The organism is Enterovibrio paralichthyis (assembly GCF_019209835.1).
GTDB classification, from domain to species: Bacteria; Pseudomonadota; Gammaproteobacteria; order Enterobacterales; family Vibrionaceae; genus Enterovibrio; species Enterovibrio paralichthyis.
Genome location: NZ_JAHUTS010000029.1, coordinates 1 through 57,561, shown reverse-complemented (window position 1 = coordinate 57,561; position 57,561 = coordinate 1). Strand labels below are relative to the sequence as shown.

The following is a 57,561-nucleotide window of genomic DNA, read 5'->3' as shown; positions in this document are numbered from 1 at the left end:
GGAGGCGATACATCATGTGTTGCCCATTAAGCGAGAAGATCGAATATACCCGAGAGCCGTGAAGCCTAAGGCAAAGAAATACCCCAATAAAAAGAAAGCCAGTCAGCTTAACTGACTGGCATTAGGGACGTCCCTGCCTTTTGTCTTTCATTCGCCTTTCTTTTACCGACTAACTTGCCGGTTGTGGCGGCTCGTCAGTGAGTGGTTTCACCGCTTCCGGTTCGCCATCGTCGCCTTCCATGCCTTCATGGTAACGGTGACCACCTGAGATATAGGTGTAGAGTACCGGCAACACGAACAGGGTGAACAGGGTACCTACGCCAAGACCAGCAACGATAACCAGACCGATGTTGTAGCGTGACGCTGCACCGGCGCCGGTCGCAAACAGCAGCGGGATGAGGCCTGCGATCATCGCGGAGGTAGTCATCAGGATGGGGCGCAGACGCACGGTTGCTGCTTCCACAATCGCATCCACTTTCGACACACCTTTGAACACCTGCTCTTCTTTGGCCACCTCACACATCAAAATGCCGTGCTTGGTGATTAGCCCAACCAAGGTGATCAGCCCGACCTGCGAGTATATGTTGAGCGAGGTTTCACCGGAGACATGCGTCCAGCCGAGCGAAATTAACGCACCACTTATCGCGAGAGGCACAGTGAACATAATAACCAGTGGGTCACGCACACTTTCAAACTGGCTGGCAAGAACCAGGAAGATAATCGCCAAAGCCAGTGCGAAGGTCAGGTAAAGCGAGCTGCCTTCTTCCACAAACTGGCGCGCTTCACCCATAAAGGCGTAGGTGTAGCCCTGTGGCAGATCGGTTTTCGCCAGCTGTTCGAAAAAGGCGATGGCATCGCCCATGGCGACATTCGGTGCCGGCACTGCTTCCACTGAAATCGAGTTCATCTGGTTGTAGTGCGGCAGTGACTTCGCCTGTCCGTTCACCTCATAACTGACCAAACTGGATAGCGGAACAGCAGCGCCATTTTGCGCAGTGACATAGAACTGGCTGATAAGGTGTGGATTGGCGCGGTAAACGCGGTCAACCTGCGGAATAACCTCATACGAGCGTCCATCAATGTTCACGCGGTTGATATAGCCGCCGCTCATCATGGTGCCGAGTGTCGAGCCAATGGCCTGCATGGTGACACCATAGGCACCTGCAGCCTCACGGTTAATCTTCAACTGCACCAGACCGGAGTCGTACTTGAGGTTTACGTCGGTATATACAAACAGTGGGCTGGTTTTGGCTTTCTCCAGTATCTTGTTGCCGACGTTGTAGAGGGTTTCAAAATCCGCCGGGCTGGTAATAACGAACTGGATGGGCAGGCCACCGGATGCGCCGGGCAAAGAAGGCATCTGGTATGCCGTTGCATTGATGCCCGGCAGTTGTTTCGCTGCTTTGTTGACGTTGGCAGACACTTCTTTTTGGCTCAGCGCCCGCTCACTCCAGGGAATGAGTGGCCCAATGGCTATGCCCTGACTGCTGGTAGGAACGCCAATCATTGCCAGCGAAGCCTCTGCTTGTGGTTGCTTGGAAATGATCTCTGAAATCAGTTCCATGTTGGCCTGAATGTAATCGTTGTTGGAGGTGGAAGGCGTACTGCCAATAACCACGACCACACCCTGATCTTCATCCGGCGCAAGCTGGGAAGGAATAAAGCTGAAGATAACCGGAAGCGACGCCAGCACAATCAGGGCAAATGCCACCACGGTTTTCTTGTGGTTGAGTACCGCAAGAAGGGCATGGTGATAGCGCTTGGTCAACCCACCCAATACATGTTCAACCGTCGCCTCAAATTTGGATGGGGTGGTATGTGGCTTGAGCATTTTCGAACACATCATGGGTGAGAGCGTCAGTGCGATAAACCCTGAGATAAACACTGAGCCGGCCAACGTGAGCGCGAACTCTTTAAACAGGGAGCCGGTCACGCCACCCATCAGGGCAATTGGGGCGTAAACCGCCGCCAGCGTGATGGTCATGGAGATCACCGGCACGGCAATCTCCCTTGTGGCTTCAATTGTCGCCTTAAAGGGTTTCGTGCCCATCTTGATATGGCGGTCTACGTTTTCCACCACCACGATGGCATCGTCCACCACCAGACCGATTGCCAGCACCATTGCCAGCAGCGTCATCAGGTTGAGGGTAAAGCCAAACGCCTGCATGACCGCCATGACGCCAATCAGTGACAGGGGAATGGTGACAATCGGGATCACGACAGCGCGGAACGAGCCGAGGAAAAGTAGGATAACCACGATAACGATGATCGCGGCTTCAGCAATGGTTTTGACCACTTCGTCAATGGAGTCGGTGATTGCCAGGGTGGAGTCGTATAGCACGTCTGCATCAATGGTATTGGGCAGGTTGTTTTTGACCGACACAAACTTGTCGCGGATACCTTCCGCCACTGTCAGTGGGTTAGCGGTCGGTGTGGCGTTGATACCGATGATGACGGCTTCACGCCCGTTTGCGAGTGCACGGGTATTGTCGCTGCTTTTACTCATGTTGACTTCAGCGACATCGCGAAGTTGCACGACCTGACCTTTGTAGCTTTTGATCACCAGGTTTTTCAGCCCTTCGACTGTGTCTACCTGGCTATCAATGGTGCTGTTCAATACCGTGAAATAGCTGTTGAACTGGCCTACCGCCGACTGATAGTTGTTTTGCTGCAAAACGCCGACAAGATCAGAGGTAGAAAGGTCGTATTGCCCCAGCTTTTCCGGATCCGGCCAGATACGCAGCGCAAACGGTGCCCCCCCCATCATCTGGATATTGGATACCCCATTTACCGTCGACAGTTGCGGATTGACGACCCGTTCCAGATAGTCCGCTATCTGGCTGGAGTTCAGCTCCCCACTGAAAAACGAAATGTACATGATGGAGGTAGTCGAACCGGTAGAGGAGGTGACAGAGGGGTTGTACGCCTCTTTTGGCAACTGGTTGGAAACCGAGTTTATCTGCGACAACACGTTCGCCAGCGCTTCTTCCGGGTTGGTGTTGAGTAGCATGTTAAGGGTGATTTTTGAGGTACCCAACTGGCTGGCTGATGTCATGAAATCGAGGTTATCCACCTGCGAAAGTGCCTGCTCAAGTGGCTGGGTAATAAAACCTTCCACCAACTCGGCATCCGCGCCGGGATAGGGCGTTGATACCGTGATAACGGTGTTGGTCATTTCAGGATACTGGCGCACCTGCAAATCTTTCATCGCATTCAGGCCAAGCAACAAAAGCAGGACACTGAGCGAAGCCGCCATCACCGGGCGGTGAATAAATATATCTGTAAATTTCATACCCGGCTCCTTACAGCTGCGGCAGTTTGTCTGGCAAGGAGATAGGGTTCGGCACAACGTTTACTTTGGAGTTGTTGCTCAGGTTAAGGATGCCGGTGGTGATCACTTCGTCGTCAAACTTCAATTTGCCGTTGACCAGAGCATTGGCACCATCACGCTGTACGACGTCGACGGTAACCTGACGCACCCTTGTTTCATTGTCTTTCTTCTCCAGCACAAAGACGGAGTTGCCGTAGAGCGCGAAAACAATGGAGGTTTGCGGTACGACAAACTGGTCGTCCAGATTACTGAGGGCGACTGACACTTCAGAGAACATACCGCCGCGCAGCGATTTGTCTTCATTTGGCAGTTCTGCCTGCACGTTTACCAAGCCGGTCTGCGCATTGATAACCGGTTCGATGGCGTTGATTTTTCCGTTATAAACACGGCCAGGATAGGCTTCCACGGTAAGGGTAATCGGCTGGCCGATGCTGATGGCACCCAATTGTGACTGGGGGATACTGAAGCGCACGCGCATGACTGACAGATCTTCAAGGCGGACAATGTCTGTACCGGCTGAAACATACTGGCCGAGGTTGACGTTGCGAATACCCAGAAGGCCGTCAAACGGTGCTTTGATCTCACGCTGGGCAATGGTGGCTTGCAAGCTTTCAATGTTGGCCTGTAAAGACTCGTACTTAGACTGGGCTGACTCAACACTTTGTTGCGAAACCGAACGTTCTTCATAGAGTTTACGCAGGCGGTTGTAATCGTCGCGCACGGATGGCAGTTGCACCTGTTCGGCTTTGAGTTGGGCTTGCTGCACGGAAGAATCGAGGCTCACCAAAATGGTGCCATCGGTAACGGTTTGGCCGTTTTCGAAGTTGATAGCAGTGACAATACCTGCCACTTCATTGGAAACGCTTACGCCTTGATGGGGTTCAATAAAACCAATGGCCCTGATACTTTGCGGCCAAACGGTTGGGGTGAGTTTCTCTACCGTGACGGGATAAACCGGTTCCGGCAAGTTGGCGAGTGCGGTATCGATTTTTTTGTTTACGAAAAGGTTAAACCCAATCACTGTGCCAAAAGCGAGCACAGCAATCACGATCATCCCTAAGACCCATCTATTCATATGCGATTCTCCATGCGCTTGTTTTCTAAGGTACCGCCGTGGCGGGTCTGGTGATTCTTGAAACTGAAAGGGCTTCGTGTGCTATCTAGACAACACAAAAAGCATAACCAATCGCCCATAGTCTGCTTAAAAAGAGAAGGGCAGGGCGAAAGATGGAGGGGCTTAAACATGCAACCAACTTTAACTTCAGGTATCTGCGTGAAAGTATATGCATGTGAAATCTATGCAGTGTTTCTTTGTTGGGACAATCAATAACTTGCGGTTAATTTTAGAGCGGATGGAGAGCTGGACAGGTGTAAATGCTTCGTGGGCGAATAAAAAAGGAAGGGCATGCCTTCCTTCTTCTCTGGTGCGCTTGTCGGGTCAAAGCGCTGATTTTATTTTCTCAGCCACTTCTTCCGGTACCCATGTTGTCCAGACCTGAGGGTAGGATTGCAAAAATTCAAAGGCGGCGATTTCGCCATCAGCCTGATTCTCTTCCATCCACGCCATCATGGCGCTCATGTCAGCATTGGAGTAGCTGCGGTTTTGGATGTAGGCATACGCTTCAGGTGATTGCTCAGCAAACTTCTCCGTCGTGATAGTGTTTACGGCAGAAGGTGGGTAGGCCGTTACTTTCGGTGTCAGGCAGTCCGCCTGCGTGATGCAGCTTTCATAATGCTCGGGGTCGGCAGGAACACCAAAGTCTACTTTTACCATTTCATAGCGACCTAAAACCGGTGTGGGTGACCAGTAGTAACCAAACCAGGGTTGCTCGCGGTCGTATGCGCGGGCAATTGACCCAGCCAGAGCAGCACCTGAGCCCGGGTCAACCTGTTCAAAACCGGCTTCTTCTAACCCGAGCGCATCAAACAAATGACCAGCGGTGATTTGGCATGTCCAACCGGCAGGGCAGCTCATAAATGCGGCTTTGCTGTCATCTTCCGGGTGGGGAAAGAGCTTGGCGTTGGCTTTGATACCTTCGATAGTGGCAAGATCGGGGTTTTTATCCACCATGTATTTAGGCACCCAGAAACCCTCTTCACCACCCTCCGTAAAGGCTTTACCGGCAAAGCGAAGTTTTTTCTCGTCCACGCCTTTTTGCAGCATCTCTTTGTGGGAGTTACTCCAGAACTCCGGCGCGATATCAGGCTCGCCCTTTTCCGTCATTGATACGCCGGTCGGCATGGTGTCCCCGGGCACCAGTTCGGCGTTACATCCATAGCCATTTTGCAGAATAAACTGGTCTACATGCGCCATCAGGGTCGCGGAATTCCAGTTCATGTCAGCGATGGTGACATCGCCACACTCTTGCGCGGAAACAAAAGGTGATACAGCCAGAAAAGCCAGGGGTAAGTAGCGCGTTTGCATCTGCAATGTCTCCTTCAATAACGGATGCGGGTTGTCACTGTCCACGATAGCAAACATGTTCTAGGGGTAAACCGCCCACATCTGATAATCGTGAGAACGATGGCATTTCACCACTTTTGGGCGAAATGAAATTTTGCACGTTTGTCCATACCTGCATTGATCGGTATCCCACTCAAGGGGATGCGTTTTGGCTGATGTTAAAAATGTGTTATACGCTCTAACTGTTTAGTGGTGTAAGGAATGCCTGATATATGCAAAGCAGCGGTAGCAAGGAAGCAACGGGAATGCCATTCGTAAAATTCGACAATGTGCAGAAAAGCTATGATGGCAGAACCTTGGTCGTCAAAGGATTTGAAATGGATATCGACCAAGGGGAGTTTATCACCCTGCTTGGGCCTTCTGGTTCCGGCAAGTCTACTGTCTTGATGATGATGGCCGGTTTTGAGCAGCCGACCCATGGCGAAATCTACCTTAACGGTAACCCCATCAAAAAGCTGCCACCCCACAAACGGGGTATCGGTTTGGTATTCCAGAATTACGCCTTATTCCCTCATATGACGGTGGCGGAAAACCTCGCCTTTCCGCTGCAAGTCCGCAAAATGTCCAAGTCGGAAATCGAAAAGAAAGTAAAGCGTGCGTTGGACATGGTGCGCTTGTCTGAATTCGGTCACCGACGTCCTGCACACCTCTCCGGTGGCCAGCAGCAACGTGTGGCTGTTGCCCGCGCGCTGGTTTTTGAGCCTGGACTGGTTTTAATGGATGAACCGCTCGGTGCATTGGATAAAAACCTGCGTGAAGAGATGCAATACGAGATCAAACACATTCAGGAAGATCTCGGTGTCACCATGATTTACGTGACCCACGACCAGTCTGAAGCACTCACCATGTCTGATCGCATTGCGGTATTCAATGATGGCGTTGTGCAGCAGTTGGCGACGCCGGAAGAGCTTTATGAGCGTCCGGTTAACGCGTTTGTTGCGCAGTTTATTTGTGAAAACAACCGCTTGCGGGGTGATGTTATCGCAGTGGATGAACACGCCTGCCGCGTCCAGATCCCCAATGGCGACATCATTACCGCCAAGCCGGTTGCTGTTGGCAAAGAAGGGGAACGCTCCACTTTGTCCCTTCGCCCAGAACGCATTGTTATCAACCCTGAACAGGGTGGCCTTCCCAATATTTTTGATGCCCGGGTTGAAGAGGTGATTTATCTCGGCGACCACCTCCGTACCCGTGTGTCGGTTTGTGAAAGTGATGAATTCATTATCAAAACACCTAATGCCGAAGGACATCCCAACCTTCAACGTGGTGACACGATTCGCATCGGTTGGTCTGAAGAAGACTGCCGTGCGTTAGACGCATCCTGACAACAAAACACAACGCATTGCAGCGCTGTCGCTCTGAAAAGTGGCAGTGCATGTGAGATTGGGTAAGTGAAGGAACGCGGTTTTTCTGCTGCCGCTTAACGGTGTAGAACTCGATTCCTCTCATGCTCAGACGTGAAGAAACAGACGAAAGACTTGAGGAGAAACACGATGAAAAAACTGGCGTTACAGGTAGCAATCCTGAGCGGATTAACCGGCATCGCGACATCTGCAGCCGCAGAGGACTCGCTCAATGTCGTTTCTTGGGGCGGTGCCTACACGGCGAGTCAGACCAAGGCATACCATGAACCGTGGACAGAAAAAACCGGCGTGAAAGTGGTCAATATCGACAAGTCCCAGAATGGTTTGTCTGGCCTGCGTGCCCAGGTGGAATCAGGCAATGTGACCTGGGATCTGGTTGATATTCTGCCTTCCGACGCCATCGTGGCCTGTGATGAAGGTTTGGCGGAGCCACTGGACCATGATGCCCTGCTGGCACCGGCACCGGATGGCACCCCAGCAACCAAAGATTTCCTTGCGGGTTCTCTCAGCGAGTGCTTTGTTCCTTCCATCGTGTACTCCAACATTGTGGCGTACAACAAAGAGATGTTCGATAAGGCACCCACCAAAATTCAGGATGTTTTTGACCTGAAGAACTTCCCGGGCAAGCGTTCATTGCAGAAAAAACCCATCAATAATCTGGAATGGGCACTGATCGCCGATGGTGTGCCTGCGTCGGAAGTTTACAACGTGCTTGGCACGGAAGAAGGTGTGCAGCGTGCGTTCAAAAAACTCGATACCATCAAAGACTCTGTCATTTGGTGGGAAGAAGGTGCGCAGCCGCCACAATTGCTGGCGGATAAAGAGGTGGCTTTTGCCTCTGCGTACAACGGCCGAATTTTCAATGCTGCCGTAAACGAAGACCAACCTTTCGATATCATTTGGGATGGTCAGGTGTTTGAGCTTGATGGTTGGGTTGTGCCAAAAGGCAAAATGGCGAAAGTGAAAGACTACCTGCGCTTTGCTACTGACCCACAGCGTCTTGCTGATCAGGCCAAGTATATCTCTTACGGCCCTGCGCGTAACTCTTCGGCTGGTATGGTAACAACCCATGCTGATACCGGTATCGATATGAAGCCACACATGCCGACCTATGGGCCTAACTTCGCCACTGCGATCCCGAAAGACGATGAGTTCTGGGCGGATAACGGTGACGAGCTGGCACAACGTTTCAATGCGTGGTTGGCACAGTAAATTGACACCGATGGCGGGCTGTGCCTTCGGCGCATCCCGCCAAGCAATTCAAGCAAAGCTTAAGACGTAGAGTAGGAGAGTTTGGTGCAAGGAAGTCCGGCTAACGAAATCAAAACCGCAGATGGCGTTTCGCTGCGGGTCAGTCAGCAGCGCTCAATCCGTCGCAATAAAATCAAAGCATTCCTTCTGGTTGCGCCGTTGTTGATCTTCTTGTTGGTCGCGTTTGTCCTGCCAATTGTCGACATGCTGCAGCGCAGCGTTGAAAACCCGGAAGTCTCCACGTATTTGCCCAATACCAAATCCGCACTGGAAAGCTGGAATGGGGAAGGGCTGCCGGATGAAGAAGTCTACGCGGCTTTGGTGGTTGATTTGCGCACAGGCGCAGAGGCGCGAAACATCGGTAAGGTTGCTTCCCGGTTGAACTATGCCAAATCGGGTATGCGCTCACTGATCATGAAATCAGCGCGCAAATCAAAACGCATCACAGAAGCTCCGTTTAAAGAACAGATGGCAAAAGTCGACAAGCGTTGGATGGATCCCAGTGTCTGGGCGTTGATCCAGCGTGAATCGTCACCATACACCTTGTCGTATTACCTGAATGCCGTCGATTTGAAATATGATGCAGACGGTAGCATTGTTGCCCAGCCCGAATACCTGCAAATCTACAACTCACTGTTCTGGCGAACCGTTTACATGAGCGTATCCATTACGTTCCTGTGTTTGCTCCTCGGTTATCCGGTCGCCTATCTGCTAGCGAACCTGCCTGCCAAGCAAGCCAACCTGTTAATGATCCTCGTCTTGCTGCCTTTCTGGACTTCGCTTCTTGTGCGCACAGCAACCTGGATTGCGATACTGCAGCAACAGGGGGTGCTTAACGACATGATGGTCGGGGTGGGCATGTTGGATGACGACAACCGCATCCAGATGATTTACAACCAGACAGGAACCCTGGTGGCGATGACCCATATTCTGCTACCGTTTATGATCCTGCCGCTTTATTCGGTAATGAAAACCATATCCCCAAGCTATGTCCGTGCCGCCCGCTCGATGGGTGCGACGCAGTTTATGGCATTCACCCGGGTTTACTTCCCGCAAACCCTGCCGGGCATTGGCGCAGGGTCGATTCTGGTGTTTATCCTTTCCATTGGTTACTACATCACCCCTGCTTTGGTGGGTGGGCAAACCGGTACATTCATTACCAACTTTATCGCTTATCACATGCAAACCTCACTGAACTGGGGGCTTGCTGCTGCCATTGCCTCGATCCTGCTGATTGTCGTGATCTTGCTGTACTGGCTTTACAACCGCCTGATTGGCGTCGACAACGTGAAACTGGGCTAGGGAGGCACAATGGCATTACCTGAATGTGCAACGACGGGAGAAAAAGTCTGGTACGTGGCTTTCCGGGTCATCTGTGCGGCGATATTCCTGTTTCTTATCGGGCCGCTACTGGTGATTATTCCGCTGAGTTTTAACGCTGAGCCCTACTTTACTTTCACACCTGAAATGTTGAGTTTTGACCCAGAGGGATTTTCCCTTCGATGGTATGACGATTTCTTTACCTCAGACGCCTGGCAAAAAGCGGTGAAAAACAGTGTGATTGTGGCAATTGCCTCCACCATTTTGGCAACCGTGCTGGGAACGGTGGCTGCACTGGGTCTTTCCAGCCGTTACATGCCGTATAAAGACGTGGTGATGGCAATCCTCATTTCACCCATGATTGTGCCTTTGATCATCTCTGCGGCAGCGATGTTCTTTTTCTTTTCGCGGTTTCAGCTCACCCAGACCTACATCGGGGTGATTCTGGCTCATACTGCGTTGGGGATTCCGTTTGTCGTGATCACGGTGACCGCCACATTGAGCGGTTTTGACCATTCACTGACTCGGGCGTCAGCCAGCCTGGGTGCCAATCCAGTGCAAACTTTTTTCAAGGTCGTCTTGCCACTGGTAACGCCGGGCGTAATTTCCGGTGCCCTGTTTGCGTTTATCACTTCATTCGATGAAGTGGTGGTAGTGCTGTTTATCGCCGGCCCAGAGCAAACGACGTTGCCAATACAAATGTGGTCTGGGATACGTGAAGAGATCAGCCCCACCATACTTGCTGCGGCAACCTTGCTGGTGGTGCTTTCGATTGCCCTACTTACAACCCTTGAATACCTGCGTCGGCGCAGCGCAAAAATGCGCGGTCTCGAAGACTGATCCCACACCTTTGCTGTGCAGTACAGCAAAGGTGTTTTTACTCTCCTTTTGTCATTGTTGTTTCCCATGTTTCTGTCATCTGTCACCCCGTCATCTCAGCTAGTTTCATAGGGCTGTTTGAAATGGATGGCTGGCCTCCAATGCATGCGCTTGCCGATTGATGTTCGAAAAGAAAGGATGACAACAATGAAAAGCTTACTTCGTTCAGGTGCCGTGATTGGCGCGATGTTACTGTCTATCCCGGCTTTGGCGCTGGACGGTTTGGAAGAGCTGTCCGTGACAGAGAAGGTCAATATTGCTGCACCGGCAGAACAGGTGTGGAAACGTGTGATCGGGTTTGATGGGACAGATGCCTGGATCCCGGGGATCACCAAAAATGAACGGGTGTCGGGCGAAGCCAACCAACCGGGCGCGGTGAGGAAACTGTATGTTGATGAGGCGTCGGTGACAGAAGAGCTGACCAGCATTGATCAGGAGAAGATGACCCTGCAATACCGCATTACCAAAGAAAACGTCGACCTGCTGCCTGTTACCCACTACAGCTCAACCATTTCTGTGGTGGCAAACGGCGCGAATGACAGTGAAGTCACCTGGAGCGGCAATTTTTATCGTGGCTTTCCGGAAAGTAATCCACCGGAATACCTGACTGATGAAGCGGCAGTGAAAGGCGTGACAGGTCTGTATCAGGCTGGTTTGAACCATCTGAAAGAAGAAATGGAAGCGAAGCAGTAGTTAAAACGAGTTTTACGATATAGCTGGTCTGTCACCCGCATTTCCCCCGAAGTATACGCAGGTAACAGACCAGACTGAACCGTCAGCCCAAAAAGGAGTGCCACGATGGCAGATTTTTGCGCTTGGCTGAAAGTTTGTACCAGCTCGCCATCATCAAACCGAAGAACAGGCCGGTAATGGATGATGCATTGAAGGCGTAAAGGAGCGAAACACCAAGGCTCTGCCACTGCATGAACCACATAATGACACCCCACAATGTGCCAAACCACACTGTTCCCAAGAGTACGTTAGTGCTGAATCCACAGAACTGTGGTGGTGGGACTTTCAGCCCCGCTTTGCGAGCGATGCGGTAAATAATTGGGCTGATGGAGCCCGCCAGAAAGCCTTTTTCCAGCAGGAGTTGGTGGGCGCGATCTAGTTGTTGCTCAAAACTCATTGCTATCTACTGTCTTTAACAAAAATCGACCCCACTATAACCCAAGCCTTTGTGCGCCAAAGCAAATTCATCGGGTTTGGTGAGCCTTGTCTCGTCTGTCGCCACGAATGGCCTGGCAACATGGCAGTGTTGGCGAAGAGTTGAACAGAGGGCGCCGCAGGGTAGGGGATAAGTCCCAAGTTTTCTGTATAGGAATTGCACAGCGATCGCGATGGGCTAGGCTATGTGAGGTCTGAATTAATGTGTCGTTTGCTATGAAAGTTGATTATCACCAGCGCTTGTTACCGGTTATCCGCTATCTGGAAAAGCACTACAACGAGCCACTGAACCTGCCAGAGGTCGCGGCACTGGCGAATCTTTCGCCCTATCATTTCCATCGCACCTTTAAAGCAGTGCAAGGGGAAACACTGGCGGATTTTATCCGGCGTTTGCGCTTGCAGGCTGCGGCTGATGAACTGTTCAAATCCAAACAGCCAGTGCTGAATATTGCGCTGGATTTTGGGTTTTCCTCTTCCCAGAGCTTGGCAAAGGCGTTTCAACAGCATTTTGGTGTCACCCCGACAGCTTTCCGGGATTGCTCAAACTATCAGGAATTTTCTGAATTGACCCGAAAAAGCAAGATTGGACACACGCTGCGCAAGATTGGAAACGAAGCGGGGGAGTCAGAACCATATACTGGCTTTGACAGTTCAACATGGAGCAGAACAATGGAAACGCAACGCTTTGAACCCACTAAACTCGCGTATATTCGTGTGACAGGGCCTTATGGCGTCGGCTACGAAGAACCGGCAGGCAAACTTTATCAATGGGCAGGCATGAAGGGGTTGGCAGGTAACACCTGCATTTTTATTTATCACGACAATCCAGAAATTACGCCGAACGAAAAGTGCCGTACTGATATTTGCCTGATGGTACCTGAAAACACCGAAGTACCTGCGGGGATTGAGTTACAGGACTTCCCTGGTGGTGAATATGCGGTGATGCGCCAGCAAATCACCGACTTTAGCCAATATCCTAAGGCGTGGGATGATTTAATGGGCAAGGTAATTGAAATGGGGATTGAGTCTGATGACAGACCTTGTTTCGAGCTTTATCACAGCTTTGACCCGCAAACCCATCATGCGGATGTGAGTTTCTGTACCGCCATCAAATGATCACCACGTTCCACGGCAAAGAAACCCGCTGTTCAAGCGGGTTTTTCTTTTCTCACTACCCCAAATACCACTCAACTTGTCGCGTCAAATACCGTCGATTTGCACTGTAAATTTCAGGGAGACAAGGTTTCTCAATTGAAGTGAGAGTAATTATCATTTAGATTTAAGGCAAGAGGCGCTGGCAAAACCCACGGAAATGGATGAAGAGATGAAAAAAGTACAGGTCGAGATCAGCGAAGAGACACTATGCCGCCTGTTTATGAAAGGACAGCTTTGTGCCGCAGAACTCAATTGCCTCAACCTCGATTCCAAGCATACGGTTCAAAATCTGTGTCTGGAGTCATGCCTTTACCGTTTCGGGAATAAGGCGGAAAAAACAGTCCATGACGATAAAGTTTCATCAAAGATAAATATAAAAGTAGCTTCACCTTGAAATGGCGAAAGTCATCCCCATAAGATCCTTTTACATTTAATTGTAAATAAATTGTTTCTTCTGTTTTAAGGTGGGAAATAATTCTTTTTCCATCAGTCATTTATAAAGAACTTTAAATTTTTTTTGTTTATCCCCTTGAAAGTCACTTTGCTGAACACCAAATATAGTGGGGTAAGGGTTGTGTCGATATTCGAGCAATCTGATCACAATGTTTATTTAATGAATATCGCTTCTTTGGAGGATATATGATGAAAACTATCGATTTGACACCACTGTACCGTAACAGCATCGGTTTTGACCGCTTCGCGTCATTGCTGGATAACGCGTTTCGTGCAGAGAGTGCCGCTGCGGGTTACCCTCCGTACAATATCGAGTCTCTCGAAGACAACAAATACGCCATTACCCTTGCGGTAGCAGGCTTCACCCAGGAAGAGCTCAACATCAATGTTGAACGTGGTGTACTGACTATCCGTGGTGAGAAGGCAAAAGCAGAAGATCGCAACTACCTGTACCAAGGCATTGCGAACCGTACTTTTGAGCGTAAGTTTAACCTGGCGGATTATATTGAAGTCACGGGTGCAGATCTTGAAAATGGTCTGCTGACTATTAAACTGTTGAAAGTGATTCCAGAAGCGATGAAACCTCGTTCAATTGCGATTAACGGTGGAACTTCATCATCTGCTTCTATTGAGCACAAAGAAGAAGTTGTTGCTTAATTAATTTAATATTTGTTGTGTTGCGTTAAACGAAGGGCTGATTATTCAGCCCTTTGTTATATACCCAAACAACCTGAATCATGCATCTTCAGGTTGTTTGGGTATATTTAATTCCATTTTTATATGTTGCACTCCCGTTGTTTGGGAGGGGTATATTTCCCCTTCAGGAGTAAAGCCGCACTTTTTATAGAGCGGCATTGCATCTACTCTCGCGTTTAGCACGATCTTTGTTGCGCCCAACACTCTCGCTTCCTCCACTAATCCACCCACAATGGCAGACCCAAGTCCTCGCCGCTGGTGCTTCGGACACACAACCATTTGGGATATCTGTGTTGTATTGTTCCCAATCTCGCTCAACCTTCCATAGGCTACCAGGGTGTTTTGGCAGATCGCCGCCAAGTGTGAACTGTGCAGTTCTTGCGCATCGAACAGGATTTGTTTTGATAATCCATGCTCGGCAAAAAATAACTGATACCGCAGAGACAGTGCTTGTTGATAGAAAGGGGAGTTTGTATCTATCCAGTTTAGTGAGTACGGGGAGGAAAGAATCATAGGAGGTTTCCCACAGTTTGGTCGCTTTTGCGCTGTATGGCTGACGAAGGTTCACTAAAACCACGCTCATAGCGCAAACGTTTGCCATGCACGTGGAATTGGGCAGTCTATATGTCATTGAGATGACAAAGAAAAGTCTGCGGTAATTCCTTGGCTTAGATCACATGAGTTACACACAGCCTTAAAAGATGCCTCCCCTTCAATATATTACGCGCCACAAAGAAAGTTACCCACAGAAACGGTGGATAACCCTCTGGGTAACATTGGATTAATACAAATGACATCTTGTAAAACGGCTTTTTGGTTAAAAAATACACGCACTTGGCTGTATAGGCTGGGACAGTCACCGCTTTGTTTCCGGCGAAAATAAGCAGCCCTGATGCGGACTTACTTTATGCGCCATGCTTCCTATTGGGTCATTGGGGGTGTCCAACTCTTCGGCAGGGACAGGTTCAAATGAGAGGGTTGGTTGAAAATTGAACAGCAAATGAAAGATACGGGGGAAAGGCGTTTGCCCGATAAGCATCGGGCAAACAAGAGGCTGGATCTGTTAGATGGCAATTTGACCGCTATCGAGGATCGCTGGAATTTCATTAATCTCAGCTGGCTGGGAAGGACGAAGACCAAGACGCTCTTCCCGGGGCGGAATGCCAAAGTAGTCCCTGTAGCATTTCGAGAAGTGCGGCGTAGAGACAAAACCACAGGCAATGGATATTTCAATGATTGAAAGTGTGGTTTGGATTAACAACTGTCTTGCCCGGCTCAGGCGCAGATGGAGATAGTACCGCGAGGGTGAGCACTGGATATGGCGCTGGAACAGCCGCTCCAGTTGGCGGCGCGACAACTGCACCAGGCCTGCCAGTTCATCGATGCAGAAGGGCTCTTCCAGGTTTGCTTCCATCAAGGCAACTGTTTCAAGCAGTTTAGGCTGCGCATTGCCAATCAGGTTACGCAACGGGATCTTCTGAACATCTTCACTGTTCCTGACCCTCTCACACATAAACATTTCAGAAATGGCTGCGCTCAGTTTATTGCCGTGCTCTTTTGCAACCACTGTAAGCATCAGATCCATCGGTGCTGTCCCGCCTGCACTGGTAAGCCGTTTCTCATCAATTGAGAACAGCTTGTTGCTGACACGGACGTAAGGAAAGGCTTCCTGGAAGCCCGCCAGGTTTTCCCAGTGAATAGAGCAGGCTTTGTTTTGCATTACACCGGCTTTTGCCAATGCATAACTGCCGGTGCAAATGGCGCCCAGCGTGCAATGTTTTTTGTCCATCTTACCCAGCCAACTGAGCAGCTTTTGTGAACAGTGTTTTTCGATATCAATACCACCGCACACGATCACCGCATCCAGCGGCAACTGGGTGGGAATGGCTTCATCCACGCTGATGGTTAATGAATCACTGGCAGATACGGCGGTACCTTCGTCGCTCAGGGTATACCAGCGGTACAGGGTTTCGCCTGAAAGTTGGTTCGCCATACGCAGAACTTCGACAGCCGATGCCATGGAAAGCATGGTGAAGCTGTCACAGAGGTAAAAACCGATGTGGTAGGGTTTGCGAATTGAGGATACTGAGCCCATGTCTGGTTCCCCTTTGTTGGATGATATCCTGAGCTTCCTTGTTCGGAATCGTTACAACTCGTAGAGATTTTTATGCGACACGAATGTGGCCTCTCTTTTCTGCGTAGGATAGTGTTAACAAAAAGTAAAATTTCGGACGGTGTATTTTTATCTGCTGGGACAGAATTGCTCTCAATTAAGACAAAAACGCCCGCCAACCTTACCAAACTGACGGCTGGGCGTTTTTCTATTGCGTGGGAAATGTTTAGAGGTGTAACTAGCGCCTGCGCTGTAATTGGGCGTAAGCGACGGCAATTTTTGCCGCCAGCGCAGCATTGTTCAGGATCAGTGCAATGTTGGCTTTCAGGCTATTGCCTTCTGTCATCTCTGCCACTTTCGCCAGCAAAAACGGGGTAGATGCTTTCCCGGTGATCCCTTCTTTCTCCATTTCTTTCAACGCGGATCGGATGACATATTCAATATCACCGGCGGGCAGTGAATAACTGCCAGGAATTGGGTTGGCAATCACAGCGCCGCCTTCCAAGGCCATTTTCCATTTTGCATCAAGGGCGGTGGCGATTTGTTCTGGCGTATCCAGTTTGTAGTCAACCCCAAACGCACTCTCACGGCTGTAAAAGGCAGGAAGTGTTGATGTCTGGTACCCCACCACCGGCACTCCTTGGGTTTCAAGGTATTCGAGTGTCAGCCCCAAATCCAGGATCGACTTTATGCCTGCGCAAACCACCGCGACTTTGGTATGTGCCAACTCCTGTAGATCTGCGGAAATATCGAAACTGGTTTCAGCGCCCCGGTGAACGCCACCGATACCGCCCGTTGCGAAAATACGGATACCCGCCATGTTGGCGAGGATCATGGTTGATGCCACTGTCGTCGCACCATCGCCTTGGGTTGCAACAATAAAAGGAATGTCACGGCGACTGGTCTTTACTGCCGATTGCCCCTGTTGACCCAGATACGCGATTTCTTCCCGGCTAAGCCCCACTTTCAATCGCCCTTTCAAAATGGCAATAGTGGCAGGTACCGCACCGTTTTCACGCACAGCCTGTTCGACACGAAGGGCGGTTTGTACGTTCTCCGGGTAGGGCATGCCATGGGAAATGATGGTGGACTCCAGCGCAACGACTGGTCGCCCTTCATTGAGTGCGGTTTGGACATCGGGGTGAATGTCGAGATAGGGGTTCAGCATGGGGAGACCTATTTTGTTGGAAAAGCGGCGCTTTCGCCCGGTGGATACCATTCAGTTTGATGCTGGTAAGGAAAGAGTCAATTTTCACCGTGTAACAATCGGCCAAAACTGTGAACGCTTCGCGGAAAACTGGTTGAAAGCTAAGCAGAAATTTTTGGCTTGGTGTTTCAGTAAAGGTCGCAAAACAGGCCAGAGAGGTCTCATATCGTGAACAGGAAGGGGGGAGTTAGCCACTACACTAGAAAGACATGTCTCGCAGCAAGGAATGCCAATGGAAAACGCAACGCAACGCAGTGTGTTGACGGAGGAGGAGCGCGCGGTAGTCACGGAAGCCTTGAACGCGCTTAAAGCAAAACCCGGCGCACTGTTGCCTGTGCTGCATTTTATTCAGCGCAAGCTCAGTTATGTCCCACCTGCCGCCGTGAGCCTTATCGCTCAGGGGCTGAATCTCTCCAATGCGGATGTGCATGGCGTGATCAGCTTTTATCATGAGTTTCGCCATCAAGCTCCGGGCGGCCATGTTATCCAGATTTGCCGCGCCGAGTCGTGCCAGTCAATGGGGTCACGCGCGCTGGAAAAACACGCCTGCTCCCGTTTGGGCATTGGCTTTCATGAAACCACCAAAGACAACAACTTCACGCTGGAACCTGTTTATTGCCTCGGTAATTGCATGTACTCACCCTGTGTCCGGGTGGGGGATGAGATCTATGGCGAGATGAATGATGAAGAGTTCGACAATCTGGTTAATTCGCTGCTGACGCAGGTGATAGAGGTAAAAGCGCCATGAGTTATCGTATTTATGTACCGCTGGACTCCTCTGCTGTTTCTCGGGGAGCGGATAAAGTCGTCAAACACCTTGAGCAAAGCGCCGTCTCCTGCGGCGAAGAGATCACTATTGTTCGCAACGGCTCCCATGGCCTGTTTTGGCTCGAGCCTATGGTGGAGGTGGAATCTGCACAGGGGCGTATCGCCTTCGGCCCCGTGTTCGAAGATGACGTAGATTCGCTGCTTGCACTTCGTTTCTTTGCCCCGGATGAAGAAGGAAGTGTTGCGACGGAGCATCCGCTCTGTTTGGGATTGACCAAAGAAATTGATTGGCTTAAGCGTCAGCAGCGCCTGACGTTTGAGCGTGTAGGCTATGTCGACCCGCTGGATGTGGAAGACTACCGCAGCAAAGGTGGCTTTATCGGGCTGAACAAAGCCCTGAATATGCCGCAACAGATGATCCTGGACGAAGTGAAAGCGTCCGGTCTCCGTGGTCGTGGTGGTGCGGCTTTTCCTACCGGCATCAAATGGCAAACCGTTGCGGATCAGCCCCCTGGGCAAAAATACGTGATTTGTAATGCCGATGAAGGGGATTCCGGCACTTTTGCTGACCGCATGTTAATGGAAGGCGACCCATTCACACTGATTGAAGGCATGATCATTTGCGCGCTGGCGGTGGGCGCCACGCAAGGCTATGTCTATACCCGCTCTGAATACCCCAATGCCTGCAAGATCTTTACTCAGGCCATTGAAAATGCCTACAAAGCCGGTTACCTCGGCGACAACATTTGTGGCAGCCGTAAGTCCTTCCACCTTGAACTCCGTATGGGAGCCGGCGCTTACATCTGTGGCGAGGAAACGTCCTTGATGGAAAGTCTGGAAGGCAAGCGGGGATTGGTACGAAACAAGCCACCACTGCCGGCGATTGAGGGGTTATTCGGCAAACCGACCGTCATCAATAATGTGATTTCACTGGCTTCTGTGCCCATCATCCTTGCCAAAGGCGCGGACTATTACCGTGATTTCGGTCAGGGACGCTCACTTGGCACCTTGCCTATCCAACTGGCAGGCAACATACAGCGCCCCGGTCTGTTTGAGCTGGCGTTTGGCGTGACTGTCCGCGAGTTACTTTATGACTTTGGTGGCGGTAGCCGTACCGGAAGGCCGCTGAAAGCGGTGCAAATTGGTGGCCCGCTAGCCGCCTACTTGCCCGAGCAGGAATGGGACACTGATCTGGATTACGAGCATCTGGCGTCGCGCGGCGCAATGCTCGGACACGGTGGCATGGTGGCGTTTGATGATCAAACCGATATGAGCCAGATGGCACGCTTTGCCATGGAGTTTTGTGAGATTGAGTCGTGCGGTAAATGCACGCCGTGTCGGATTGGGTCAGTGCGCGGTGTGGAAGTGATTGATCGCCTGACGGCCTCTGAAGGCGAGGCCAAAGAGGCTAACCATGCATTGCTGGTGGATTTGTGCGACACCATGGAGCTTGGCTCGTTGTGCGCCATGGGCGGAATGACGCCTGCACCGGTGAAAAGTGCGTTGAAATACTTCGCGGCAGATTTCGGACTGAACGACGGATCTGTTGATTCGGATAAATGACGGAACCCCGTCAAGGAGAGAGCAATGGTTGAGTTTTATATTCCCATTGAGCAGGACAGCAAAGATTTTGGCACCCCGGCAGTAACCGGGGAAAACCTTAAGCAAGTGACCCTATCCATTGACGGCTGGCCGGTGACAGCACCGGAAGGCACGTCAGTGATGCATGCTGCTTCCATGCTGAATATTCAAATCCCCAAGCTGTGTGCAACGGACTCGCTGGAAGCATTTGGGTCATGCCGCATGTGTGTGGTTGAAATTGAAGGCATGCGCGGAAAACCTGCCGCTTGCACCACGCCGATTGCAGAGGGCATGGTGGTCACCACCCAGAACGAAGCGTTAAGAAAGTTACGACGTAACGTAATGGAGCTATATATTTCTGACCACCCGCTGGATTGCCTCACCTGCGCCGTGAATGGCGACTGTGAATTGCAAGATATGGCGGGTGCTGTTGGGCTCCGCGATGTGCGTTATGGCTTTGAAGGCAACAACCACCTAGGCGCAGACAAAGATAGCTCCAACCCTTACTTCACCTTCGATACCAGCAAATGCATTGTCTGCTCACGATGTGTGCGGGCGTGTGAAGAAATTCAGGGACAGCATGCGTTGACGGTGCAGTCCCGCGGTTTCGAGTCACGCATTGTCGCCGGTGATACCGACTTTATGTCCTCAGAGTGCGTCTCCTGTGGTGCCTGTGTTCAGGCGTGTCCAACCGCTGCGCTGACTGAAAACAGCGTGATTGAATACGGCACACCCAGCCATTACCGTATTACAACTTGCGCCTATTGCGGCGTGGGCTGTTCGTTCCGTGCAGAAATGCGCGGTGATCAGTTGATCCGCATGGTGCCGAACAAAGACGGTAAAGCAAACCAAGGGCACTCCTGTGTTAAAGGTCGTTTTGCGTTTGGGTATGCCACTCACAAAGACAGGGTTATCGACCCGATGATCCGTGATTCGATTGATGAACCCTGGCGTAAAGTGAGCTGGGATGAAGCTATCGCCTTTGCCGCACAAAAGCTGAAAGGGATTGGGGAAAAATACGGTGCCAATGCGCTTGGTGGTATTACTTCGTCCCGCTGCACCAATGAAGAAACCTATCTGGTGCAAAAACTGGTTCGCGCAGGGTTTGGCACCAATAACGTGGATACCTGTGCGCGGGTTTGCCACTCACCGACTGGCTATGGGCTGAAAACCACGCTGGGAGAATCGGCGGGCACCCAGACGTTTGAGTCGGTGCAAAAAGCCGATGTGGTGATAGTGATTGGTGCCAATCCCACCGATGGTCACCCCGTGTTTGCGTCACAGCTGAAACGGCGCTTACGCAATGGCGCAAAGCTGATTGTGATTGACCCGCGTGAAATAGATATCGTCAATGCGCCCCATGTACGAGCGCAATATCACCTCCAGCTTCGCCCCGGCACCAATGTGGCGGTGTTGAATGCGCTGGCGCATGTCATCATCAATGAAGGGCTGGAAGACTCCGCATTTATTGAAGAACGCTGCGACACTGGCGCGTACAAAAAATGGCGCGAATTTATTGCTGAATCCCATCATTCACCTGAGACAATGGAGGGGGCGACAGGTGTGCCTGCTTTGATTATCCGCGAAGCAGCGCGGCTTTATGCCAAAGCGGGAAATGGCGCAATTTACTACGGCTTAGGTGTCACCGAACACAGCCAGGGCAGTTCATCGGTCATGGCGATTGCCAACCTTGCTATGGCGACTGGCAATATCGGACGCGAAGGGGTTGGGGTGAATCCGCTCCGCGGGCAGAACAATGTCCAGGGCAGTTGCGATATGGGTTCTTTCCCTCACGAACTGCCCGGCTACCGCCATGTGTCAGACCCTGAAGTGCGGGCACTGTTTGAAGGGGAATGGGGCGTGCCGATTGATAACGAGCCGGGGCTTCGCATTCCCAATATGTTTGATGCAGCGATTGCTGGCCGTTTCAAAGGGCTGTATGTGCAGGGTGAAGACATTGCGCAATCTGACCCTAATACCCAGCATGTTGAAGTAGCCCTTTCTGCCTTGGAGTGTTTGGTGGTTCAGGACATTTTCCTCAATGAAACCGCCAAGTTCGCCCATGTGTTCCTGCCGGGTGCGACTTTCCTTGAGAAAGACGGCACGTTTACCAACGCTGAACGGCGCATATCGCCTGTGCGTAAAGTGATGGCACCGCTTTCAGGCAAAGCCGACTGGGAAGGCACTATGGCACTTTCCAATGCCCTTGGCTTTGAGATGAACTACAGCCACCCATCAGAGATCATGGATGAAATCGCAAGGCTGACGCCAACCTTCCATGGCGTGAGTTACGAAAAGCTCGATCGGCTCGGCTCTATCCAGTGGCCGTGTAATGACGAGGCACCTGAAGGTACGCCAACCATGCACATCGGTAGCTTTGTGAAGGGCAAAGGCAGCTTTGTGGTGACTGAATATGTGGCGACAGAAGAGAAAGTCAATAAACGCTTCCCGCTGCTGCTGACAACCGGACGTATCCTTACCCAATACAACGTCGGTGCCCAGACGCGGCGTACAGACAATACCCATTGGCATAAAGAGGACGTACTTGAAATTCACCCTCTTGATGCAGAAGACCGCGGTATTACCGATGGTACGCCGGTGCGGGTGGCCAGCCGGGCGGGGGAAGTGACTCTGCCTGCTAAAATCAGCAACCGCATGCAACCGGGCGTCGTTTACACCACCTTCCACCACCCAGTATCTGGCACCAATGTGGTGACGACAGAGAACTCTGACTGGGCGACCAACTGTCCTGAATACAAAGTCACGGCGGTGCAGGTTAAAGTCGCTGTAGAACCGGCGAACTGGCAGACCCGGTTCCGCGAGTTTGATGAACAGCAACAGGCGTATCTGTCTGCTGCGATGCAAGACAACGAGTAAAAGGAGCAGTAATGGACGGAGAATCGCATCGTAATCAGCGGCTGTATGCCATGGCTAACCAAATTGCTGACAACCTGGTGCACGGCCGAAGTGAGGATGAAACAGTGGAAGAAGTGGCTTCCCACATTCGCCGTTTCTGGTCACTCGAAATGAAAGAGAGTCTGTTTGCGGCGCTGGGTGGAGGGGAGTTAAACCCCATTGCTGAACAGGCAGCGGGTGTGCTCGCTGATGAGTACCAAGATTAATGGGAATTTTGGGGGGCAGGAATAAACTGCCCCTCTTCTTCGTTATTCGGAATGACCGCTAATATCTAATAATTAAAGCAATTGCTAATATTCTTTCATTTTTACGTCAATCTTTGCTGTATCAATAAATAAACACGTGCAATAACGTTGAATTTACAGTGAAAGATATTTGAAGTGACTCCTATAAGTCAGTGTGAGTTATTTATAGTTAGGGGGCTTGGGTTAGTCTGTCTCTAATTATATTGGGCTTCGAAGTGCCCTACACACAGAAGTAAGCAGTATGGCATTAGGTGAATTTTTTGAAGCGTTAATGGCGTTTCCAACAAACGTTTTCTTTTTTCCTTTCATTTTATTTTTACTTATCTTGTTGTTAGACCTCATTTTCAACGTGGTTGAGGGGCTGACAGCAGATCTTGATATTTTGGAGTTTGATGATATTCCGGGTTCCGGTCTTCTCTTGCCGCCCGTGCTCTCCAAAGTCCCGCTTATGATGGCGCTGAGTGTCTCTTTCTTCTGCGCGACTGTCATATCGTTTTACCTTACAGATTTCCTGCAATCTTGGGTTCAAGGAACGGTGCTGTTAATCCTCAACGTGGTTTCTATTCCCATTGTTGCGTACATCGCCCTTGCTATTTCTGCTTGGGTGTTAAAGCCTCTTACCCCGCTGTTCGACAAGAAAAAAGCATTCGCAGAAATGGATTTCATTGGTCTGAAAGGACGCGTGCACAGCAGTATCGTGACCCCGGAGAGAGGGGAAGTGATGGTGTTGCACAAAGGCAGTGAATTCTTGCTCGACGCCATTAATCAGGACGATACCCCCATCAATTACGGCGATGAGATCATCATCGTCTACAAAGACAAAGCGGCGAACCGCTACGTCGTCGCCAAAAAATAAAGGATTTTGATCAGGAGATGAAAATGGAAATTTCACCAAGCTTGATATTTATTGGTGTAGCAGTAGGTGTGTTCCTGCTGCTGCTTGTTTTTATTACGTCACGGTATAAAAAAGTCCGTGGTGAAGGTGATGCACTAATTGTGAACGGCCTTCATCGAACCCGTGCTTCCCTAACCGGCACTTTTGTCTGGCCGGTGGTGAATCAGTTTGAATATATGGATATCACCCGTAAGAAAATCTCTGTGATCCGTAGCGGTCGCAAAGATCAGGAAGGGGAAGAATACGAAGGCCTGCATTGTCGCGATAATATCCGCGCTGACCTGAAAGTCGATTTTTATATTGGCGTCAACCATGAAGAAGACGACATTATCCGCGTGGCTAAACTGTTTACTGCCCACGAAGCGTCAAACCTTGAGCGCCTGAAAGAACACTTCCAGCCTAAATTCTCTGAAGCTCTGAAAACCGCGGTTAAACAGTTTGAATTTGAAGAGTTGCTGACCAACCGCCGTACTTTCCGTGATGCAGTGGTTGATGTGATTGGCAGTGAAATGGATGGCTTCAAAATCTATGACGTGGTTATCGATAAAGTCGACCAGACTGCGTTGGATGCACACAGCCCAGATAACATCCTCGATGTAGAGGGGATCCGTAAGATCTCTGCGATCACCGCGCAGAAAAACACTGAAACGAATGCCATCCGTCAGGATGAACGTACCACCATTAAAAAGAAAAATGTTGAGGCCGAGGCAAACCGCCTGCAACTCGATAAGCAGGAAAAAGAAAGCATTGCCCGAACTCAGCGTGAAATTGACATCATCAACGCGCAGGAAGAAGCGCTGGCCGCAGAAAAGCGCGAGGAATACCAACGCATTACGCAACTGGCTAAGCTGGAAACCGAAGAGGAAGTGGCCAAGAAGCGTGAAAGCGTGGAAATGGAAGTGGAAATGACGCGCATTGCCAACCAGCGTCAGGTCGCTATCCAACAAGAAGAGTTAAACCGCTCAGTGGAAACGGAAAAAGTCCGCACGGCGACAGAAGTCGCTGAGCGCGAAATGCAGAAAGAAACCACCGTCGAAGAAGCACTCAAGTCAGTGTCTGAGACCCGCTCACAGCGCGTGGAGATCGAACGTAAGATCGCCCGTGAAGAAGAGGAAACTGAAAACCTGCGTGTCAACGAACGTGTGGCACGTGAAAAGCGCGTCAAACTGGTTGAAGCAGAAGCGGCGGCAGAAGCCGCGCAACTGGAACTGCTGGTGGCTGCCCGTGCAGAGAAAGAAGCAGCGAAAGAGCGTGCAGAACGCTTGCTGATTGAAAACGATGCAGAACTGAAAGTCAGAACCCGCGATGCTGAAAATGCACTGGCAGTGAAGACCCGCGAAGCGGAAGCGGAACAAATCGTCACAACGAAACGTGCTGAAGCAGAATACGTAGCCAAAGAGCGTGAAGCAGCGGCGAAAGAGCGCATGGCGCAGGCTGAGCGTGAGCAAATCAGCGCGACGGGCTTTGCAGAAGTGGAAGTTGAACGCGAACGTGCCCAGGCGATTAAAGAAACTGGTGAAGCGCAGGCATTCGCTCTGCAAAGCGCCGGTGAAGCCGAAGCGCAGGCACTGCGTGCCAAAGGTCTGGCGGAAGCTGAAGCGCAAACTGCGCGCTTTGAAGCTGCGCAGCAATACGATGAACACACCCGCGAGCACGACAAGTGGGTGATGCAGCTGCAACAAGTCAAAGAGCTGGAAATGGCGCGTATTGACGCTCAGAAAACCGTGGTCAGTGAAAATGCGAAAGCCCTGGCTGAAGCGCTGTCTAAAGCCGATATCCGCCTGTTTGGTGGCGAAGGTATGGAGCAGCTTCGCCATACGATTATGTCTGCCGCAGCCGTTGATGCGAAGTTCGAACAGTCGAAAGTACTCAACCCTCTGGTTGCCGAATATGTTGATGGCAAGCGCAGCCTGCCGGAAGATTTGAAAGAGATCCTGGAAAAAACAGATCTGAAAAGTGGTGATTTGAGCAATGTCGCGTTAGCCAGCTTGCTAAACGCACAGGGCGGTGCGACGGAAGTGCTGAAACACCTGCAAGGTGCACTGCAACCATCGCCAAAAGATACGCCATAACCTTTTCATCTCCGTTCACAATGTCCCGCTTCGCTCGAAGCGGGATTTGCTGCAGGAATTCGCATGTCTGAGTCGACACAAAAAGCGGTGAGTGAAGGTGGCGCCTATGAGGTACTGAAATCCCGCCTTTCCCATCAGGGCAACCAGTTAAAGTCGCTTTCGCAAACCTTCAACCAGCAAAGACAGTCAGTGTTTGGCGGTCAGGATCTCAAACTGATTGGCAAAGTAAATGTACAGACTGATGCCAAATGTATTCCCATAGACATGGCGCAGGTCAATCAGTTGCTTTTGTTTGGCTACCAGGTACAGGTAGGAATGAAAGCGTCCCCATCACTGGATGATGTTTTTGGGCTTTATCAACTGCACGAAAATGAGGGAACCTTCCGGGTAGAGCCTCTGCCGGTAGAATCCAGCTTCCTCGGCGACAGCCGTTTTGTCCACGAGTTTACCGAACTTTTTACGTATTACCGCGACGCGAAGTTGTCGCAAATCTCCCGTCAGGAGAGCATTCTCTACATCGCTTTCCGCATTGGTAGCCGTCCCGAAGATCGTAAAGTGTTCCGCTTCCAGCTCAGTGGGAATTCAGCCGAGTATCTGGATTCTTATGGGCATGCGCCCCTTGAAAGTGCGATTCAGCACGACGTTGACTGGGTATCGACCACACGTGACGATCATGTGTTGGGTGAACATCCCCACGTCTCTATACGAGACAAGTTATTTGTAGAGTGTGTGGGCGGCGATTTGACCATCAAAGTGGAGGACAACACCTCCGAAGGTAAGGGGATATACCGTGAGGATGTCGAAGATCCACACCAAAGCGTGGCGGATGCGCAAATTGACTATGCCTTTGTCGGCGAATTAATCCTGCTGCGGGTCAAACCGCACCGCGAAAAAAACAGCCGCTACTTTATCTACAACCCCTTGAACCAGTCTGTTACCCGGGCAGATGCCATTAGGCAAAGTGCGAAGGCACTGCCCGAAGACCATGGTGTTCTGTTTGCCAACGGTTATGTACTGGCAAATGGCGAAAGCAAACAGTTTGATTTTCCTGCCAGTGACCTTAAGTTTTTCCAGAAAATAGCGTCCCCAAACGGCGAAGACATTCTGTATGTCTTTTTCAATGCCCTCGCAGGCTACTACATTACTTACAGCTACAACCTTATAGAAAAACGCTTTGCAGCACCAATGGAAAGCCATGGATACAGTCTCTATCCCGATGGTCGCTTTCTGGTTTTTCAGCTGTCAGAGAACACGGAGGCGTCGACCATTCATCCGCTGCGGATTTGGGATACGCCGTTTGCGACGCCTGAACATTACGCGGCAATCAACGCCCAGTCCGATGGCGGTAGCCCTTTGTTTAATCTGGGTAACGCTGAATTGGTCCGGGCTTTGTCTTCTGTGTTGTCGATTTGCCAGTTGGCACAAACGGAAGAAGTCACACAGGCTGCGTTTGAGATGTTGTTGAAACAGTGTCAGACCACGCTGGATCACTACACCTGGTTATCCCACGACTATGCCTTGGGTATCGCGTCTGCCATTACCGAGTTGATGGGGACGGCAGACAAAATTATCGATGAGTTTGCCAAAGTCCAGCTTTTGCAGACTCATGCAGCTCAAAGCATTGAAGAGCAACAAAACCTTGTTGCGACACTGGTTGGCAAAGTAAAACTGGCGCCGAAAGATCAGGCAGCTACTTTGCTTAGCCTGTTGGCTGAAGTTAAAAGTCAGGTTGGCGCGGTGATGGCGCTGCGCCAGCAGCACTATATTGATGAATCCCGTGTTGACCAGTTACAGGCGGATTTACAGACGCAACGGGACAGCCTGAACGTACAGTTGCTGGCGTTATTACAGGAAGAAAAAGCCTACACGCCTTTTAAGCAGCAAATCCAGACCATTGAACAAACACTGGAAAGCGTAGAAAAAACGGCCGATATCCAAAACCTGCAACAGCAGGTGGAAACTCTGAGAAGTGAACTTCAGCTGGTGACAGAAGAAGTTACCGATATTGAAACGGATGACCCGACGCAGGCGACCCGCATATTGGATATGACGACAGAAGTGTCGTCGATGCTAAATACTGTGTCGGCCAAGCTGCGTGCCAAATCCCAGGGGCTTCAGAGTGAAGAAGCGCAAGCGGAATTCAGTGCCCAGTTTAAGCTGCTTAGCCAATCAGTCAGCAGTGCGATGGAGCAAGCCACAACGCCAGATGAATGCGACAACCAGTTGGCCAAACTGGTGGGGCAACTGGATAAGCTGGAATCTCGCTTTGCAGACTTTGACCAGTTCCTTGCAGAAATTTATGCCAAGCGTGATGAGATCCAATCCACATTAGATAACCACAAACAGCAACTTAAAGCTGCCCAGCAGCGCCGGGTGCAAAACCTCCTTCAGGCTGCCAATGTCACCATGGCAAGCATTGAAAAGCGGGTTGAGCGGTTTGATGATGTCGCCGGGCTAAATAGCTACTTTGCAACCGATGCGATGGTGCTCAAATTGCACCAGCTTTCCCAAACCATCCGGGATTTGGGAGACAGCGTAAAGGCCGATAGCGTCGATGCCAAACTGAAATCTCTTCAGGATCAGTCACTTCGTTCACTTCGCGACAATCAGGATATTTTTGAACAAGGCGGTAAGGTGTTGCGCCTGGGTAAGCACAGGTTTAGCGTGAACCAGCAGTCCCTTGATTTAAGCCTTGTCGAGCACAGCGGCGACTTATCGCTCCATATATCGGGTACGGATTTCTACCAGCCTGTTGAAGACGAGGCATTTCTTGCTCTTCAGTCTTTGTCCCGTCTTGATGTTGCTTCAGAAAGCCAGCAAGTCTACCGCGGCGAATACCTTGCTTATCTGGTGCTCTATTACGCTGAAAAGCGCCAGCATGGCTTGGATCTCGAGGCTCTCTATCACGCGCGTACCGACGCGACCCTAAAAGACATGGTGCAGAAATTTGCAGCCCCTCGCTATAAAGAGGGGTATGTGAAAGGTATCCATGACAATGATGCCACGCAGATTTTGGAAAAGGTGCTGCCGATATACCAGCAAGCTGGCTTGTTGCGTTTCAGCCAGTCTGCACGCGCGGCGGCATTGCTCTGGTTGCTGGCGCAGGAAGAGGCCGAGGCCGAGCTTGAGCGTTTGAAACAACTGGCGGTGAATGCCCAGTTATTGAAAGCGCATCTGAACTCTTCAGACGCCTATCAACAGCTTCAACAGCAACTCGCTGAGCAGTTAGGCGGTGAGCATTCAACGGAAGCCGCCAGCTATCTGGTTAACCTGCTGGGCAAGGATTCATCGTTGGTTGAAGTGAGCCAGGATGCGCTGGAACTATGTGAAGATTACCTCCAGTTCCGTCGCAGCCTTGGCTGGCGTTCAAATGGAACAGATCTGGACGCAGCGTTTTCTGACCATCGTCAATGGCTTGCGGCATACACCGCACAAAAAGACAAAGGGAGTGCGTTTGTCTCGGAAGCGGCAGTCGTGGCGGTAGTAAAAACCCTCTCCGATATGAAGCTTGCAAGCGTCGATTTCTCGCTGGTTGCCAAGGTCGATGGTTTGTTGGGCGAGCATGATGCCCTTGAAAAAGGCCAACTGACACTGGTGCTGGATGACTTTATCCAGCGCAATGAACATCACCGCAGTGTGGTTGTACCCCAATACGAAGCTTACCTGAAGCAGCGCTCTGACATGTTGGCTTCTGCCAAAGATGATTTCCGTTTGAGCGAATTCAAACCGCGTCCATTGACTTCGTTTGTGCGCAATAAACTGATCAGCGAAAGCTACTTGCCACTGATCGGGGATAACTTTGCCAAACAAATGGGGACGCTGGGCGATAAAAAACGTACCGATCTGATGGGGATGCTGTTGCTTATCTCGCCACCGGGTTACGGTAAAACTACCTTGATTGAATATGTCGCCCATAAACTCGGCTTGGTGTTTATGAAGATCAATGGCCCGTCCATCGGCCATCAGGCGACGTCGCTAGACCCCGCTGATGCCCCAGACCAAAACGCTGCGCGTGAAATTGAGAAAATCAATCTGGCTTTTGAGATGGGCAATAACGTATTGCTCTACCTCGATGATATTCAGCACACCCATCCAGAGTTCCTGCAGAAATTTATTTCGCTGTGTGACGGTACCCGCCGTATAGAGGGAACCTGGAAAGGGAAAACCAAAACCTATGACATGCGCGGTAAAAAGTTTGCGGTGGTAATGGCGGGGAACCCCTACACCGAGAGTGGTGAGGCATTCCGCATTCCGGACATGCTGGCAAACCGTGCGGATATCTACAACCTGGGTGACATGTTGTCTGATCAGAAGCAGGCGTTTGAACTCAGCTTTGTGGAAAACTCCCTGACATCCAACAGCGTACTGGCACCGCTGGCGACCCGTGACCTGAATGATCTCTACCGCTTCGTGCGGATGGCAGACGGCGAGAGTATTGCCCTCAGTGAGATGAGTCATGCCTATTCCGCTACTGAATCCAACGAGATTGTCACGACGCTGCAAAAACTGATCGCAGCGCAGCAGGTCGTGCTGAAGGTGAATCAGCAATACATCCGCTCCGCAGCCACGGCTGACCAGTATCGTGTCGAGCCGCCATTCAAGCTTCAGGGTTCTTACCGGAACATGAATAAGCTGGCAGAGAAAATCTCCGCTGTGATGACGGACAATGAACTGAATACCTTGCTTCAGGATCACTATCAGGGCGAAGCACAAACCCTTGCAGCAGGCACAGAAGAAAACCTGCTGAAACTAGCCGAGCTTCGCGGTGATATGACGGCGGAACAAAGCGCGCGGTGGGAGACCATCAAAGAGGGTTATCAGCGACAGCAGTTGATGGGGGATTCGGAAGACAGGGCTGGTCAGGTGGTGCAACAACTCGCGATGCTCAATCAACATATTTCGCGTTTTAGCCAGCAAGGAGACAGCTGATGGATCGGCAAAAATGGATATTATGGCTGGAAAGCTCTCTGGAAGACGGCCGGTTGGATGACACTGAACGACGCGAATTCCAGTCCGAGTTGGCGGAATCCGTGCTCAGTGAGGAAGACCGCGCATTTTTACGCAACTACAGCTTCAAACTGGTACAGCGTGCTTTGGCAAATCAGGGAGATGCTGGTGCATTGTTACGCTGGTTAGAGCGTGTCATCAAAGTGTTGGATAACGTCATCTCTTCCAACAAGGCTGATGTCGCAACCAGTTGGTTTTCTCCCGGCAGAGCATGCGCCGCGGGGATCACCGAACAACTGAAGCTAGCCAGAAACACGATCGATATCTGTGTGTTCACCATTGCCGATGACAACCTGACAAAACAGATACTTGATGCGCACAAAAGGGGCGTTTCGGTGCGGATCGTAACAGATAACGATAAGCTTAATGATGCGGGCAGTGATATCGACTATCTGGCGCAACAGGGCGTACCGGTCAAAATTGATACGACGCCTTACCATATGCACCATAAGTTTGCGATATTTGATGGTGGTAGGTTAATCAATGGCAGCTTCAACTGGACAAGAAGCGCATCAAAAAACAATCAGGAAGATATCACGCTGACGGATGACAGCAGGTTTGTTTCTGCGTTTTCAAAACAATTTGAGCTGCTATGGCAGAAGTTTCCCTGCCATGCACCTCCACAGAGATAGGGAGATCCAATGACTGACATGACGAATCCTCACAACCAGGTTCAGAGCCAGGATGTTACGCCAGAGGTTGTTGAAATCGCAGAACGCTTTGATCCGTTTGATACCGTGGCCACTATCACTTTTGGTAAAGATGCACTGGAAAAAATCACCGCTTTTTCTGATCAGGTACTTGACCAGATCCGGGTGCGTGACAGCGGTGAAGCAGGCGATATCTTGCATGCCATGGTGTCTTCGATGGACAGCGCAGAGTTTGACAGTTTAGGGCAGGGGAGTTTCCTGTCCAAACTTCCCCTGATCGGCGAGATGTTTGACTCATTCAAAAAATTCTCAGCCAGTTTCGATTCGGTCAAAGGCCAATTGGAACAACTTTCAGACCGTCTTGAAGCGCAGGAAGTCAAGCTGGCTCATGATATCAACCAGCTCGATACCCTTTACGACCATAACCTTGATTTATTGGGTGGATTGGAGCGCTACATTGCAGCAGGTAAATACAAACTCAACGAGTTGAACCAGAAAGTCCTGCCCTCGCTGCTGGCGCAATCAGAACAAAGTGGCGATGCCCTTGACGCCCAGAAGTACCGTGATGCTACGCAAGCCGTTGCTCGATTGGAAAAGCGGGTACACAACCTTGAGCTGACACGCCTCGCAGCCATCCAGACCGCACCACAGATCCGCCTTTCCCAGGAAGGGAACAAAATGCTGATGGAAGATATTCAGGATATCGTTCACAACACTTTCCCGCTCTGGAAGCGCCAGTTCCTGATCGCTATTTCCAACTACGAGAAAGAAAAGGCGCTGAAAGTCACCCGTGCAGTGAAGGATTACACCAACAAGCAATATGTTCAGAATGCAGAAAAGCTGAAAGCACTGGAGGAGCAGATCGCTGAAAACTACCAGCGCGGCATTTTGGATCTTGAATCGTTGGAAACGGTGAACAAGCTAACCATTGAAACCCTGAACAATACGTTGTCCCGCGTGAAAGAAGGCAGGGCACAACGTGAACAGGCACAGAAAGTGATCGAAAAAGCGGAAAATGAGCTGAAGCAGGCGTTGCAACAAACACTGGAAAGCTAGCGATTCAATATACCGCCCGCAAACAGCGGGCGGTTGCTATTTTGCCCTTCAATCCCAAATCCTCCTGAACGCCGTATCATTTGCCTATTACTATCAAGTTGCCTCAGCAGTAGGCGCACCATCGCATGGAATTGAACAACGATGACGCCAATGTGAACGAGTGCACTGACTTTGTCCTTATGACCAAAATGGACGAAAAAAACATGGAAATGGGTGACTCTTTGCTGCTACACATTGATGAGTAGAATGATTTCCGTTTTGATAGCTCGCCGCAGGACGTGGCGAGTTTCTTCATCACTATGGAGTGAGAGTTTTGAGTAAGGTTTACGACTATGTGATTGTCGGTGGCGGGATTGTAGGCATCTCGACTGCGTGGCAACTGAAGCAGCAGTTTCCAGAGAAAACAGTGTTAGTCCTCGAAAAGGAAGCGGGATTATCAACCCACCAGACCGGTCACAATAGCGGCGTTATCCATGCCGGTGTCTACTACGCTCCTGGCAGTCTGAAGGCGAAGTTCTGTAAAGCGGGGCTGGAAGCAACCATCGCATTCTGTAAGAAGCACGATATTGAAGTGGAAAACTGCGGCAAGCTGCTGGTGGCGACTAACCCTGTGGAACTTGAACGCATGGAAGCCCTGCTCCAGCGGTGCGCTGAAAATGGCATCGATGTTAAACGGCTAAGCCAGCAGGAACTGAAAGAGACGGAACCCAATATTGTCGGTATAGGGGCGTTGTTGGTACACACAACCAGCATTGTTAATTACCGCAAAGTCACCGAAAAAATGGCGGAAGAATTCACCGCATTGGGTGGCGAAATCTCGATGAAAACCTGTGTGACGGCATTGAGCGAAAATGAGGATGCTGTCACCGCCACCTGTCTTGGTGATGGCTTGGAATATCAGGTTTCCGCGAAATTCTTGATCACTTGCTCAGGGTTAATGGCAGACCGCACAACCAAAATGTTGGGGATCAAAACGGATTTTCAAATTATTCCTTATCGTGGCGAGTACTACCGCCTGCCTGAGAAATACAACAAGATTGTTAATCACCTCATTTATCCAATTCCGGATCCCGAGCTTCCGTTTCTTGGTGTCCACCTTACCCGGATGATTGACGGCTCGGTAACCGTCGGGCCCAATGCTGTACAGGGCTGGAAGCGTGAAGGGTATGGAAAATACAATTTCAGTTTCACAGACACGGTAGAAATGTTGCGTTTTTCCGGATTTTGGAAAGTCACTCGAAAACACCTGAAAAGTGGGTTGCGTGAGACTCTGAACTCCTGGTGGAAGCCGGGATACCTCAAGCAAGTGAACAAATACTGCCCCAAAATCAAATTGGAAGACCTGCAACCGTATCCCGCTGGTATTCGAGCCCAAGCAGTTTTGAAGGACGGTACACTGGTTCACGACTTCTTGTTTGCAGACAGTCCCCGTAGCCTTCACGTTTGCAATGCGCCTTCACCGGCAGCAACATCCGCCATGCCTATCGGAAAATACATCTGCCAGAAAGTGATGGAAAAACAAGGTGTGGTTTCTGCAAAGGCGAAAGCTTACGTTGAGGTTTAGCTCGAATAACCCACCTACCAACATCGTTATTGAACGCGCTCGTGGTGATGGTTATGCCGTCACCCGATTCTTTTCTCCTTCCTATACCCTGATACCCACTCGCCAGCGTTGGATATGATCCGCAAAGTGTGCAGGAACGCACACATAAAACACTATCATTCAGTCAGTTAGATTTGATAGCGTGCACAATACTGTATGGCGCTTGAATGCGCCGGTAATCCCTTCAGACTAGGTTCAGCCAGCCCGGAACTCACTATGACAGCGAAAGACCTTTTACACAGCCAGCAAGTTTATTTCTGCACCGATGAGGCCGTTGCGCTTGAACAGCAACAGTGCCTGGATAAGCTCTATGACTTCAATCACACCCGCCCAACAGAAGTGGCGCGTCGCCAGGAACTGATGACTGAGCTTTTCGCCGAAGTAGGAGAGAACTGTTATATTGAGCCACCGCTGCATGCGAACTGGGCAAAGCACACTCACCTTGGCAAGAATGTTTATGCCAACTTCAACCTGACCCTGGTTGACGATACCCATATCTATATCGGTGATCATGTGATGATTGGGCCCAACGTGACGCTTGCCACAGCAGGTCATCCTGTTGATCCGGAATATCGCCGCAAAGTTGCCCAATTCAATATCCCTATCCACATTGAGAATAACGTTTGGATTGGTGCAAACTCCGTTGTTCTGCCGGGCATCACTATTGGCGAAAACAGTGTGATTGGCGCAGGTAGCGTGGTCACCAAAGACATTCCCGCCAATGTCGTGGCGGTCGGCAACCCTTGTAAGGTTCTTCGCCCTATCGGGGATCACGATAAAGAATTCTATTTTAAAAACCGCCGGTTTGAAGAGGGAAGTGTCTAGGGTCTGTCTGACTTTGTTCTGTATGGAATTACGCATCCCAATGCTGATTGATGGTCTTGTCCTAAAGGCAAATCCGGTGTTGGGAATGGGTGGGGCTTACCCTACCTGTTTGTTCGGCTCATTGTCCTGATAGATTTCATAGCAGTTACGGCCAGATTGCTTGGCGCGGTACATTGCCATGTCTGCTTGCTGCAACAGGTTGTCGAAGTTACCCACAGCGGTCGATACGCCGATGCTGACGGTCAGCACACTATGGGGTGAGCCTTTGTGCTCTATGTTTTCGTCTTCAATCTGTTGTTTGATTTGCTGCGCGATATGGATTGCCCCTTCAAGTTGGGTGCCGGGAAGCAGAACAACAAATTCTTCGCCACCGTATCTGGCGACCAGATCGGTGCCGCGGTTCAGTGCCTGTCGAATGTTGCATGCCACACGCGCCAGGGCTTTATCACCTTCCAGGTGTCCGTAGCTGTCGTTGTAGCGCTTGAAGTGATCGACATCGACCATCAGCATGGAGATAGGGGTGTTTTCCCTTTTCGCGCGGGAAATCTCACGCTCAAGCGCTTCCTGGTATGCGCGCCGATTCGGGATATTCAGCAGGGAATCGAGATAGCTAAGCTGTTTTAGCCGGGTATTGGCGATGTTGAGTTGCTCAATATTTTCACGTTTTTGGGTGATGTCCAGGTGCGTGCCAATCATACGTTTGGGTACACCTTCGCTTTCCCATTCGATGACCTGTCCGGTATCTAACACCCAAATCCAGTGCCCGTCTTTGTGCTTCATACGGGATTCAAAAATGTAGTAGTCGCTTTTTCCCGCCCAATGCTCTTTCAGTAAACGTTCTGACTCCACCAGATCGTCGGGGTGAGCATAGTCCAGCCAAGTCTGAATACTGACCGGGGAAAGTTCGTCAAGGGTATAGCCGATGATGTTAGCCCAGCGCTCGTTGAAGATGGTTTCGCCTGTTTGGACATACCAGTCCCAAATACCAACACCCGTACTTTTGATCACCAGTTCGAGCTGAGTCTGTTTGTCAGTCAGCGTGTTGACCTGCGCACGTAGCGCTGTCACTTCTTTTTCTAGCGCGGTTTTTGTGTCTTTCATGGCTAACCATCTCTACGGCACGTTTACTTCAAGTTTCCCACTGACAAATTGTTGTTTTTATTAACAATGGAAGCCGCTGTCGGAGGGCAGATCCACGTCTTCTTAGTAACTGTAGCTGGTGAATGGAATTTTGGCTCACATATGAGACACAAATCGTAAGGACTACGCTTGAAATCCAAGTGATGTTTGAGCGCTGTCGGCATTTTGCACCGCATACATACCCAAAGTGTATGCGGTGCATGGCATGGGTCTGCCGTTCAGATCGATGAATCCGCGGCGGCGGTTTCCACTTTTACTTTGAAGTAGTGGAGTTGGTTTGCAGTGCTGGAAAAATTCAGCGCTTTGGTGTCGGTATTGAGCAGTGGAATTTCAATATAGAACTTTCCTGCTCCGGATGCATTTTTCCAGAGCCTAACCCTTGCGGGCATGACCAGCAATGATGCGGGAAGTTTTGGCGCTGGCGTGCCCGGTGTTTTCTTCACTTCGTCAAATAGATAATTGGCAGAAACACTGAGCAGGCCCATATCAATGTCTTCAAAGGCATTGCTGAGTAAGGGTATGTCGACAGAGGCGGTGAATACACTTCCCGGTTGAATGCTGACCCCCTTCATGTTCTGTACGTGGGTACCAAAATACAGCGTTTCGACCTTGTGTTGCCCGGCGATACCGAAAGCGTCGGCGGTGAGCGTCACGTTCTTTCCAGCACCCGGCAGGTTCTTGTCCTTGGCGGAGAACACCACATTCCATCCATGGGGTAGATGGTTTTTAATTGGCGTTATTTCATAAACCCAGGGGCGGAATAAAAACGTCCGGATTCCGGAAAATAGCCCCTGCAATTCTCCCGGCCCGCCCGGTTTGGCCTGGACATCCCCGGCTGCGCGTTCATGTTCGTCATAAGGCGTCAGGTGAAGATGGGCAATGGACGGTGGCCGGACATTGACCAGCGAACCAAAGGTATCTGGCCTTGGATGGGTATAATGGTTGCCGCTTAGGCCGCTGTATATGTTGCTGTCGGGATTGGTGGGGGAGGGCGTTTCCCAGAACAGACGCGCCTTGCAGTAGGTTACACGGCGGGAATCTGTAGGTGTACTGGTGATCACAATGTCGTTCTGGCGCGAATCGGCGGTAAACACAACGAGGCTTGTCCAGCGCAGCGGGTTCCAGTCTGCGCGGTCTTTCAGCGCAGAGGTGCCGAAGGGGTCAATGTTGTGGCTGTCAAAATGGTTTTCCATGCTGCCGGTTTGCATGGCGTTGGCACTGGCACCCATATAGAGCGACCCGCCACGGTTGCCGTAACAGTCAAAGTTACCCAGATCGTTGGAAGAGGCCACATATGTCCACTTGCGGTGTACTTCCAGCACACCTTGCTGCGTCGGCCAGCGGTTGTTGTCCGGCGCATAGCGGCTGGCGAGAACAGGATCGGAAAGGTAAAGTCCCCAGCCATCATTGTTCACCGAGGCGCAGCCGATAAAACTGTTGTGCATGTAGTCTTCATAGCCACCGGGAAAATACCAGCCATCCAGCCCATTTTCCCGTGCCATCAGGTCGATATGGGTGTTATAGGCACCGTCGATGCCGACAAAGCCATTCCAGGGCATTTCCTCCACCACGATATTCATAAATTCGTTGTAGGAGGCGCGGGCGTTAGCATAGAAGTTTTCCGGTAGGAAGGGCGTCATCTGGGAAAGCAGGGTGCAATGGGCGATCAGATGGTAAAACGAGACTTCAACCGATTTTGTGGAATCAGGCAGACCACCGGGTACAACGACGGTAGTGGTGGTATCAGAATAGGCAAAAGGAAGATGGTAAACCCGCGTTTCGCCCTGTGGTAGTGGACGGCTGGTGGTTTGCCTGTCTGCAGCGTTGATGCCGACCAGTTTGCCATCAAGCTGCTTGCCTGCGTTAGCATAGCGGGCGACTTCTTTTCCGTTACCGTCGAAAGCCCGCACCCAACGCACCAAAGGTACGTCAATGGTGTCATCCAGCAACACCTCTTTTGAATCGCTGTAGCTGCCACGGGCTGGCACTTTTATCTCACTGTCACCATGGCCGTTATCCAGTTTGAAGGACTTGAGTCCAGACCAGACCTGCGGCTCACCGAAGCGTTTTTGTGGCATTCTGTTGGCTTGGCCTGCCCAGTATTGCGCGGTATTGGGCTGGGCATTGCCCGCGACATCCGGCTCCGGTGGTGTGTGACCCAACATCATCCCATTCCCACCATCACCAGGATCTTTCAGGCAGCCGCTGATGGCGAAATCGAATACCCGGCTGGATCCACATTGGGTGTGGATGCCATCGTTATGGGTGCCGCCAATCGGACACAGAGCAGTAGGATGGGTTGTGACCCCTCTAAATGCAGGCTGCAGCGCTTTACGCCGGACATAGCAACCTTGCCCTCGGAATGTGCCCGCACCGGTTGGGATCAACAGATTGCCCACGATCGGGAAATACCCCTTACCCATCACGACGTGAAAATCATACCGTTCATTAACCGGGGTAACGGGATTGCCATTGATATCGCGAAGCCGCAGCGCTTGCTCCAGTTTTATCTGGTTGCGCTGTGCCATGGCGATGACGCCCTGACGGTCGTTTTTCCATTTTGCTTTGGCTTGATCCGGTGAAAATCCGATGGATTCAAGCTCAAGGGTGACTTCCCCGGTTTCGAGGAAGCTGAGAAGCCAGCGGTAGAGAAGCTGCATCAGGCGTGAAAACGCATCGGCAGTGAGGCGGAATGGGGCAGAAACGATGCGCCACGTCTCTGGGTAGCGTTGGCGAAATTGACACATTGATTGCACTCTTTTCCATACATGTTCCAGCAACTGTATGTGACTGCGGAGCAAGTGTTTGTCTGATTATCGTGACAATCGGTGTGTGTAAAGACTTACTATGCATAGTGGCTTAGGCATAGCTAAAAAGGAGAAAAGAGTGGGAAAGCCGGGTAGGGATGAAAAAAGCCGGTACGAATACCGGCAATCAGTCACTAGTAGAGGGTGTTGCTCTTTAGCCGCCCGCTTTACGTTGGTTGTAAATATGGGTGGCAATGGCGTCCATCAATGGCGGTGACAGACAGTCGTAAGGAGGTAGTCCAAGCTCTTCGAGTCTTGCCCGTATGGCATCCATGTTATCCGGTGGGGTACCGGTTTCGATAATGGACGACACAAAGGCGGCAAACTCCGGTGGAGACCAGCCTGATTCGCTTGAAAGCTCAGTATGAATAAAGTCGAGTCCGTAAAATGGGTGGTTACTGTCTTCTATGCGACCATACATGTGTACGCCACAATCCCGACAGGCATGACGCTGGATGGCTGCACTTTCGTCGACAATAGATAGCTTGTCCGCATTTTGTTCTACAGAAAGCTTATCCCTGGCGACAACTGCCACTTGAGAAAAGATGGCATCGGCAGGTTTCCAGCATTTAGAGCAGCCGCAAACGTGATTGTGCGCGGTTTGGGCAGACACGCTGACCACAACCGGATTGGAAGAGCATTTACAGGTCAGTTTTCCGCCTGAAAACCCGTCTACACTGGTGGTTTGTACACCATGGTCGACGGCGGGATGAATCGAAATAGTCATAGGAAATACCTTGGCAATGAGATTCTTAATTCCTGTCCACATTGGTTGACCTCTGTTTCTTTGGAAGTTGCACAACGGCAGGTTAGGCAGCCTAGCACAACGCTTTAAGACTAATCCTCATTGAGAACCTGAGTACCTGTGCTTTTGCAAAACACTGTTGTAATGGAGCAAGGCGTAGGGCAACACGCTGAACAGGGGAAGGTTTCCGGATGAAAGACGAAAAAAAAAAGCACCGCACAGGGCGGTGCAAAACGCTTGTTGCGCTAATGGATTAGTTGAGATCAAATCGGTCGTTGTTCATGACTTTGGTCCAGGCGACCACAAAGTCGTTGATGAACTTCTCTTCTGCATTGTCAGTGGCGTAAACCTCTGCAATTGCCCGAAGCTCAGCGTTGGATCCAAAAATCAGATCCACCGGTGTTGCTGTCCACTTTTGGTCTCCTGATGCACGGTCATAGCCGACATACAAACCGGGGTTATTCTCGGCGGGTGCCCAAACCGTAGACATATCCAGCAGATTCACAAAGAAGTCATTGCTCAGCGTACCGGGATTGTCGGTAAACACCCCGTTGGAAGAGCCGTCACTGTTGGCATTCAATGCACGCATACCACCAATCAAAGCTGTCATTTCCGGCACGGTCAGGGTCAGCAAGTCCGAACGTTCAACCAGCATTTCTGTCGGCGAGCGGTAGTTACGTTCAGGATCGTAATAGTTCCTGAACGCATCGGCTGTTGGTTCCAACACAGCAAACGAAGCCACATCTGTCATGTCCTGCGTTGCATCAGTACGACCCGGGGCAAACGGGATGTCCACCTCGTAACCGGCAGCTTCCGCTGCTTTTTCGATGCCGGCATTGCCCGCGAGAACAATCACATCAGCAAGGGAAACTTTGGGCCCGTTGGAATCTTCATTGAATTGCTGCTGAACTTGCGTCAGTGCTTTCAATGCTTTTTCCAGTTGCGCTGGGTTGTTTACTGCCCAATCGCTTTGTGGCTGCAGTGCAACCCGTGCGCCGTTGGCACCACCACGCATATCTGTGCCGCGGTAGCTGGCTGCAGATGCCCAGGCGGTTTTCACCAGTTCAGGCACGCTCAAGCCGGTTTCCAGAATGGCAGCTTTTAGCTGGTCTTCCTGTTGGGCATTGATAAGCGGTTGGGTCGCAGGTGGTACAGGGTCTTGCCAGATGAGCACTTCGTCCGGCACTTCGTTTCCGATATAGCGGGCACGTGGACCCAAATCGCGGTGGTTAAGTTTAAACCAAGCCTTGGCGAAGGCGAGTTCAAACGCTTCCGGATTTTGGCGAAAACTTTCTGCAATCGCGCGGAACTTGGGATCCTCTTTTATCGCGATGTCCGTGGTGAACATGATTGGCGCATGGCGCTTGGTTGGGTCATGGGCATCCGGCACCAGTTGCTGAGCGGCGGGGTTATCCGGAATCCACTGCTTGGCGCCAGCTGGGCTGGTGGTAAGTTTCCAGTTGTAATTGAAAAGGTTGTCGAGATAGTTGGTCGTCCACTGTGTTGGGGTGACGGTCCAAGCACCTTCCAGACCACTGGTGATCGCATCCTTACCAGAGCCATCGCCGCAGCGGTTTTTCCAGCCGAAGCCTTGCTCTTCAATGGCCGCGCCAGCCGGCGCATCACCCAGACACTCTTCCGGTTTGTGCGCGCCATGCGCTTTACCAAAGGTGTGTCCGCCAGCGATCAGGGCAACGATCTCCTCGTCATTCATTGCCATGCGGCCGAATGACATTCGGATATCTTTAGCCGCAGCCAGCGGGTCTGGCACGCCACCCGGGCCTTCAGGGTTGACGTAGATAAGGCCCATTTGGACGGCGGCAAGCCCCTCTTTCAGGTTACCGTTTTCATCACGGCGCTCGTCTGCCAGCATCTCTTCTTCTGGTCCCCAGTAAACCAGATCCGGCTCCCAGTCGTCTTCACGTCCACCGGCAAAGCCAAATGTCTTGAAGCCCATGTTTTCCAGCGCAACGTTACCGGTCAGCGCCATCAAATCGCCCCAGGAAATTGCCGCGCCGTATTTCTGTTTCACAGGCCAAAGAAGACGGCGTGCTTTGTCGAGGTTACCGTTATCCGGCCAGCTGTTAAGCGGGTCAAAGCGTTGCTGGCCTCCGCCGGCACCTCCGCGACCATCGTGAATACGGTATGTCCCCGCTGCGTGCCACGCCATACGGATGAAGAAGGGACCATAGTTGCCAAAGTCAGCAGGCCACCATGGTTGTGACGTCGTTAATACGGTGTCGATGTCTTTTTTTACCGCATCGAGGTCAAGGGCTTCGAAAGCGGCAGTGTAATCGAAATCCTCACCGTAAGGGTTGGACTGTGGACCATGATCACGCAGTGGTGCGAGATTAAGTTGATCAGGCCACCAGAATTGATTGGTTCGGGTTTCCATCGCCATTGTCGGGGCGGAAAGCAACGCACCTGTTAGTGCGAGTGATAATAATGATCGTTTAAACATGTGTACCTCCTTTTATCGTTTTATCCAGCCATCTGCTTTTCTGGATTTTTATTATTTTCATGAAGCGCTGTTTCATGAATTAATAAATTTATGGCGTGCGTAGTCGTCGCATTATTTAAAGGCGTTTCGAGAATAATTGTCTTCTGCGACTATTTTTTTGTGCGCAGGAGTCCATGCATGTTTTTCTGTGAATGCAAAAACATGCATATAAATTATTTTATTGTTTTACAGATGCTTATTTAGTCGTTGCTTACGTCTGATTGGTTGTATGTCCAGCTTGTTTGTCAGTGATTGGATTATAGGGAGTAAAACCACAATCTATAAAAGGGATTATTCCGATTAAAGCGATTGGAAAAATGAATGGTTAGAAAGTGACTTTCTTCTGCAAGTGTATTAACTGTTTAATATTCTTTGGATTTATTTGTGATTTAACATTTAATTTTCGTGGCTATTCTTGTGTCTGTTCATAGGAAATTAATTCTTTTCTCATTATCTAATAACTTGGATTTTTGTATGTATGCATATAATTGCAAAGTATCTAAAATAAGAATGTGTTTCTAATTAGTCATTTAACGTTTATACCCAAACAACCTGAAGATACAGGATTCAGAAGCCATCAATGCGAACATCTTCAGGTTGTTTTGGGGTATGAAGTTAGTGCGTTTTGGTGTGGGAATATCGAAAGGTGATCGACAGACAGGGTCTGTAAATTGTCATATGATTTTCGGGATGTGAACGGCCCGGGCACGATGAACGGGTGTCCCTTTTCCGGTGTTAGGTGCGTCATCAAGAAGGCGTGACAGCTACCGGTTTGATTCAAAAGGAATGTGAAATTGAAAATCAGCCATTTAGATCATTTTGTATTGACCGTTTCGGATATCAACGCAAGCTCCGCGTTTTATCAGCGGGTGTTAGGTATGGAAGAGGTGAGGTTTGGGGGAGGGCGGTTGGCACTGGTATTTGGCCAACAGAAAATCAATCTACACCAGCGCGGAAAGGAGTTCAAACCTCACGCACAACACGTTCAACCGGGAAGTGCGGATTTATGCTTTATCGCCTCGACTCCGCTGGAAGACGTGATTGCGCATCTTGCCGCCGAAAATGTTGCGCTTTTAGAAGGACCGGTTTCCCGCACCGGTGCCGTTGGGGCGATTGAATCTGTTTACTTCCGCGATCCCGATGGGAATCTCATCGAAGTGTCTAATTATCTATGATTTATCGGCCGAAAAAGCGCTCTTGAGCCCGTGAGTTTTGGGACAACTCACGGATAAAGACCGTGAGCTGTGGTAGTTTCCTCTGCAGAAGTAGAAATTAAATGGAGTTATTTCATGTTCGTGCGCCACTTAGATGGAAATGTGTCCTTAGCCCTCATCCAGGCTTCGTTTGCTGCACGCTACTATCAGATTGTGTGTCGCGAACGGGAATACTTATCGCAATGGCTGGCTTGGCCAGAGCACGCAAATGGCGAAGCGTTCTTTGAAACCTTCATCAAAGGTGCGCTGAGGGATTATGCAGAGGGTAAATCCATGACCTGTACCATGCTCTACCGTGGCGATATTGTCGGCAATATCAGCTTCAATACGATTGACCGCGAGCTGAAAAAGGTCGAAATCGGTTACTGGCTGAGTAAGGATTTCCAGGGCAAAGGCATTGCCTCCCGTTGTGTGACTGGCATGGTCGCCATTGCCTTTGATGAGTTAAGCATGCAAAAAGTCGAAATCTCAGCGGCACAAGGCAACACCCAAAGCCGTGCCCTTTGTGAGCGATTGGGATTTACTCTTGAAGGCACAATCGGAAACGCGGAGAATCTCAATGGCCGGATTGTCGACCATGCCATCTATGGTCTCTATAAGTAAATTCTTGCTTCGCAAGCTGCCTACCCATAACACAATGGCAGTGGATATGGGCTGCGCTTAAACCACTTTCTCCGGGAACGCAGAGCGTAAAACACACCGCTCACCGTGACGGAAACCAACACCTTCAGGATGAAATACATGTCTTTGGTATCAAAAGTACAAATGTCCCCTAATGGTCCTCAGTTTTCTCAGTTTGTGCAGGGCTACTGGCGCATGGTCGAGTGGGGCATGAGCCCGCAACAACGACTGACATTTTTGAAGCAACATATCGAGCTGGGGATCTCGACAGTCGATCATGCTCACGTGTATGGTGCGCCGCCTTGTGAAACCCTTTTTGGCGAAGCGTTGAAGCTGGAGCCAAGTGTTCGCGACAGCATTGAGATAGTGACCAAATGCGGGATTGTGCCTGTGCCATCTAAACCCGGCAATCCCCAGGTTTCCCATTACAACTCCAGCCGTCAGCATATTCTTGATTCTGTCGATCTCTCGCTTTCCCGTATGGGCATTGAGCATATCGATGTATTGCTTATTCACCGTCCGGATTGGTTGATGAACGCCGATGAAGTGGTTGAAACCTTCGACGCACTTAAAGCCAGTGGCAAAGTGAGTCACTTTGGTGTGTCTAACTTCACTCCGCCTCAATTGGCACTTTTGCAATCACGCATGCCGGAGCTGCTGGTGACCAATCAAGTAGAGATCAATCCTTTCAATATGGGAGTGCTGGACGATGGCTCACTGGACATGTTGCAACAGGCGCGTGTGAAGCCTATGGCTTGGTCAATCCTGGCTGGCGGCCGCCTGTTCAATGAAGATTCAGAGCAGGCTGCACGTATCCGACACACGCTACAAGAAATTGCAGATGAAGTGGGCGCGCAAAACATTGAGCAGGTGGCGTATGCATGGGTGTTGAAACTGCCGTGTGAGCCAGTTGCGTTGCTGGGAAGTGGTAAAATTGAACGTGTGAAACAGGCGGTTGAGTCTGCAAAAATCACTTTGACCCATGAACAGTGGTACCGCGTTTGGGTGGCATCCAAAGGACACGGTGTCGCTTAAGTTTCGGGGGCGTTGAGCACCTTATTCCGCTGACGGCAAACCCGCATGGACTACCACAAAGCCAACCTAATGTTGGCTTTGTTTTTATCGGGTGATTTTCAATCCAGGATGCTAAAACGAGGCGAATAACAAGTGCTGGATTCCGTGGCCACTCTTGCCATCGCATCCACAGCCATGGGAACGAGACCCGCATAAGACTGGGCGCCGAAATTTTGTGCATCAGGGGTTGGGTTAAGCAGCCAAAGGTTGGTGCTGTTGGGGGAGCCTGTGACATTGATGTTTTTCACGGCAACCAGAATTTCGCCGTTTTGATCCAGTGACGCTGCAGTAATGTAGTCGAGGTTATGGAAGAACTTCACGGTTTCGGTTGCATCGGTCGTATTAATGGCGAAAACGCGGGTGTTGGTGACGAACAGCAATTCACCTTCATAGAAAACAAAGTCTCCCCAGTTGGTATACCCACCAAACCTCAGGTTCGCACTGAGTGCGCCAATCATCGTTTGTCCGCCCGTTGTTGGGTCTATTGTGAACAGGCGGCCGATGTCTGAGCCATACAGCAAACCTGTTTCTGGATCGAATGCCATTCGCGTGATCTGATAGCGGGTGTTGCCAACCATGTGGTGTGTCTGGGTGGATATATCAAAGTAAGCAAGGCGGTGCGGTTTGAATGCTTTCGCCTGCAGGTTTAGTCCTGCCAGTTCATCTTCGCTGAATTCACCGCTGTCAGTGCCGTCTAAATGGTATTCAGAAGGGGTTGGGGTACTGGCGTAATAAATCCGGTCTGTGGCCGCATCATAAGCCATGGCTGTGGCACTGAACAATGCGCGTGAATGGATGTTGGCTAAATCACCTGCTTCATAAAAATAGTTGCTAACGCCGCGGGCACGTCCTTCATTAATATCGACCAATACACCTACATCGCCTCGGCCAGCATTCATGGTGTAAAGGTTGCTTTCACATTCTGCTGCATTTGCGGACATGCCCAATGTACTGACCATCAGCACGAGGGATGATAACAATGCCTTTCTCATTTCCTTGCTCCTTTCTCTGTTATTCCTAACTCTTTACATTGAGTACAAATAGTGAAGTGACATTCAATAGTGGCCGAATGGATTTTTGTTCATTGGCCATGATTGATGTCTAGTAAAGGATGCTAACACCGACAGGAATTAATGTTTCATGCCATGGGGTGAATACGTCTGTGTATCGCTGAGATGGAGCGTGGTTCTTAAATAAGTACTGTGGTGTAAAAAACTTTTAATAAGGATTATTTAACTCTTGATACAGACTTCTCCTGTCTGAATGGTTAGCGAGCAAGATATTATTAGTGGAGATAGGCGTGTGGTTGCATTATTAAGCCTTACTGGTTTGAGTGAGTTTCTAATTTTATAAGCGGTGGTTTTTCCAATTTCAGTATTTGCAGCAAAAAAAATGGCTCCCTTTTAGGGAGCCGCTGCGTTATTTGAGGAGTTGATTAAGCGCCGATCACACCGCCATCTTTGCGGGTAATACGCATTACAGTAGAGCGGGGGATGGAATCGCCACCGCCAGGGAAGTGCGAGGGTGCAAGGTTTTCACCGGGATGCTGGATACCGACAAACATGGTTTTGTAATCCGGCGAGAATGTCAGGCCAGTGATCTCACAGGCAATTGGTCCTGTCAGGAACCGACGGATTTCTCCGGTTTCCGGGTCGGCACATAACATCTGGTTGTTGCCCATTCCTGCAAAATTACCTTCGTTGGAATAGTTACCGTCGGTCAGGATCCACATGCGCCCTGCGCCGTCAAAACCAAGGCCATCAGGGCTGTTAAACATATTGTCTTTGTTGACGTTTGCGGTACCTGCCATCAGCCCTTCCTGAACGTCAGGGTTTCCTGCCAATACAAAGATATCCCAGTTGAAGTCTGTCGCTGTGTGGTCGCCACCTTTTGGTTCCCAACGCACAATGTGTCCGTACGGGTTTTTCTCACGCGGGTTGGCGACATTCAGTGGCTGGTTTTCTCTCACACCGCGGTACTTGTTGTTTGTCAGTGTACAGAACACATGTTTGTTGCCAGGGTGGACGGCTACCCACTCAGGGCGATCCATCGTGGTTGCGCCGACCTGCGTTGCGGCTTCACGGGCGAAAATCAGTACCTCGGCCTGGCTGTTAAAGCCATTTTCCGGTGTCAGGCCATTCTTGCCGAAGGTCAGTTCCAGCCATTCACCTTGGCCATTCAGTTCACCTTCTGTGCCATTGAATTTAGCAACGTACAGCGTGCCTTCTTCAAGCAGATCACGGTTAGCTGCGTTGTTACCGGGTTTGTATTTGTTCTTAGAAACAAACTTATAAAGGTGTTCACCACGCTCATCATCACCCAGATACACGACAGCATGGCCGTCGTCGTTAATGGTTAGCGCTGCGTTTTCATGTTTGAAACGGCCAAGCGCTGAGCGCTTTTTCGGGGTGGAATTCGGATCCATTGGGTCGATTTCTACTACCCAGCCAAAGCGGTGTGGTTCATTCGGCGTTTTACCCACATCAAAGCGCGGGTCGTGTTTCCACCAGTCATAACCCCAGTCTTTATTGCTGACGCCATAGCGTTTGTAGGTATCGCCCAGTTCGACCTCTTCAGCGGTGGCGAAGTAGCCATTAAAGTTCTCTTCACAGGTGAGGTAGGTGCCCCACGGGGTCTGGCCGTTGGCACAGTTGTTGTAGGTACCGAGTATTTTCTTGCCTGAAGGGTCGGCAGCGGTTTTCAGCAGATCATGGCCTGTGGCTGGGCCTGTCATTTCCATTGGGGTATAGGCAGTGACTTTGCGGTTCAAGCGGCCAGCCGGGTTGGCTTGCCATTGACCGTCCTTCTTGACCAGCTCAATGATAGAAACACCGTGTGCGGCCTGGCCTTTACGAACATCATCAGCTGAGATATTTTTGCCCTGATGCGGATAGAGGTATTCATTGTTGGTGTATTCATTGTTGGCAACCAACACAGCGCGGTCAGCAGAAAGTGGGAAAAAGGTCATGCCGTCGGTGTTGTCACCGTATTGCATTTCCTGCGCCTTTGAATCATTGCTTTGGCTGAATGCCGGTGAATCGACAAACAGGGCATCCCCCCATGAAACAAGTGGTTCTGCGACATAGCCTTCCGGCACGACAACGGTATCAGCGGTGGATGCCGGGATAGCGGTGAACCCTATCAATTGGCTTTTGGCCATGGTGTCTGCTATCGCATTGGCGACTGGGGTCGCAGCAAAAAATGCCACTGAGCCAGCCGCGCCAGTTGCGCGGAGAAAATGACGGCGACTCATCGCCGCATCAATGAAACGGTTGAACTCGGGTTCACTGTCCAATTGACGTTGATCTATATGTTTGCTCACGATGACTTCCTTTCTCAATTTATTCGTGTGTAATTCACTTTCTATGTTGGTGCGGGATTTTGGATTTTGTTTGTTAAGAATTGGTGAAGTCTCAATGAAGAGTAAATGTCAGGGCGCCTGACTTTACACATCACCCGTCTTGGATATGAAACCCGGCTCTATGCGCATTTCTCCAACGAATAGCACTTGGAATTGACCTCACACAAATGATCAACCTGGCGACTAAGCCATGGTGAACAAATACAAAAAAACGGAAATATACACATGCGAAATATTTTGGTTGCGGCAGGCGTATTGCTGGCACCCCTGACATCCTCAGCGCTTGAAAATGCAGGCAACGCAGAACTGGGACAGCAGAAGGCTTATACCTGTCAGTTTTGCCATGGCGCGACAGGTTATGCCCCACGACCTGATTACCCAAACATTAATGGCCAGAACGCCCAGTACCTGTTTAATGCCATGAAGGCGTATAAAACCGGGGAGAGAAGTGGCGCGATGGGCAACATGATGAAACAGCAAATGTCTGTGCTGAACGATCAGGACATGAAAGACATTGCCGCTTATTATGCTGAGCAAAACCCGGGCAAACCGGAGTGACAGACAGACGCTACTGTATTCCGGTTTAATTTCGGTATATGGTGCGAACGTAATTAAGCAGAGGAATGAAATATGACGACCATTTGGGTTGATGCAGATGCCTGTCCGGCGGTGATTAAGGAAGTGTTGTACCGCGCGGCAGAACGCACACAAACCGATGTCGTGTTCGTTGCCAATCAGGCGTTACGTACGCCACCTTCACGTTTTATCAAGCGCTTGCAGGTTGAAAAGGGCTTTGACGTGGCGGACAACGAGATTGTTAAGCGGGTTGAAAAAAATGACCTGGTGGTAACGGCAGATATTCCACTGGCGTCTGAGGTGATCGACAAAGCCGCGGTTGCGCTGAATCCGCGTGGTGAGCTTTACACACCAGAGAATATCCGCCAGCGCCTGAACATGCGTGACTTTATGGAAACCATGCGTTCAAGCGGGATCCAGACCGGTGGGCCGGCAGCGCTGAACCAGCAGGATCGTCAGAAGTTTGCCAACGAGCTGGACAAGTTCCTGCAGCGTGCAAAACGCGCCGGTTAATTCGGCTAGCAGGAAAAGAAAAGGAGCGATGATTCGCTCCTTTTTTGTTTCTGCCTTCCTTCCGGGTTAGAAACAGCCACCTGAACAGTTGATATCGAAGTTGTTCGAACCGTTCACCTGATGTCCCAGACGCACATTGTAGTATTGACCGTTTGAGCCTCTCAAACGTGCCCACACGCGGGTACCCACAGCCAGTTTTCGGTATGAGCTTGAGCCTTGGTCATAATATTTGCCACCGCTGCTAATGGAGTGGGTGCTCAGAAGCGTGCTGTTTGCGTAGAACTCCAGCGTAGTGCCTGGTGGAATGGTACCGTTGATATTGGCGTGAATGCCCTGAATTTTCGAATAGCCAATCCACCACTCGTATATGTGACCATGCCACTTCACATCACTGCCGTTGGCTGCGTTGGTCAGCAAGGTATGGATGTCTGGGTCATTGTCGACGATGGTGATATTGGCATTACTCACGTCGCTCTTATCGTCATTGATCCACGCCTGGATAGAGAAGTATTCGTTGTTCTCATGGGTGGAGTCATTAACGGTAGGAATAGCGATACGCACAGAGGTTACGCCCTGTGGAATGCTGATCTCCGTCAGTGTTGATGAGATAGTCGCGCTACCGGTCGTGCCATCTGAGTACAGAAGGGAGACGGTGTTACGGTAATCGCTGTTCAGCACAGCACTGCCGTTTTTAAGGGCCAGGCGCAGTTTGGTTGAACCATCACCGGTCGCTTTATCAAAGTTGACCGTCGCGTAAGCGGTAGAACCTTCATTCACTGAGCTTGAATTCAGGGTAATGCCAGTCACTTCAGGTTTCAGATCGCTCGGGAAAATGGTTTTTTCATAACAGGTGTGATCTTCTGAAGTGACGGTACCCATGGCACTGATACGGCTTGGGAACAGGCCGACACGTACTTTCTCACCGGTTGAAGGCTTGATGCGGTACAGGATGTTACTGTTCACGTTACCGGAAATATTCTGGTTTTTCGCTGCAACCAGCATTTGACCGTTCTGGTCGAGGGTCGCTGCGGTGATGAAATCAATAAAGTGGAATGCTTTCAGGGTTTGGGCACCGGTTGTGGTATCAATCACGAAGGTACGGCCATTGGTGATAAACAGCAGTTCGCCATCCTGGAACACGAAAGAACCCCAGTTAGTGAAGCCACCGATTTTCAGGTTGTTATCAAATCCACCGAGGTTGGTGATGGCACCCGTGGTTGGGTCAACTTTGAAAATGGTTTGTGCGTCAGACGCATAAAGGTCACTGTTGTCCGGATCAAATGCCATACGCAGGATTTGCTTATTTACCGTAGGGCCCGCTACGTGGTTGCCTGTCGCGGGATCCATGTAGGCCAGCTGATAAGGCTTGATGGTTTTCGCGTGTAAATCGAGATTCTCCAGCTCTTCTGCTGTAAAGTCACCGGCTGGGATCTGAACGTGGTAATCCGTTGGTTCAGGTGCGCTGGCGTAATACAGACGGTCTGTAATACGGTCGTAAGACATGGCTGGGGTGCTGAACAGTGCCCGTGAGTGATAAAGCGATCTGTCTGCTGCGTCGGTGTACATGGAAGGCATCACTTTCAATTCTTGCACATCCAGTAACACGCCAACATGCCCGCGTCCGGCATTCATTGAATACACATTACCGGCACAGTTAGCGTAAGTCTGTGCTGATGCCAACACACCCGTCGCCAAAAGAGCCATCGAAATCAGGTTCTTTTTCATCATTATTACCCTTATGTCCTTTAAACCAGTTTTAGGTCGGAACCACATCTTTCCAGCATTTACACGCTGTTGAATGTTGAGACTAAATAGCGGTGGAGGTTTTATCTTTCTCGCATTTGAGACATGCCATTCTTTGATAGTTTTTCAGTAGAACCTTACTGTGAGTGCGGCCTTTCGACTGTAAGACAGGAGGAGGAGATAACTAGAATGAGCTGACGCAATTTGTCTCAAATGTATGAATGAAGCATGAGGGAGGGTTGGGGTAATCGAATCCGTTTGTTTCGGTTGATAGAAAACGTGTCTTTGAGACACGTCGATTCAGGTACTCAAAAAGTCACATCAATGCTTATCAAAATAGTCCTTTCGACGGATATATTTGTCCATAAAATGATACGCAATTGGCCTGAATAGCCAACTTGTCAGTACACGCACGATTCGAACCAGAGACGGCATATTGTGGTAAATCCTGTCGTTGTGGAGCCAGAGCAGTTCTCCCACATGCCAGAATGCGAAGGGAATACCGGGCAGGAAGGTCACCATATCAACATCGCAGCAAATGCGGTAGGTTTTCGCTTTCAAACTGTAACGCCGTTTGAAGCTCCAATACCCTGTCGCCGGTTGGCCAAAGGTGACGATGCGTTTGATGGCGCCCGGGTACTTCTGTTCGAGGATCTCCGCGGCAATGACTGCCATAGAGCCACCGGAAGAGTGACCGGTAAACGACACCTTTTTCCCCTCAGCGACCAACTGGTCAACACAGGATTCGAGCTTCTCCATCACGGTGTGCCCATCGAGCCGGTGATTATCGGCAAATTGGGTAAATTCAGCCCACTGGCTAAAAGAGAGCTTTCGCAGATCGCGGTTGACCATGACCTTGGCAGGGCGGCTGGGCTGGCGAAGGAGAAAATGAAACCCCCAGTGAACGTGTCCGGCGAAGCGGGGCGCATCGACCCGGGTAGGAATGAAAACCAGATTCAGCAGCCAGTCCCAGATACTTTGCGACCCTTTGAACACGACCACTGCATCACCATCTTCACGCCACAGCACGCGGATAATCGTCTTACCCCAACGGTTATGAATATCCCGCCGGCCTTGCCCGGAAAAGCCGTATTGCACATGGTCAAAGTGAGGGGGGTAGGCATCCCGGCACAGGATAGCGTAACGTTCGTACTGGTAACGTTTGAGTCTTTTCACCTGAATCGTCAGTCAAAGTGGCAATCATTTCAGTGTAGTGGCGGAAAATGACGAATCGACGACAGGAAAAAAGCACCGCTCAGAGCGGTGCCGCGTATCAGTCGTAGTGCTGGAGAAAGGGCGTAATATGGCTGTTGTAAGTGAGGGCTTTGATCGCACTGTGATTGTTGATTAGCCACTCTGCTTTGGTGCAGTTTCCTACACCAATGATGGCCTGAACCAACAATTTGAAATCGCGCTCCCAGCGCGTTTTCTGATCTTCGCTCCAGTCTTCACGGTAAATCTCGTAATAGTGCTCGACCCACCAATATGCCCCGCGGATAAAGGCGGCAACCACGTTGGTCGCGGGTTCTATCTGCTCATCTTTACCATCAATGGCATATTCATCTGCCAGTGGTTGTCCCTGCGAGAAGGCTGCGTAGTTTTTGCAGTATTTATAAAGCGCCAGTTGAAGGGCGGAAGCGGAGTCACAGTGATCCAAAGAGAGTGTCGTCACTGGGAGATGCTTCTTGTTGTTTCTGAAAAGTTCAACAGAGCGTTTACCCGGCAGCAGTCTTTCAATCACGAAAAACAAATCGATACTGATGAGTCTATTGCTCAAAGCGGTGTCCTTGTAACAAATTGGCCTGCCCAAAAATGGGAAAGTCCGGCAAGCCTATGATTTAGAAAGAAGTCATTGCAGCATACCCTCTCAATTGCCAAAACGGAATCAGTTTGGGGTGAAGGTGGTTCACTATACGGACAGCAGTGGCGACAGAAGTGTGCGTTGTCTGACAAGTTTCTGTTTAGTAGCTTGCTCATTTTACCTTTTAAAAACAACATGATCGCAAACTTTGTAACCGAAGTGTTATATCACAACTGATCGGTACGTAGACAACATTAATAACCTGCCAAAACGGTTAATAATTGGCCGCATATGCTCAGGCCACCTGAAATCCAGCTTCTTCAGTTCGCTTGGGTATTTGTTACCCTACAAGGAGACAGTATGAAAAAAATAATAGCAGGTGCCGCGCTGAGTGCGTGTTTGACTGCACCAGTGCTTGCCGAAAATCACGTTGTTGGTGGTTACTTTGCGGACTGGCAGTATGCGAATCCTGACAATCCTTATACGGTGGATGATATCCCAGCTGATAAGCTGACCCATGTCATCTATGCCTTCCTTTCTATGTGTGGCCCACATACCGGCGCTTCTGAAGCGGTGCAGAGTCAGGTAGCCAAAGCGTGTGAAGGAAAAGCCCCTTTTACTGCTATTGTGGTGGACCAAGAAGCGGCATTTAACGTCGATTTTGGTGATGTGAGTGTCGATGTTCCCTATAAAGGCCACTTTGCCCAACTCGCTGAGCTGAAGAAAACCCATCCAGCGCTGACTATTCTGCCATCTTTTGGTGGCTGGACCATGTCCGAACCTTTTCATTCCATGGCAAAAGATGACGCCGCTATCGAACAGTTTGCCAAATCCGCTGTTGACCTGATTGCCAAGTATGATTTCTTCGGCGGTATCGACCTTGATTGGGAATACCCAGGCGGCGGCGGTTTAACCACTTCTCCGTGGAACCCCGATACCAAATTGAGTGACGAAGTCAAAGCGCAAGAGCGTGATGCCTTTACCAAGCTGGTCACGGTGTTGCGTGATGAGCTTGATGCGCTGGAAAAGAAAACCGGCCGCGAGTATGAGCTTTCAACGGCGGTTGGCGTAGGCCCTAAAGCTGCCCAGATTGACTGGGCGTCTGCAGCTCCGAAGCTGACCAACATGTTTGCCATGACCTATGACTTCCTCGGTGGTTGGGGGCCCCAGACCGGTCACCTGACAAACCTGCATGCAACGGAACGTAGCTGGTGGGGAATGGGTGCGGACGTGTTTGTCAACCAGATGATTGAACTGGGTATTCCGAAGGATAAACTGGTACTGGGTGCGGCATACTACGGCCGTGGTTGGGAAGGTTCTGAGTTTGATGGCAGTTTGCCCACCGCTGATCTCGCATCAGAAAAAGGCGCCAGCTTTGGAACCGGTGAGCCTGGCTACTTTATGTATTGGGATTTGATGACCAACTACACCAAAGAGCAGGGCTACCGCTATGGCTACGATGAAGAATCCCATGCGCCTTACCTGTGGCACCCCGAGAAAAAAGTCTTTATCTCGTTTGAAGATACACGCTCAGTAAAAGCAAAAGCTGAATGGGCCAAAGCGCAGGGACTTGCCGGTGTGTTTACGTGGGAATTGTCAGGCGACCCGGAAAATGAACTGACAGGCGTAATGCATCAGGTACTGAGAAGTAAAACAGCCAAAAATTGATTGAACGATTCAACGTTTTAAATGACAAGACCCGGAGCGATCCGGGTCTTTTTTATCGTGCCAGAATTGGCTGTTTGCTCGTACCGGTGAGAATGTCATCAGCGTCCAGCAAGTCGTAACGATTTTTAAGATCGGCGATGGTGCCAGCGTTTTCCTTCATAAAATTGTTGAATTCGAGGATCAGGTAAGGGCTATCTTTGGTCGACAGGTACCGTGAGTCCCTCAAATAGGGCAAAGACGGGTTAAAAACCATCTCAGGGAAAGCCTCGGCAGAATTTTTTAGGTAGTTGTTCAGCACTGCGATATTGACGTAAATCCCATTCGCGCGACCCGTAACCAATAGTTTTATCAAGGAATTAATCTCTTTCGCTTCCATGATGCGAATTTTTCCCTTTGCAATGTCATCCAGATAGGGTTTTGGTGTATAGCCGGAAATCATCCCAATGCGTTTGAGCCAGGGTAAGGGTTTTGAGAGGTTTTCTTTCAGTACCACTACCCCGTCAATAAAAGAGACGACAGGCTGGCTGTAAATAATATCAAAGCCTTCTTTCTGCGATTTACTCCAGGCAGGATTGTCCGGGTATTTCAGGTCGATGTCGCCCCGCAGAAAATAATGGTAAAGACGCTTTATGGGCATGGGCTGGTAGTCGAAATCGTGTTTATACTCTCTGGCGAAGGCGTCCAGAAGATCTCGGTTAAACCCACTGTATTGATCATTTTTATACAGGGAGTAGGGCGAGTAGTCTTCAAAAGCCTGCACACCAATAGCCACAACACCAGGGGCTGCTGCCGCACCGCGGGAAAAACAAAGAACAGCAATGATTGAAAGCATTGCCTGAATGCGGGAAAGGATGTGTGTTTGCATAGGAACCGACTATTTTCTCACCAATGAGAAAAGTATATACCCAAACTGCAGGAACGGCTGGCGTTGCATAAGAATGTAGTAATTTTGAATGACAACCATGAGGGTTGTATTGCAGTGAAAAAATACAGCAGCGAGTGTATTTGTTGGCAAGGCTCAGAAAGAGAAAAGCCCTGCAGAGCAGGGCTAATCAATAGCAAGCAAAGATGACTTCGTTTTTATATGTTTACGAAGAGAATATAGATTCCCCACTTGAGCCTGTCCAACGATTTGGTCAACTTTGGTGAATGTTGGGCTAGGCGTCACTTTACCAATGAAATCAAATTTGTTGCATATATTTTTTGGGGAGTCATTTCCAGAAATTCGCTTATTTCTCAGCAGAATCAAAAATTTATGCTTGTAAACTATACTTTACAATGCGCTGTTCCAATTGTGATTTAGTCAAAAAATCGACTAAATAGTCAAAATATTGGCATAAGGGAAAGTACCTTACCGTTGGACTCATCGGTCAAAAGATATACCTTGCCATCAGGGGCTTCGACAACATCACGTATGCGTCCATATTTCCCGTTAAGAAGGCGTTCCTCCCCCACGATTTGGCCATCTTCCATGTTCAGTCGCACCAACAAACCGAACTTTAGCGAGCCGACGAGCAGATCACCCTGCCACTCTCTAAATTGATCGCCTTCCACCATTTCCAATCCGGAAGGGGCAATCGAGGGAACCCAGTAATAGTTCGGTTGCGCCATGCCTTCGCGCGTTGTTCCCTGTCCGATTTTGCTGCCGGTGCCATAGTTCACGCCATAGGTGATCACAGGCCAGCCATAGTTGGTGCCGGGTTCGACTAGGTTGATTTCGTCGCCTCCCTGCGGCCCATGTTCATGTGTCCATAATCGTTTGCCATCGTTATCAAGGGTCATCCCCTGAATGTTTCTGTGCCCGTAGCTGTAGATTTCAGGTTTGGCGTTTGCATCGGATAAAAACGGATTGTCATCCGGCACCGAGCCATCGAGATTCAGCCTAACCAAAGTGCCGACATGGGAATCGTTTTGCTGTGCTTTATCACGGTTGCCGCGATCGCCCATGGCGATGTAGAGGTGCTTATCTGTGGCAACCAGACGTCCACCGAAATGACGGCCGCCGCCAAGTTTTGGTGCTTGTGAGAATATGGGTGTGATGTTGGATAGCTTATTGCCGGATAGCTTCGCAGAGACCACGGCTGTGCCTGCACGGTTCCACTCTCCGCCTTGGGCATAAGAGAGGTAGAGTGTGCCAGATTCGGCAAAGTCAGGTGACAAAGCCAGCCCTAACAAGCCGCCCTGGCCACGGTAAACCAGATCGTCCGGTAATCCGTCGATAGCCGTTATTTCTCCGGAAGGAGAGAGGCGTTTGAGTCCGCCATTTCGCTCTGTGACCAACATGTCGCCATTAGGCAGGAACACCAGTGACCAAGGGTGATTTAGCCCTTCGGCAACCGCTTTTACTTCAATGCGGTAGTCCTGCGACTCAATGGTGTCGGCGTGCAATGAAGATGAATAAAGCGGCACAAGCAGTGCGAGGGAAACGAAAGGTGCTGAAATGCGCATGGGTGCTTCCTGTCTTGTTGAAGGCTCTTCGAAGACAGTGGAACCCGGCGCACTTTGTCAGGAAAAATGCTGTGCGAAACGGAACTTCAGGCGACGCATGCGCCGTGATATACGGTGCATTTTATCGCTTACGCTGTTTCCGCTGCCTTGTGCCACTGAACTGTCGGTGTTTTTCCGATGACTGTCAGTTGTTTCGACCCTGTTGCGGCTAATGCCGATCAGTTAAGAGATAAATGATCGGTTGAACGATCCAACAGATGGCTTATAAAGGCTCTAAGTCCCCATACTTAGAGCCTTTTATTTTGCAATTGACCACAGCCCTTACCCTCGCG

Annotated in this window: 44 protein-coding genes; 25 read left to right on the top strand and 19 right to left on the bottom strand. The window is 50.3% G+C overall.

All coding sequences use genetic code 11. From position 1 onward, the window contains the following. Positions 1-169: 169 nt before the first annotated feature. From KU854_RS21815 to KU854_RS21805, 3 genes are all read right to left on the bottom strand, one after another. A complete protein-coding gene (locus tag KU854_RS21815) occupies positions 170-3,292 on the bottom strand; it encodes an efflux RND transporter permease subunit (RefSeq protein ID WP_218360432.1) in 3,123 nt (1,040 codons plus the stop codon). Between the two features lie 10 nt (positions 3,293-3,302). Further along, positions 3,303-4,406, bottom strand: coding sequence for an efflux RND transporter periplasmic adaptor subunit (locus tag KU854_RS21810; protein WP_218360431.1), 1,104 nt, complete (start codon positions 4,404-4,406; stop codon positions 3,303-3,305). 363 nt (positions 4,407-4,769) lie between these two features. After that, positions 4,770-5,756, bottom strand: coding sequence for an ABC transporter substrate-binding protein (locus KU854_RS21805; protein WP_218360430.1), 987 nt, complete (start codon positions 5,754-5,756; stop codon positions 4,770-4,772). A gap of 251 nt (positions 5,757-6,007) precedes the next feature. Here KU854_RS21805 and KU854_RS21800 point away from each other — a divergent pair, with 251 nt between their 5' ends. From KU854_RS21800 to KU854_RS21780, 5 genes are all read left to right on the top strand, one after another. After that, positions 6,008-7,120, top strand: a complete 1,113-nt coding sequence (locus KU854_RS21800) for an ABC transporter ATP-binding protein (RefSeq protein WP_218360429.1) — start codon at positions 6,008-6,010, stop codon at positions 7,118-7,120. A 168-nt stretch (positions 7,121-7,288) separates the two neighbouring features. Beyond that, positions 7,289-8,371 (top strand): ABC transporter substrate-binding protein, encoded by a 1,083-nt coding sequence (locus KU854_RS21795; RefSeq protein ID WP_218360428.1) that lies wholly within the window; start codon positions 7,289-7,291, stop codon positions 8,369-8,371. 84 nt (positions 8,372-8,455) lie between these two features. Then, complete coding sequence (locus tag KU854_RS21790) at positions 8,456-9,712, top strand: ABC transporter permease (RefSeq protein WP_218360427.1); 1,257 nt, start codon at positions 8,456-8,458, stop codon at positions 9,710-9,712. A gap of 9 nt (positions 9,713-9,721) precedes the next feature. Continuing rightward, positions 9,722-10,570, top strand: a complete 849-nt coding sequence (locus tag KU854_RS21785) for an ABC transporter permease (protein WP_218360426.1) — start codon at positions 9,722-9,724, stop codon at positions 10,568-10,570. Positions 10,571-10,756: 186 nt separating this feature from the next. Continuing rightward, a complete protein-coding gene (locus KU854_RS21780; protein WP_218360425.1) occupies positions 10,757-11,302 on the top strand; it encodes an SRPBCC family protein in 546 nt (181 codons plus the stop codon). Between the two features lie 82 nt (positions 11,303-11,384). Here the strand turns inward: KU854_RS21780 and KU854_RS21775 are convergent, their stop codons facing one another. Beyond that, complete coding sequence (locus KU854_RS21775; RefSeq protein WP_054780087.1) at positions 11,385-11,738, bottom strand: DUF6404 family protein; 354 nt, start codon at positions 11,736-11,738, stop codon at positions 11,385-11,387. 254 nt (positions 11,739-11,992) lie between these two features. Between KU854_RS21775 and KU854_RS21770 the strand changes: the two genes are divergently transcribed. Beyond that, positions 11,993-12,892, top strand: coding sequence for an AraC family transcriptional regulator (locus KU854_RS21770; protein WP_218360424.1), 900 nt, complete (start codon positions 11,993-11,995; stop codon positions 12,890-12,892). A 296-nt stretch (positions 12,893-13,188) separates the two neighbouring features. Here the strand turns inward: KU854_RS21770 and KU854_RS21765 are convergent, their stop codons facing one another. After that, complete coding sequence (locus tag KU854_RS21765; protein ID WP_218360423.1) at positions 13,189-13,425, bottom strand: hypothetical protein; 237 nt, start codon at positions 13,423-13,425, stop codon at positions 13,189-13,191. A 148-nt stretch (positions 13,426-13,573) separates the two neighbouring features. On the opposite strand from KU854_RS21765, the gene KU854_RS21760 reads away from it, so the two are divergent. Next, entirely contained in the window at positions 13,574-14,041 is a 468-nt protein-coding gene (locus KU854_RS21760) for an Hsp20 family protein (protein WP_218360434.1), read from the top strand. A 78-nt stretch (positions 14,042-14,119) separates the two neighbouring features. Here KU854_RS21760 and KU854_RS21755 read toward each other — a convergent pair whose 3' ends face one another. From KU854_RS21755 to KU854_RS21745, 3 genes are all read right to left on the bottom strand, one after another. Further along, the gene (locus KU854_RS21755; RefSeq protein ID WP_218360422.1) at positions 14,120-14,593 is read right to left on the bottom strand and encodes a GNAT family N-acetyltransferase; all 474 of its coding nucleotides are present in this window, start codon (positions 14,591-14,593) and stop codon (positions 14,120-14,122) included. Positions 14,594-15,143: 550 nt separating this feature from the next. Continuing rightward, a complete protein-coding gene (gene gbdR, locus KU854_RS21750; protein ID WP_218360421.1) occupies positions 15,144-16,175 on the bottom strand; it encodes a choline metabolism transcriptional regulator GbdR in 1,032 nt (343 codons plus the stop codon). Positions 16,176-16,431: 256 nt separating this feature from the next. Further along, the gene (locus KU854_RS21745) at positions 16,432-17,361 is read right to left on the bottom strand and encodes a pseudouridine-5'-phosphate glycosidase (protein ID WP_218360420.1); all 930 of its coding nucleotides are present in this window, start codon (positions 17,359-17,361) and stop codon (positions 16,432-16,434) included. Between the two features lie 271 nt (positions 17,362-17,632). Between KU854_RS21745 and KU854_RS21740 the strand changes: the two genes are divergently transcribed. From KU854_RS21740 to KU854_RS21685, 12 genes are all read left to right on the top strand, one after another. Continuing rightward, on the top strand, positions 17,633-18,148 hold the full coding sequence (locus KU854_RS21740) for a formate dehydrogenase subunit gamma (protein ID WP_218360419.1): 516 nt from the start codon (positions 17,633-17,635) through the stop codon (positions 18,146-18,148). After that, positions 18,145-19,731: a formate dehydrogenase beta subunit gene (locus tag KU854_RS21735; RefSeq protein ID WP_218360418.1), complete on the top strand. Its 1,587-nt coding sequence runs from the start codon at positions 18,145-18,147 to the stop codon at positions 19,729-19,731. Before KU854_RS21740 ends, KU854_RS21735 begins: the two co-directional genes overlap by 4 nt. A 24-nt stretch (positions 19,732-19,755) precedes the next feature. Continuing rightward, positions 19,756-22,626 (top strand): formate dehydrogenase subunit alpha, encoded by a 2,871-nt coding sequence (gene fdhF / locus KU854_RS21730; RefSeq protein ID WP_218360417.1) that lies wholly within the window; start codon positions 19,756-19,758, stop codon positions 22,624-22,626. An 11-nt stretch (positions 22,627-22,637) separates the two neighbouring features. Further along, a complete protein-coding gene (locus KU854_RS21725; protein WP_054780592.1) occupies positions 22,638-22,871 on the top strand; it encodes a formate dehydrogenase subunit delta in 234 nt (77 codons plus the stop codon). Between the two features lie 280 nt (positions 22,872-23,151). Further along, complete coding sequence (locus KU854_RS21720; protein ID WP_218360416.1) at positions 23,152-23,766, top strand: DUF1449 domain-containing protein; 615 nt, start codon at positions 23,152-23,154, stop codon at positions 23,764-23,766. 23 nt (positions 23,767-23,789) lie between these two features. Further along, complete coding sequence (locus KU854_RS21715) at positions 23,790-25,877, top strand: flotillin family protein (protein ID WP_218360415.1); 2,088 nt, start codon at positions 23,790-23,792, stop codon at positions 25,875-25,877. 63 nt (positions 25,878-25,940) lie between these two features. Further along, positions 25,941-30,806: a DNA repair ATPase gene (locus KU854_RS21710; RefSeq protein ID WP_218360414.1), complete on the top strand. Its 4,866-nt coding sequence runs from the start codon at positions 25,941-25,943 to the stop codon at positions 30,804-30,806. Next, positions 30,806-31,516, top strand: a complete 711-nt coding sequence (locus KU854_RS21705; protein WP_218360413.1) for a phospholipase D-like domain-containing protein — start codon at positions 30,806-30,808, stop codon at positions 31,514-31,516. The genes KU854_RS21710 and KU854_RS21705 overlap by 1 nt, the downstream gene beginning before the upstream one ends. 9 nt (positions 31,517-31,525) lie before the next feature. Next, positions 31,526-32,590: a toxic anion resistance protein gene (locus tag KU854_RS21700; protein WP_218360412.1), complete on the top strand. Its 1,065-nt coding sequence runs from the start codon at positions 31,526-31,528 to the stop codon at positions 32,588-32,590. 125 nt (positions 32,591-32,715) lie between these two features. After that, positions 32,716-32,835 (top strand): carbon starvation induced protein CsiD, encoded by a 120-nt coding sequence (locus tag KU854_RS21695; protein WP_218360411.1) that lies wholly within the window; start codon positions 32,716-32,718, stop codon positions 32,833-32,835. Positions 32,836-32,903: 68 nt separating this feature from the next. Continuing rightward, positions 32,904-34,154, top strand: a complete 1,251-nt coding sequence (lhgO, locus tag KU854_RS21690; RefSeq protein WP_218360410.1) for an L-2-hydroxyglutarate oxidase — start codon at positions 32,904-32,906, stop codon at positions 34,152-34,154. 255 nt (positions 34,155-34,409) lie between these two features. Further along, positions 34,410-35,018 (top strand): sugar O-acetyltransferase, encoded by a 609-nt coding sequence (locus KU854_RS21685; protein WP_218360409.1) that lies wholly within the window; start codon positions 34,410-34,412, stop codon positions 35,016-35,018. A gap of 96 nt (positions 35,019-35,114) precedes the next feature. On the opposite strand, the gene KU854_RS21680 is transcribed toward KU854_RS21685, so the two are convergent. The 4 genes from KU854_RS21680 to katG form a co-directional block, all read right to left on the bottom strand. Beyond that, positions 35,115-36,119 (bottom strand): sensor domain-containing diguanylate cyclase, encoded by a 1,005-nt coding sequence (locus KU854_RS21680; RefSeq protein WP_218360408.1) that lies wholly within the window; start codon positions 36,117-36,119, stop codon positions 35,115-35,117. Between the two features lie 257 nt (positions 36,120-36,376). Beyond that, positions 36,377-38,905 carry a hypothetical protein gene (locus KU854_RS21675; protein WP_218360407.1) on the bottom strand — a complete coding sequence of 843 codons (2,529 nt, stop codon included), beginning with the start codon at positions 38,903-38,905 and terminating at the stop codon, positions 36,377-36,379. A gap of 214 nt (positions 38,906-39,119) precedes the next feature. Next, on the bottom strand, positions 39,120-39,692 hold the full coding sequence (gfa, locus tag KU854_RS21670; RefSeq protein WP_218360406.1) for an S-(hydroxymethyl)glutathione synthase: 573 nt from the start codon (positions 39,690-39,692) through the stop codon (positions 39,120-39,122). A 271-nt stretch (positions 39,693-39,963) separates the two neighbouring features. Next, positions 39,964-42,171, bottom strand: a complete 2,208-nt coding sequence (katG, locus tag KU854_RS21665; RefSeq protein ID WP_218360405.1) for a catalase/peroxidase HPI — start codon at positions 42,169-42,171, stop codon at positions 39,964-39,966. 833 nt (positions 42,172-43,004) lie between these two features. On the opposite strand from katG, the gene KU854_RS21660 reads away from it, so the two are divergent. From KU854_RS21660 to KU854_RS21650, 3 genes are all read left to right on the top strand, one after another. Further along, entirely contained in the window at positions 43,005-43,385 is a 381-nt protein-coding gene (locus KU854_RS21660; protein WP_218360404.1) for a VOC family protein, read from the top strand. A gap of 114 nt (positions 43,386-43,499) precedes the next feature. After that, positions 43,500-44,027 (top strand): GNAT family N-acetyltransferase, encoded by a 528-nt coding sequence (locus tag KU854_RS21655; protein WP_218360403.1) that lies wholly within the window; start codon positions 43,500-43,502, stop codon positions 44,025-44,027. Positions 44,028-44,156: 129 nt separating this feature from the next. Beyond that, positions 44,157-45,080, top strand: coding sequence for an aldo/keto reductase (locus tag KU854_RS21650; RefSeq protein ID WP_218360402.1), 924 nt, complete (start codon positions 44,157-44,159; stop codon positions 45,078-45,080). 98 nt (positions 45,081-45,178) lie between these two features. Here KU854_RS21650 and KU854_RS21645 read toward each other — a convergent pair whose 3' ends face one another. Both KU854_RS21645 and KU854_RS21640 read right to left on the bottom strand, forming a co-directional pair. After that, positions 45,179-46,111 carry a hypothetical protein gene (locus KU854_RS21645; RefSeq protein ID WP_218360401.1) on the bottom strand — a complete coding sequence of 311 codons (933 nt, stop codon included), beginning with the start codon at positions 46,109-46,111 and terminating at the stop codon, positions 45,179-45,181. Positions 46,112-46,554: 443 nt separating this feature from the next. Next, positions 46,555-48,372: a PhoX family protein gene (locus tag KU854_RS21640; protein ID WP_218360433.1), complete on the bottom strand. Its 1,818-nt coding sequence runs from the start codon at positions 48,370-48,372 to the stop codon at positions 46,555-46,557. Between the two features lie 333 nt (positions 48,373-48,705). On the opposite strand from KU854_RS21640, the gene KU854_RS21635 reads away from it, so the two are divergent. After that, positions 48,706-49,038 carry a c-type cytochrome gene (locus tag KU854_RS21635; RefSeq protein ID WP_218360400.1) on the top strand — a complete coding sequence of 111 codons (333 nt, stop codon included), beginning with the start codon at positions 48,706-48,708 and terminating at the stop codon, positions 49,036-49,038. Between the two features lie 72 nt (positions 49,039-49,110). Further along, positions 49,111-49,569 (top strand): YaiI/YqxD family protein, encoded by a 459-nt coding sequence (locus tag KU854_RS21630; protein WP_218360399.1) that lies wholly within the window; start codon positions 49,111-49,113, stop codon positions 49,567-49,569. Between the two features lie 66 nt (positions 49,570-49,635). Here the strand turns inward: KU854_RS21630 and KU854_RS21625 are convergent, their stop codons facing one another. The 3 genes from KU854_RS21625 to KU854_RS21615 all read right to left on the bottom strand — a co-directional run bounded on the left by KU854_RS21625 (position 49,636) and on the right by KU854_RS21615 (position 53,089). Further along, positions 49,636-51,297 carry a YncE family protein gene (locus KU854_RS21625; protein ID WP_255555683.1) on the bottom strand — a complete coding sequence of 554 codons (1,662 nt, stop codon included), beginning with the start codon at positions 51,295-51,297 and terminating at the stop codon, positions 49,636-49,638. A 336-nt stretch (positions 51,298-51,633) separates the two neighbouring features. After that, a complete protein-coding gene (locus KU854_RS21620) occupies positions 51,634-52,488 on the bottom strand; it encodes a lipase family protein (protein ID WP_218360397.1) in 855 nt (284 codons plus the stop codon). Between the two features lie 97 nt (positions 52,489-52,585). Further along, positions 52,586-53,089 carry a hypothetical protein gene (locus KU854_RS21615; protein WP_054780505.1) on the bottom strand — a complete coding sequence of 168 codons (504 nt, stop codon included), beginning with the start codon at positions 53,087-53,089 and terminating at the stop codon, positions 52,586-52,588. Between the two features lie 384 nt (positions 53,090-53,473). On the opposite strand from KU854_RS21615, the gene KU854_RS21610 reads away from it, so the two are divergent. Further along, entirely contained in the window at positions 53,474-54,781 is a 1,308-nt protein-coding gene (locus KU854_RS21610; RefSeq protein WP_218360396.1) for a glycoside hydrolase family 18 protein, read from the top strand. 52 nt (positions 54,782-54,833) lie between these two features. On the opposite strand, the gene KU854_RS21605 is transcribed toward KU854_RS21610, so the two are convergent. Together KU854_RS21605 and KU854_RS21600 are read right to left on the bottom strand one after the other, a co-directional pair. Next, a complete protein-coding gene (locus tag KU854_RS21605) occupies positions 54,834-55,646 on the bottom strand; it encodes a substrate-binding periplasmic protein (protein ID WP_218360395.1) in 813 nt (270 codons plus the stop codon). Positions 55,647-56,104: 458 nt separating this feature from the next. Then, positions 56,105-57,229 carry a PQQ-dependent sugar dehydrogenase gene (locus KU854_RS21600; RefSeq protein WP_218360394.1) on the bottom strand — a complete coding sequence of 375 codons (1,125 nt, stop codon included), beginning with the start codon at positions 57,227-57,229 and terminating at the stop codon, positions 56,105-56,107. Positions 57,230-57,561: the final 332 nt, after the last annotated feature.

What these genes read in the sequence shown, in the direction of transcription:
- KU854_RS21815 (WP_218360432.1), bottom strand. Translation starts at nt 3,292, where the DNA reads ATGAAATTTACAGATATATTTATTCACCGCCCGGTGATGGCGGCTTCG.
- KU854_RS21810 (WP_218360431.1), bottom strand. Translation starts at nt 4,406, where the DNA reads ATGAATAGATGGGTCTTAGGGATGATCGTGATTGCTGTGCTCGCTTTT.
- KU854_RS21805 (WP_218360430.1), bottom strand. Translation starts at nt 5,756, where the DNA reads ATGCAAACGCGCTACTTACCCCTGGCTTTTCTGGCTGTATCACCTTTT.
- KU854_RS21800 (WP_218360429.1), top strand. Translation starts at nt 6,008, where the DNA reads ATGCAAAGCAGCGGTAGCAAGGAAGCAACGGGAATGCCATTCGTAAAA.
- KU854_RS21795 (WP_218360428.1), top strand. Translation starts at nt 7,289, where the DNA reads ATGAAAAAACTGGCGTTACAGGTAGCAATCCTGAGCGGATTAACCGGC.
- KU854_RS21785 (WP_218360426.1), top strand. Translation starts at nt 9,722, where the DNA reads ATGGCATTACCTGAATGTGCAACGACGGGAGAAAAAGTCTGGTACGTG.
- KU854_RS21780 (WP_218360425.1), top strand. Translation starts at nt 10,757, where the DNA reads ATGAAAAGCTTACTTCGTTCAGGTGCCGTGATTGGCGCGATGTTACTG.
- KU854_RS21775 (WP_054780087.1), bottom strand. Translation starts at nt 11,738, where the DNA reads ATGAGTTTTGAGCAACAACTAGATCGCGCCCACCAACTCCTGCTGGAA.
- KU854_RS21770 (WP_218360424.1), top strand. Translation starts at nt 11,993, where the DNA reads ATGAAAGTTGATTATCACCAGCGCTTGTTACCGGTTATCCGCTATCTG.
- KU854_RS21765 (WP_218360423.1), bottom strand. Translation starts at nt 13,425, where the DNA reads ATGACTGATGGAAAAAGAATTATTTCCCACCTTAAAACAGAAGAAACA.
- KU854_RS21760 (WP_218360434.1), top strand. Translation starts at nt 13,574, where the DNA reads ATGAAAACTATCGATTTGACACCACTGTACCGTAACAGCATCGGTTTT.
- KU854_RS21755 (WP_218360422.1), bottom strand. Translation starts at nt 14,593, where the DNA reads ATGATTCTTTCCTCCCCGTACTCACTAAACTGGATAGATACAAACTCC.
- gbdR (WP_218360421.1), bottom strand. Translation starts at nt 16,175, where the DNA reads ATGGGCTCAGTATCCTCAATTCGCAAACCCTACCACATCGGTTTTTAC.
- KU854_RS21745 (WP_218360420.1), bottom strand. Translation starts at nt 17,361, where the DNA reads ATGCTGAACCCCTATCTCGACATTCACCCCGATGTCCAAACCGCACTC.
- KU854_RS21740 (WP_218360419.1), top strand. Translation starts at nt 17,633, where the DNA reads ATGGAAAACGCAACGCAACGCAGTGTGTTGACGGAGGAGGAGCGCGCG.
- KU854_RS21735 (WP_218360418.1), top strand. Translation starts at nt 18,145, where the DNA reads ATGAGTTATCGTATTTATGTACCGCTGGACTCCTCTGCTGTTTCTCGG.
- fdhF (WP_218360417.1), top strand. Translation starts at nt 19,756, where the DNA reads ATGGTTGAGTTTTATATTCCCATTGAGCAGGACAGCAAAGATTTTGGC.
- KU854_RS21725 (WP_054780592.1), top strand. Translation starts at nt 22,638, where the DNA reads ATGGACGGAGAATCGCATCGTAATCAGCGGCTGTATGCCATGGCTAAC.
- KU854_RS21720 (WP_218360416.1), top strand. Translation starts at nt 23,152, where the DNA reads ATGGCATTAGGTGAATTTTTTGAAGCGTTAATGGCGTTTCCAACAAAC.
- KU854_RS21715 (WP_218360415.1), top strand. Translation starts at nt 23,790, where the DNA reads ATGGAAATTTCACCAAGCTTGATATTTATTGGTGTAGCAGTAGGTGTG.
- KU854_RS21710 (WP_218360414.1), top strand. Translation starts at nt 25,941, where the DNA reads ATGTCTGAGTCGACACAAAAAGCGGTGAGTGAAGGTGGCGCCTATGAG.
- KU854_RS21705 (WP_218360413.1), top strand. Translation starts at nt 30,806, where the DNA reads ATGGATCGGCAAAAATGGATATTATGGCTGGAAAGCTCTCTGGAAGAC.
- KU854_RS21700 (WP_218360412.1), top strand. Translation starts at nt 31,526, where the DNA reads ATGACTGACATGACGAATCCTCACAACCAGGTTCAGAGCCAGGATGTT.
- KU854_RS21695 (WP_218360411.1), top strand. Translation starts at nt 32,716, where the DNA reads ATGGAATTGAACAACGATGACGCCAATGTGAACGAGTGCACTGACTTT.
- KU854_RS21685 (WP_218360409.1), top strand. Translation starts at nt 34,410, where the DNA reads ATGACAGCGAAAGACCTTTTACACAGCCAGCAAGTTTATTTCTGCACC.
- KU854_RS21680 (WP_218360408.1), bottom strand. Translation starts at nt 36,119, where the DNA reads ATGAAAGACACAAAAACCGCGCTAGAAAAAGAAGTGACAGCGCTACGT.
- KU854_RS21675 (WP_218360407.1), bottom strand. Translation starts at nt 38,905, where the DNA reads ATGTGTCAATTTCGCCAACGCTACCCAGAGACGTGGCGCATCGTTTCT.
- gfa (WP_218360406.1), bottom strand. Translation starts at nt 39,692, where the DNA reads ATGACTATTTCGATTCATCCCGCCGTCGACCATGGTGTACAAACCACC.
- katG (WP_218360405.1), bottom strand. Translation starts at nt 42,171, where the DNA reads ATGTTTAAACGATCATTATTATCACTCGCACTAACAGGTGCGTTGCTT.
- KU854_RS21655 (WP_218360403.1), top strand. Translation starts at nt 43,500, where the DNA reads ATGTTCGTGCGCCACTTAGATGGAAATGTGTCCTTAGCCCTCATCCAG.
- KU854_RS21650 (WP_218360402.1), top strand. Translation starts at nt 44,157, where the DNA reads ATGAAATACATGTCTTTGGTATCAAAAGTACAAATGTCCCCTAATGGT.
- KU854_RS21645 (WP_218360401.1), bottom strand. Translation starts at nt 46,111, where the DNA reads ATGAGAAAGGCATTGTTATCATCCCTCGTGCTGATGGTCAGTACATTG.
- KU854_RS21640 (WP_218360433.1), bottom strand. Translation starts at nt 48,372, where the DNA reads ATGAGTCGCCGTCATTTTCTCCGCGCAACTGGCGCGGCTGGCTCAGTG.
- KU854_RS21635 (WP_218360400.1), top strand. Translation starts at nt 48,706, where the DNA reads ATGCGAAATATTTTGGTTGCGGCAGGCGTATTGCTGGCACCCCTGACA.
- KU854_RS21630 (WP_218360399.1), top strand. Translation starts at nt 49,111, where the DNA reads ATGACGACCATTTGGGTTGATGCAGATGCCTGTCCGGCGGTGATTAAG.
- KU854_RS21625 (WP_255555683.1), bottom strand. Translation starts at nt 51,297, where the DNA reads ATGATGAAAAAGAACCTGATTTCGATGGCTCTTTTGGCGACGGGTGTG.
- KU854_RS21610 (WP_218360396.1), top strand. Translation starts at nt 53,474, where the DNA reads ATGAAAAAAATAATAGCAGGTGCCGCGCTGAGTGCGTGTTTGACTGCA.
- KU854_RS21605 (WP_218360395.1), bottom strand. Translation starts at nt 55,646, where the DNA reads ATGCAAACACACATCCTTTCCCGCATTCAGGCAATGCTTTCAATCATT.
- KU854_RS21600 (WP_218360394.1), bottom strand. Translation starts at nt 57,229, where the DNA reads ATGCGCATTTCAGCACCTTTCGTTTCCCTCGCACTGCTTGTGCCGCTT.